Raw genomic sequence first — 54683 nt, forward strand, 5'->3', positions numbered from 1 at the left:
CTTTGGCTCAATTTCATTTATATCTGTTTTTGATAGTTCTTCTAATGCTGCATAAATTTCTTTCGTAAGTATGTCTTGCACCGTTATTAAATTATCTATTCCTACTATGCTTGGCGAAACTTTATTAGGTAGCGCTAACATCTTTGATCTAAAATTAATGATTAATCCAGCATATAGCTGTTTAAATTCCTCGACGTTAACCAAGTCACCCGTAAGCTGCATCAATTCAAGTTCTGCTTTTTTTCTTTTTATTTTTTCAAGCTTTAGTTTCTCATTTTCAGATTCCTTCTTGACCAGGTTAACATTTTTGTCTTCATTAATTTCTTCTATGTATTCATGATATTTTTGTAATGTTTCAATAAGCTTGTAACTTCCGTTTTTGTAGCGAGGTATTTTACCCTCTTGAACCATTTGCCTTATCCTGCGAGGGTCAACTCGGAATATTTCAGCCAATACTTGTGTACCAACGATTGTATCACTATTTATTTCAGTCTTTTTTTGTTTTGGCTCAGCCATTATTTGTATCACCCTTTCAGTAGACATTTTAGGAAGGAAACACCTTCTAAAAAAAAATTAGTAACTAGAGGAATATCGGGCCTCGCGAGACCCGCACTTCACCTAACTCCCTCACAGTACCTTTTACATTAAAAGAGGGCTCTATCAAGCCCCATTAATTACCTTTTAAACGACTAATTTATTAACAAACTATTACCACTCTATTAATGTACACATAAACCCTTGTTCCTATTGCAATAACACTAGTTAATGTCAACATTAATCCCTAAAGTAAAGTAGTAAGTTAAAATACACTGTTACTGCTTAAAAGTCAAGAACTATTTCAACACTCTTTAAAACAGAAAAAATTATTTTTAAAACAGTATTTTAATACATAGCTATCTTATCAATAGACTTATATAAAGTATTCAATAGTTCTTCTGTTATATTTCTAACTTCTTGGTATTGAGATATAACCTCACTCTCTATTTCATCATATCCAAATTCTCTATTTATCTGAAGATTACCACATACACGTTCTAACTCTTTGTGACAATCTATTGAAAACCATTGATCAGCGCTCACTGCCTCTTCACATATAAATCCATTCTTTACTTGATCCTCTAATTCATATATTTCTACATCTATTGTCGTCCAGTCAAACTCTTCTCCTCTATAAAAATGAATATATTTAATATCCCACAGTGAAATATTTGTCATACTTTCCATTTGCAATAAAACTTTCCTAATCTTCTCTTTAAAATCATCTGACATGGTTACTTTAAGCTCATCATAGCCATTTTTACATAGATTAGTCTCTATATGTTGTTTGATAGAATAATATATACTTCTAGTTCCAGTTGCTAGTATTTTGTCATATTTATTTAAAAGAACTATATATCTCTCTAATTTTGTACGCATTTTTTTATTCAAGTATATCCTTCTATCTACGCTTATATATTTTTCTATTTCCCTTATGCTATCTGTAATCTCCATAGTTTCAGATTTATATACCTTTTCTAACTCTTTTCCTAGAGGTATTAGAATATCTTGTACTATCATTTGTTTATTTGCTAACTTAAGCTCATGCCTCTTCACCCTAATGCTACTCATATAAGTTACTCCACCACCAATAACAACTCCTACCAACGGTAATGTAGCCTTAATAAGTTCCATAGTATCTTTTGTATCACTCATTCCTATACCCCCTCGTTATTTTAACTAGAGTATAAAATATGTTTTATTTAAAGTAAACTATTTTCATTTACTCCCCTACATAATAAAAAGAGATAAGGCGTACACTCTTATCTCTCTTCCTCTTCTCCAAATAGCTCAGTATAATTTGGAAATACAATAGCTTCTTGTTATTTGTTGATAATACTATCTTAGCAGCCTCACCCCTTTCTTGATTATTTAAATGCGTACTATAAAGAATCTATGAAAAATTAGTTTTTGCAACATTAACTCTAGTTATTGCAACATAATGTATGCAATAATCCCTATAGTAAAGTATATAGATAGTAAAGTAGTTAGCTAAAATACTACAACAACATTATTTAGTCAAGCTCTTATTAAAATAACTTTCAGACACAAAAAAGCTACTAGGTTCACCAGTTCCTAATAGCTTTTTATACTTCAACTTAATGACGATTCGAAGGAAAATACAATGGACTTTGTAATGTTAGTACCTTTTGCTTTTACATATATTATGAAGAACATGTGAAGAATCAGTTTTTGCAACAAAAGCCCTAGTTAGTGTAACAAAAACCCCAATTAATGTTGCAATAACCCCTATTAATGTTGTATTAATGCAACATTATGTTGCAAAAACCCTAGTTAGTGTTACATTGAAGTATAGTTTTTACATCTTATCGTTACAAAAACCCTAGTTAATGTTACATTATGTATGCATTAATCCCTAAAGTAAAGAAAAGAAGAGTAAAGAAAAGTAAAGTAGAAGAAAGCAGTAGCAAAAATAGTTTCTGCACCATTTTGCTACAATAACTAAATACAGCTTGCCGCTACTTGCTATTTAAGCAATAAAAAAGAGCTATAGTAGCTCTTTAGAAATCACTCTCCGGTTATTACTTTAGTTCTTCCTGATATTCTTCGCTTTATTGCTTTTCTTTTATTAATTCATCTACTGCAAATTCTATAGACATTAAATGTTTTATTCTACGTTTATCAAAGTAAAAGTCATGATATATGTAGACTATTGTAATAAGACTCACTATAATAATAAATACTCTATACATCCATTGGGAATTACTGATACTTTCCAACTCAGCTGTTAACTTATTTTGTATTTCATCTTTTTCTCTATATATTTTATCACGATTTTGAATATATGTATTAGTGTCTTTTTCTGTAACATACTTTATATCATTAATAACTTTCTTGCTACTTTCATATTCCTCATTAATTTTATCTAATCGTTGTTCAAATGTTTTGGACTCGCTTAACTTTGCATTAAACTCATTATAATCTTGATATACTTGGGCCATAACTATACCCAGTACAGCAACTAGTATAGAAAATGCACCTATAACTAGTGATGTAAGATCATTAGATTTACAGCTATCTATTTTATATGTGACAATGGAGTTTATCTTCTCTAAGTCTTTTTCGCGCCACTCATCTCGCTCATTTGATATTAACTCCTTGACATGTTGAATCGTGTCATCATTCAACTTAGGTTTCTCAACTCTAATATTAATTTTTTTCTTTTTTTTAAACATCAACTTATCTAGTACGTTATCTGTAATACTATAATAATCGTTATTCATAATACCTCTCCTCTACATCTTTAATAATTTTAATATTTTTTAATAAGTAATTAATTTATAAATGCTAGATTTTATATTAATTTACTTATAATTACTTCCGCACATCTATTTACTTGAATATGCCCTTATTTATTTTAATATAATTATTTCTCTTATTAAGATTTTTGGTTAACCACATTTTTATAATTATTTATAAAACGAGTTGTTTGTAATAACAAATTTTCATTTGCCTTCTCAAATTCAACAGGCCAAACATCTGAACAAGAATTACTATGAATATATTGCAGTGCTTCTATTAACTCTTTAGATTCACTCTTATCTTCTAATAATATTTTCAAAGTAAAATATATAGCTACCGATTTGCTTCTATTAACAATTTCCTCACCCTTTTTCAAATTACTGTTTAGTACTTTTAATTCTTCTATCTCTTCTGCGCTAAATTTATATGTACGGCCTTTTTTCTTCATTCCATGAATCTCTTGCCTTATACGTTCATTCTTCCTACATCCATAATAATATAAGTTTATATCTGAACAATACTCACCTATTAAGCTGGCAATTCTCTCAGTAAACTTTATTCGTGTTTCTATTTCTTGACTATTTTTATTTTCTTCTTGAATTTTTAGAGTTAAATGTTTATTTTCTTCTTGAATATTTCTAGTTTGATTTGTAGTAATTTTCAATACACTTAACGTCACTAATACGCTAAACATTGATGGCATAAAACCTCCCCAAAAACCTATCCAGTCGTTACTTGTACTAATATTACTCATGCTTATATGTGTTGTTAGTAAATATACCAAAGCAGGAGTACTTAGCATTGTAATTATTATAATTACTATTAATATCTTTATATATTTCTCATATTCTTTCACTGTACCACTCTCCCTATTTATAATTAATAATGTGTATTATACATTTAATATTCTATTTATGCTATTATCATTTTTATTTAGATAGTTATACTCACCTTCATAAGTACTCAAATCATACCACCTCATATTTTCTAATATTTTAAGCTATAATCAATTATAGACTTCTAGGCATATAATTAATCACCTTAAATACACAAATTAATTTAAGGTATATTTTTTTAGATTTAAGGATTTATTTAGATAGTCATTTATACTTACACTATTAGTTATATTAAAAAAAGCTACTAGGAGCATATACTTCCTAATAGCTTTTTTAATTTTATTTCCTTCAACTTAATGACGATACGAAGATAAATACAATGGACTTTGTAATGTTAGTGCCTTTTGTTTTAACTTCGATAATAGTATTCTAGCACTTGTAAGTAATACACTTCAACATACATATTGCATACTTTTCATATATGTTTTGTATGATTATTGTATGTTTATAGTATATTTATTAGTTCTAATATAACTGGCTTTCTTCGTTTTGCCATACCATCTTTAGTTATATCAAACACTTCTCCTGCTTTTTCAAGAGTGTATCTCTTGAAGTATATTAACTCAACTAACTTTCTTTCGTCCTCTTTAAGTAAGCTTAGTGCATTATCAACCTTTCTTATGTATCTCTCTTTATTTCTAAGTAGTCTATTCATATCATTAATCCTATCAGGAAGATTCTCTTCACGATCTATTACTTCATTCTCTACATTTGAATTAAAGGCATTGGTTGCACTTGAAGGTTTAATCTTATTATTACCTGCCCCCTTTATGCCTACTACATCATTTAGTTCCTCTATATCTATTTTAATGTTTTCTATTTCAACTTTGACTTTTGGATAGTTATAGAGTATACCCTCAACTCTTGCATAATTATTGTCTTTTGCACCTTTCATTTAAAACCTCCTAAAATCGTTTCTAAGATGTTTTTCATATGCACCCATATAATTTATCATTCAACAATTTAAAATTAAATTCTAGTATAAAATCTTAGCCATACGCCCTATGTCTAGATATATGAGTTACTGTAATCACTTTTTAAATGCTCCCCCTATTAATCCAATTAATGCAAAACCTATGTAATAAAAACTTGTTGTTAGTTGTACTTCTGTAAAAGTCTGACATACTTCAAGTACCATATGATCTACACCAAATAAGCTTAAAAGCCAAGCTACTATTAAACCGCCTATAAATCCTTCTAACATAACTCTCACCTCTATTAATCATACTTGTTCACAATATATGCTGACTCACGCTATTTACATACAAAATAAGATATCAATTTCTATTGTTTTAGCATGACAACAACAGTTAATACAACAAGTGATGCATTGAACCATCTCCACTTCTTATCTCCATTAAATAAGTAATACATCCCAATAAATAATGTTCCCACTTGAATTAATGATCTTATAATTATTTCAATCATGGTTACTAACATACTCACCTCTTCAAAACTAATTTTATTAAATAGCTTCTTACATTCCATAACATTGCTCTTGCATATTAGCAGCTACTATAGCTTTTGCTAGTGTCAAAACTCTCTCTCCTTCTTTTCTTTAAAATTTAGTACTAGTAGTAATTTTATTAAACTCAAGTTCATATATTTTATTAAAGACGTGTACGGGTTCCTTTTGAGGGGGATTTAGCATTGTATCTCACAGCGCTTAGAAAGGATGTGGTATAATGCTAGAAACAATATTAGCCATTCTAGTTGTTACTCTTGTAATAAAGCTATTAGGTTAAAATATTGCCTGGGGGATACACGTCTTTCTCTATGTTAAAAACATTTTTTATTGAATACTTCTATTGAATACTAAAAAGTTATACTTTATAATAATTATCAGATAGGTTTTACACTCCTAAATGTCTACCTATCTTAATTAAGTACCCCTGGCGATTATAAAATTAAGATCCACCTCCCGTGGCATGTTATTATATCTATCTGCCAAGGGGTATTTTTTTGCTCAAAAACTAATTTTATTGTCATACATACTATATTCTTTTATAATAGAACCTAAATATATAAAAAATAAAAAGGGTGGTTGCTCTGCTAAAAATGAATCTATTTAAACATTTTTTAACATGCTTATTTACTAAACCAAAAGATAAAAGACTTAGCAAAATTTTCTTCTATTACTTTTATATCCTAAACCTTATATGGGGAGTAATTGGATACATTTATAATTTATTTGTAGGAGTTGGATTTTTAGTAGCTACTAGTAACCTATTGCTATATGCCATCCTCCTACATCTTTTTAGACTTGATGTAATAATCAAGTTCTTTAAAGATATAAAGAAAAGTAATAAACCATGAAAAAACTATTTTATCTGCTTAAAATTCTTTTATGCTCAAAACTTATATGCAATTGTTGCCTTACACAAGATTTGTTATAATAATTTATACAAATATCGGAAGGGGATTTTATGAGTCTTACATTAACGGGTTATTCTAAAAGTCATAGATTATGTGAAAGTTATTTTTTTGTTAATGGACATAAATTAGAACATTTTAGAATAGTAAACAAAGGTTATATCAGTTATTCAGATTTGAATGATTGTGTATTTAACTATAGATTGCGACAATATTCTTTTGAGGAACTAATAGCCAATGATGCTTTTGAACTAGAAATAGCTGATTGTTATACTAGTATTATGTCCAGTGAAATGTTTTGTATGGAATTAAAAGATAGATTTATTTTTAGGTTATTAGAAACCTTAGAAAATAGTATTAACAAAGCAAGGCTTGAAACAATTAATGCTTCAAGTAAATTTAGCATGGATTTTCTAAATAGTGATATATCGTGTCATATGTATGGGTGGTACTATCGTCAACGCTGTTATCAAGCCATTAATGCTATAAATACATATAACTCTATATTTGACATCCTAATGCAATTAATTTGGATATATGAGTATTCGTCCCCTCATTCAAGTTCCTTTACATCTATTTTAAAAGAATATAATCGAAATAAATTTATTGCGAAGTATGAACATAAAACTGACGTTTATAACTTATTCTTCACTAAAAGATATAAGAGAAGTAAAAAATTCCATGATACGAACTCTGAATATGCAACTATAAGAAACTGGTGTAATACTATTAAACATAGTGGCAATTTAGAATTTGAGGGAAATAGATTTATGGATAAACCAACATCTAAAGTTATTCTAAATAATGGTGATATACATTCTAGTACAGATGCAGAGTATACTTATTTAGATTTAGATCTAGAAGTTATCCCAGAACTTCTAAGCTATCATAAAGCAATTTATGATTTATCTGAAAAAGTTATAGCATATATTTCTAAATAGCTTCATTCACATAGTGAGTACTTTATATCTCCAGTATTGAATGCTCACTATGATTCCCTCATTTCCAAAGAACTCACTAGTACCTTCCTTATAAATCTTAAATTTTAGACTTTCAGCAACTCTTTGTGTTCATGAATATTTCCAACCACCTTACCCTTAACACTCCAATAATCTAAATCAGTTCTAAAATATGTGCTTTCTATCCATTTAATAGTGAATGTTGCATTTTCAAATAAAACATAACATATTGATTCTTCTCCATGCCTACTTGTAAACAATAGTATGTCACCTTCATAGATTTCTTTACCATTCTTATCTTTTAAGCCTGTATACTGCATAAGTTCAACATCATCACTAATAATCAACGTAAGTAACTCAAATGTTTCATTCTCAGCATCACTAAACGCAGTCTTTTTAACCTATTCGCCAAATTTCACTATCCCTTCATGTGGCAATATTTTTTTCTGATTCTTTTCCCACGCTCTAAACTTAATCTCTCTCATCTTCATCCTCCTACCTTTTTGTTGGCCTTAACAATATGGTAAGGACACGAACGTCCCTACCAATCCCTTGTAGATCTCATTTCAAACTCTTCATACATTTCACATTCACACTTTTCACAATAGCAATCATAGTAATATTCTTCTTCTACTGTTAGCCTTTTACCGCATCTGTCACACCTGCAAACCTCTCTGCCTATAACCTTGTCAATCAATTTCAATATCTTGTATTTCATCTTCATACAAATCATCCCACCCTTGCATTTGTGCATATGCTCTAATAAGTGATTCAAGGTAGAATGTAACCTCTTTTCCACTCATATTGCACATGGACATACTTACATGTATCTCCTCTTCATCTTGTTCTGTAGAAACTACCATACCTTTATCAAGTACCTTTTCTGTGCCATCTTTGTACTTAATAATTACTTGCTCTATATCACTTGATCCCATTTAGTTCTCATCCTTTCAAAAATTATTTTTATCATACTATTTGAATTATTTATTATATTACCATATACTTTATCTATCAGCTTTTTAGAGTTGAATTTTAAAAGAAAGGTGGGATAACTATGTCTTCTGATTTAGAAACTTTAGCAAATCAAAATCCTAATGATCCTAAATTATTTAATTTGCTAAGTGAAAATGAAAAAGAAATATTACTTAAATGGATTGATGATAATTTCTCTCCTATCCAGTCATTTTTAACTTCAAAAACTTCATACGGTTTAAAGCAAACTTTTGATAGAACTCATTTTTATGTTTGTAATGGAGTATTTAAAGGCGCAATGCTTGAAGCTGGATATAAAGTAAAAAATACCGATGATATCAATTGGATATTTAACATTTCTAAAAAATCTCCATACTTTTCGCTTAAATAATTAAATCCCATTTAATTTAGGCATCATGCTTTATACCCTTTTATCAAGTTAAATGAAACGTATTTTGTAATCATTTAGAACATGATGCCATTTCTTTATTAAGCTGTAGACTAGTAATAAGTTAAATAAAAATTTACTTCTAACTATTGTAATATACAACTCTTTTTCTAGAATCTTCTTTTACCTTTTTGCGATATCTTCTTGCACTACCCTTAACACCTTTTAATTGCCACTCTGTCAACTCTTTGCCATTGAGTGCCTTATCTACTAGCACTAAAAAGTTTTCTGTTACTGGATACTTTTTCATAATCTGTTACCTCACCTCAAGTTATTCATTTTTTCCTCTCTCCACTCCGTATACTCTGTTTTCTCTTTCAAATTAAGATTGGCCTTCTCTTCCATTCTCTTTGTGGTTTCTTCCAGTTCTTGAAGTGTTATAACTCTACTGTTTATACATTCTAAATGTTCTTCCATTCTGTCCTGGTACCTCTGCAATCTTTTGGATCCAAAACCAAACTCATCATGCAAAGTAATCATTGAAGCTGCTACTATGGTACGTATTGCTATATTTCCAAAAGCTTCTCTATCACGTTGTACCTTTTCTTGTGCTATTTTATCAGCAACTTCTACTGTCATTTTAGCCATGCTTCTGGCATTACCTTTTTGTTGATATGGTTTAAACCTTTTCATGTGTATTCCCCTTTCTGTATTCCTTTCTTAATAACTCATTCATTCTTCAGTTACTTTCTAAAAACAATCTCTTATAGCACTGAAATTCCAGCGTTATTTGGTTAGATCTCTCCTTTAACATCAAAAATTACATTTTTTCTTATATTTTTTTTGAACAATATATTATAGGGTACTCACCCTACTAGGCCTATTTAGGTCTATTTTTTTTGCCTTTTTCTAAAAAGGAAAATATTTTCCTACTCTTTTTCTATCTTCTTTGTGCCACCGCACAGAGGAGATTTTTTTTTGGAATCGCACGTGTAAATGCACCTTTTCCTCAAGTAATGACATTCACAAAGGAGGTCGTACAATGAATAAACAACGACAAGAAAAAATCAAATATCCAAACAAAGAAATAAAGCAAATAGCGGAAAAACTAGGATTTGTGTTAACCAAATATCGTACGTTCAACAATCAACTAATCTTTACCGATGGTAAGAACTTCATCTCACACGATGTTGACCAACATAATGGTGGGTTTTGGAAAATGGCTAAATCTATTAAAAAGCTAAATTTAAAGAATAGTAGATGTGGAACATTCTCTTGTGATTTGAAAACACGTATAGGTGGTTAGATTATTTATAGGGGAGCAAATCCCCTTTATAGCAACTAATCTACTACTCTAAAACGTACTTGAATCTTAGCCCTTTACTTTTTATGTATCCATCACGGTTTCTTATTGCATTTCTTATTGTTTTACTGCTTATAAAGTTATCTTCTGCTGCAGTTTCTGCATCATCGTACTTATCAATAACCTCTCCTGTTTCGTAATCAATTTGAGCAACCCTATAATTACATAATGGTCTATTAGGACCATCTGCATATGCAAATCTAAGATGTTTATTATTTAGCTTACCGCTATTCTTTACAATGGCGTTTGTAACATCTACTCTAAATAATCCAAACTTCTCAAGAGCCTCTTTCATACTTCCATATGTTTCAACAACTTCTCCAGTTTCAAAATCTAGTTGATTAAGCCTTCTTACCATTGGCATTTATAAAACCTCCTTAGTAGCTTTAAAGAAGGTTTTTCAACCTCCTCTTTTGCCTACGCTTCTAGTTCATCTTTATTATTTTGAATTACTTCATCCATGTTCACTTGTGCTCTACTTTCTGGTTTCTCTTTATCTTCACTTTGATTAACCACTTCTAATTCTTCTATGCTAATTTGAGCTTGTTGAAGAGGTTTAGCAATAAGCTTACCACCTTCTTCCACCAATTCATGTGTTGTATATGTAACATCACCATCTGTTGTATCTTTTTGTACAAGCTTAGCTGTAACTCTATGCTTAATACGTGGTGCTTTATAAACAGCTATCTTTGCATTACTTCCATTTCCACTTTCAATAGTCTTGGTAGCTTCTTTTTCCTCACATGATATTTTGATTGTAATTGCAATAGTTGCTTCCTCAAATTCTTCATCATAAACATTTGCTGTAGAGTTTTTAACTGCTCTATCAATATCTTTTGCAATCCCTGCAAACATAGGTGAGTAAAAGCTTAATTCAAGTTCCTGCTTAGCAAGTTTAGCTGCTTCAATTTCTTTTTGTTCATACTCTGTAAGTTGTCTTTCGTTTTTCATTTTTAACCCTCCAGGTATATTAGTATTAAATTGCTAATTTAAATAATTCGCTTAGATCATAGGTACTACGTACTTTTTTAATTCTTGATGGTATGATAACTGCCTTCCCACTTTTTACAATATCTAATTCACTTATGCTTTTCTTACCAAACATTCCGTAATTAGTAATCTCATCAAAGGCTTGAATTGACAAGAAATATGTATTATTAGATTTTCTAAAGTTAATGATAAATCCTGCTACACAATGAAGTGCTGCCTTCCTTAAGTTCTTAAGTTGATGAGGTTTTATTGTTGGTGTTTTACCTTCAAAGCTTAGTGCTGTTGTACCTATGCTTTTAAGTTCTAAAGCATACATCATAGGTTTTTTATACAATACATAATCATAAGGTGATTTAGGAGCAAACCTCTGTGTACTTGCTGCTACATCAAAACCTATCGCACTATCTGTTAGCCTTAAGCAATATACGTCTTTTGGTATTGAATCCTTAAAGTCTGCTTCAAACTGTTTACCTACATTAGCCAATATTAAGCACCCTCTTCCACCATGACTTGTTGATGCATTGATGATATAAATTTTTGTAGTGGTCCATTTGCTTTTTCCAGTATATTGCTACGTCCTCTGCCTGATTTTTATCCATAAGTAAATCATTAGCACGATCTCTTTCAACTTCATACATATGATAAATTCTTTCAGTTTCTTTTATCTGTGCTCCATATGACGCATTAGCTGTTGTTGCATCTTTTTTATGGAATTCAACTAACTCTTCTAGATCTCTAATCTTATCAGCTGAATTCATACACATAGCCTTTATACTTTGGTCCTTTTGTGTAATTAATTCTTCTTTTGCCATTATAATATCTGATAGATTAGCCACTGTTTTATTGAGCTCTATATTTTCTTTTTCGAGATTATCAATTTGTATAAACAATTGGTGTAATGTTACTTGTTGATTTTTAACACGTTCTTTGGTGGTTAAAGCTTTACAATTTGAAGTTTTCTTCTTCATTCTCTTGTTCATCTATTTTCATCCTTTCGTATCCATATATTTCTCTGTACGCTTTTTCTTCAAGGATTAACTTAATGGTCAGTTGACTCATGGTTATATCCTGTTCCCTCGCAAGTTTCCTTAATATCTCGTATGCCTCTTCATTAACACGTATACTCCAGCACTCTACTTGCATAGAATCACCCCATTAATTCTTTGAGCATTTCCTCATTTTTGCTTTTAGCCTTAGTTCTTCTTACACTTTCCTCTGGCATCACTACTTGCATCACCATATCTTCTAATCTATTTATAAGTCTATAATCGAATCCTAGCTTATTCATTGGTATGTTAGATGTTATAAGAGTCACTCTCTTATTCGTAAGCCTTCTATTGATAATTCTGTAGAAAATATTGTTTATCCAATCCTTATTTCCCTCAACACCAATATCATCAAGTATCAATACAGGTATGGTTACAAACTCTTCAACAAGTGCTTCTTCACTGCTACCGCTTTTGTCATTCCATGAATCTCTTATCTTACCCAGTAGATCAACAGTAGTAATAAATCTAACATGCTGCTTTTTGTACTTAACAAGTGAATTTCCAATACTTACTGCAAGTCTTGTCTTTCCACTTCCAGCTTCTTTTGAGTAAAAGTAAAGTCCTCTACCAAGTTCCTGCATTTTTTCAAATTTATCTACATACTTCTTGGCTACACTTACGGCTCTACTCGCCTTTACTTTAGACTCTTCTAGCTTATAAATATCAATATCGAAGTCCTCTATTGCTAAGTTTTGAAACTCTTTTGGTATCTGTGCAAAATCAAGCTTGTTATAGATAACTTGCTCTTCATAGCACTTACACTTTTTAGCAAATAACCCCTCCGGTTTATTAACTAAGTAATGTCCTGAACCATCACATATACCATAAGGGCATCCACATGTTCTTTCTGGCTCAGTCTGTGCTTCTTCATTGAATTCCGTGCTGCTCAGCATATTTTGCGAATTCATCTTCAACTGGTTCGCTATCCTCTGTATTTGGTCCTGTGTTATTTGCCCCATTTCCTTTCACCTTCTTTTGTTCTTTCTTAAGCTCTTGGTCAGCTATGTATTGATTGAGAGTAAGTATTTTCTCTTTAGTACATCTTTCAAGTATGCTTTTTGTGTACTTGAGGTTTCTTACTCCATTCTCAATGGTTTCTGTTAAAGATTTTTCTATTAGCTCAATCTCCATACCATCTTCTATATAGCTTGTTAACATTTCAATTTCATATTGACTAGGCATACGTCCAAAAGTACTCTCTAGCATAGTCGCAATTCTTTTAATGTTAGTAGCAGCTGTATTCTCCTCACTACTACTTTCCTTTTCTTTCTTTTTACTTTCTATTTTCTTTACTTTACTTTGGGGATTACTGCTAGCATTAACTTCGGTTTTTGTAACAATAACTAGAGTTTTTGTTGCAGAAACTTCATTTTTGGTTAAAAGTAGGTATTCTTCATAAATTTCCATTGCGCTTCTACGTCCTATTGCGAATATAAATCTCTGTTGAATTCCATGAGAAGTTAAGATTTTGTACTTGTCATACATTTGCTGATTAAATAACCCCCACTCTAAACATGAGGTTATTACTGCATTAACTATAGTTTCTGCTGCATTAACTCGTTTACTAAAGATTAATTGCTCCTTTTTAGTCCACTCTAAGTAGTAACCACTTTTGTAGATTGACTGAAGTAACTTTATAAAAATTGCAAATCCTACAAGTCCGTGTTCACTTTCTACAAGTTCTAGTTCATCATCTTTTCCAGCAGCAACATCCAGTGGAAAGTATTCTAACCCATCCTTTTTAGGCCTTGCCAATTCATTCACCCCTTTCTAAAAGGGGCATAGGCTTAAATCAATTTCTAGCCCCTTTTCAGCTATGTAAGTTGATTTATTAGTCAACTCATGTATTTCTCTTTTAAATTCCTCTGCATGACTATTTGAATCACTCAGATGCAATAAAACAATATTCCTAGTCTTACTTAAGTCATTTGCCTGGAGAAAGTCTTTACAAGTCTCCAGGCTCATATGATCTCGAACTATACGGTCTGCCAGTACTGGATTGAGTCCATTATCTACATGTTCATCAAGTATCTCTTTTGAATAGTTACACTCTATAAGCCAATGATTAGTTTCCTTAAACGTGTATTCTATATAACCTGTATCTGTTCCAAAAATTAACTGACCTAAGCCTTTATGATTAATTTTAAATCCATAACAGGGTACATCATGGTGATTCTTGAATGGTATGTAATTAAATCCACCAAACCTTAGAACCTCTTCATTCCTGTTAACTGTATAAGGCGAATAAACCTTAATTCCTCTCATAATGTACTGCCCTACATATCCTGCATGGTCCTTATGTTCGTGACTTACTAAGCATCCGACTATCTTCCTATAGTCCACATACCTTATGAGTTCTTTAAACGGTACCCCAGCTTCAATCACTAGGGCCTCCGTTTCAGATTCTAAGATATAACTATTACCAGCCGAACCACTTGCTAATACTTTAAGCCTCATCCTCATTCCTCCTAAATTCATCATCTTCTATGAACTTAATATCTTCTCTATATACATGAATGAATGTAGGATCATCTTCTGTAAACCCAGCTTCTTTGATAAAACCTATTACTTTAACTATTTTCGAATTGGCATATCCTTCGCAAAAATGTAACTCTGCAAGATGTATATTAGGGAACTGCCTTACTTCATCAATACTATATAGTTCTGTCACTTCTCCTGCTCTAGCAAGTGAAAATGTTTCATTAATAACCTTTACTCTTCTAGGCATTTAGAACACCACCTTAAATAGGACATACTATTTCTTCTTGAGTTGGTGCAGTTACTTGCGCTGGTACTTCTTGCTTATCTTCAACAAATGGTACATCTACAAATTCCTTACTTGCAGTCATTTCCTTTTGTTCTGCTTGTGGTGTAGGTGTAGATTCTTCATCTGCACCTTGATATGTATCAATTAGATCTCCATCATCACTGGAGTTAATAAGTGTTTTACAAACCCTTGTGATAATAGTTTTTTTACACATTTCATCCGTAAAGTTTGTGTGTGCTCCTGACTTTCCTTTTGCATAGCCTTGATTCCATGATTTCTGGATTTGGTCGTAACTCATATATACAAGGTCACCTCTTGTACCATCTTTAAAGATTGGAATAGCAAATGCACCTGTAATTTTTGACAAATTAACATTAAGTGGATTTGGTTTGTAGGTCTTAAGCTGCATGGTGAGATCATCAATATTGAATTCCATTTCAAATTCATCACCTTCATAGATAACAAAAGCCTTTACCTCTTCAAGACCTGAAACTCTTTTAGCAATAGCCAGCTTGCCGAAGTATGAAGTCATAAGCTGAAGCTTTCCTCCGAATGCTACAAAGTAGCATTGTTTTTTGCTTGGCTCTAGTCCCATCTTAACCATGTCTAAAAGAGAGTTGGCAATACTTTCTTTGGTACAACTTTCAAGCACTGGTTTCTTCGCATTATCTACTGTTTCAGCTAAAATTAATGCAGCACTTTGAAGTGCATTTCCTGCTACATAGTTTTGTGGTAATACTAATGACTTGTTCTCTTGAAGCTTGTTTACCTTTGCTAATACACTATCTGTAATTTCCTTTTGTGGTTTTACTGCTACTTGGTTATCTGACATCATTTGTTCCTCCTTGGTTTTAATTAATTTAATGGCATTTGAAATACTTCATCATCTTTTGTTTTGTTTTGAATAAAGTTTGCTATAATAGCCATAACTTCTTTTGCTCTTTCCTTTGTTCCGTAATCCCCTAGATGCACATAATCTTTTCCATAATTATTTACTATTCTTCCGCTCTCCCAAGCCTTTACTGTCTTGCATAATGTTAATGTTGTTCCATCTTGACTTCTAATCCAAATACCCTTCATCATTTAGTTCCCTCGCTTTTCTTTTTGAATTTACATGTCCAACAATCATTACAAGTTGCACACTTTTTCTCTTTTCCATAATGGCTACACATAGCGCATGCTTTTGAACCATTGCATAAATGATTTTCTTTATCCCAGTTACCACATGTATCACGCTTCATTATTCAATCCTCAACTCCTTATCAACTGCACTCACAATAAGGTCGATTACTTGACTTTGAGTTGCTGGAATGTCTGTTACAGATTCTCTATTATCAATGAATATAGGCGCATTCATTCCATAGTGTTCACTTAGAACATTTATAATCTCTATACCAGCTTGAACTTGGGCTGCATTATTTGCATTGCTGAAAGGAACTCCATTAATAAGTGATTCACAGCACTCTGCAAGTCCACCGTTTATTTGTTGATCAAATAGCTTAAAGCTTACGTTTTTAAACTTGCTATTGATATTAGCTTCTAGCATTTCTACTTTAGCCTTTGTAAAGTCCTCTATCATGATTTCTACTTGTTCTACATCTGCAAGCTTGCATTGTAAATCCTTAAGTTGCTCCTGAAGCTCTTTTATTCTTGCAAGCGCTTTAGCATTGGAATCATGCTTAGATACTCTTAATTTGATATTTTGAATATTAATCTCTTCCATTTTGATAGCTTGCTTAATGGCTTCATTGTCTACGCTTTCAAATGCTTGTACCTCTTTTTTGAGAACATCTATTTGATTATCTATTTCAGACGTATCACATGGTGTAGTATCTATTGGCTTCTCAAGTATCTTTTCAACCTCATTAATATTTGATTGAATACTTACTAATTGGCATGCAATCTCTTCAAATCTAGTAGTTAAATTCTGCATGTTCTGCTGTGTATTTAGTAAATCTGCTTTAATTATGTTTGCTTCATTAAGCAAACGTTCTTGTCTTATAGCTTTCTCTTCTATGTATTTGCTTTTAAGCTTTTCAACTTCTTCACTAGGTAGATCCTGTCCACAAGTAGGACAAATAGCTTTATGCTCATCAAAAGTTTCTTCTTCTATTTTCATCCATTCATTACGTCTGTCTGCTACTTTTGAAGTAAGGATAACTTCATCTTGTTTTAATGCTTCAATTTTCTTGACAATACTATCTTGCTCATATGTATGATTAGATAACTCACGTTTTAAAGTTTCTAACCTGTCCTTATTTTGGTTGTATTCTGCATATGTAGATTTATTATGCGCTCTTATAATCTCTTCTTTTGTGCGCTCTAAACTTAGTATTTGATGTTGTTTTGTACGTATCTCATTAAACTGTGCATCTGTAGCTTCTAATTGTTTTTCTAACTCTGCTTTATATGCTTCTTTTTCATCTATTTTTGCCTGGAGAACTTCTAACGGTTCAAGCCCTTCTTCTAGGCTTCTAGTTTGCTCATCAATTCTTGGTGGAATGTTCTCAATATCTGACTTAAGCTTCTTCTTAGTAGCTGCTAAAGACTTCTTGTATTCATCTGCACTTTTACCTGCTAATGTTTCTTGAAGTTTTTCATAACCCTCTATTTGGTTATCAGCAATATTGCCACATACTTCAAATAGGAACTTTCTTTTGTCTTGCCACTTCATTGCTTCAAAAGCTAATGGATTGGTTAAAAGCTTAAATGTCTTTTCATTAATAATTTCATTAACGTACTCTTGATACTCACTCTTTTTGCAAGGAACCCCATCTATATAGTAGATAGTCTCATGACCACTAAACTCCTGTTCTGCTTGTCCACGCTTCTTAACCCACTTTTCTCTAAACAACTTTCCTAGTGTGAATGTCTTGCCATTCAATACAAAGTCAGCTGTAACTTCTGTATTAAGAAAATGAATAGGCTCATTGTGTTCTGTGAGTGGTTTAATCTCGAAGTCCTTACGCTCCTGGCTATCTTTGTCATATAATAACCAACTAAACGCATCTGCTATTGTTGTTTTCCCTGTTCCATTTGCTCCATATATCCTAGTTTCTGTTGTGTCGAAAAAAATTCTTCTTTCTTTAATTCCCTTGAAATTCTTCAACTCTAGTACTTTTAATAAAAGTTTCATCTTACAAATACCTCCTAATTGGTATATAATCTAACTGATAAATTTTTATTTATCTGCACCAGTATGCTTGCCGGCGGCTGGTGCATTTTTAATTGTATCTAATGCTCTTTGGTAAACTGCTGCTTCATGAATAAGTTCTTGTACTGCGAATAATACATATTCAACTATTATTTCAAGTTGATGATTGATATCTGCTATAGGCTTATTCATCTTAATCATTTCCCAAAGTTCTACTTTATGAATGTGCAACCAATCAAGTTGTTCAAATGCTTCTTCATGTTCTTCTAATGCAAGTCCCCACATTTCATGATGATTGTGCATGTCACCCCATTTCTCTGTGTTAAACTCAGTTTGTTCTTGCTTAAGCTGCTTGATCATATCAAGTATGTATTGGTCTTTTTCTTCTTTTGACATTATCTTAATCATTGCTATGCTCCTTTTTCCTTTCCTCATTTCTAGCTATGTATGATGCTCCTACCATTGATGTAATTCCTATCAAGTAACCAAATGAAAATATCAAAATATCTTTCATAAGTCCTCCTTTTTAGTTAGAAGCTATGTACATTGAAATGCCAAAGATACCAAGTGTTATAAATGATGAGATTATATATTGTGTAAAATTAAGTAAGTCACATTCTAATCCGCCTGCAAGGCCCAAAAGCATTACAAATGATAATACCGAAATGGTACCCATTAGCTTTTTCAATTAACTCTCACCTCATTTTTAATTGCTTGTCCAATTTCATCGCTGTAGATGAAGTTAATCATCTACTTCTTGTTTAACATCAATATCTTTAATTGGATTTACAAACTCGTATCCTATCTTATGTACTGCATTAATAAGCATTTTTGTAAGCATTATCTTCTGTTCTTCTTTCGAATATGAATCTAAATCCTTTCCGTTAACTGTATAAATTACTTTCATACAATCACCTCTATTTATATCTATGTTTGTATAAAATTGTCCTATTAGCACTTTTACAATTTATTTGTATTATGCTATGCTCCTTTCTTCTCAAATAAACTTGTCTGTTCATAAGGTCTTTCCATCTTCAATATCCTTATACTCTCATCAATAATATCCATAGAATTTCTAAGCGTTTCTATGTCTATATCCTCCCACTTTCTAGCACCTAACCTAATAAGTACACGTTCTTTAACCAGTTCGTATTCTTCATCAGCTTTGGCAATTCCTAAACGTTTCTTTATGTAATGGCTGATACTTGATTTATCTGCACATGATGGCTTGTAGTATTCAGAGCATTTCCTTTCTACTTGCTTGATAGCAATTCCTAATTGCTCGTCTACTAAGCCCATGATTTGCCCTTTGAACTCGGCTAGGGCTTTGTTTATATCTAGTGAATGAACAACTTGTTCCATCTCATTAAAGCGTTTTACGTACTTAGCTGTAAAAATTATTCCTTTTTCTCCTGTAAATTTATTTGCTAGAAAGTCACAACCTAATCTAGTGCAGTCATAGCATTTTCTTGGTTTACCTTGTGCGTCTATATATGTACTTTCTATGAAATAATCAGCCAACGGAAAATTCCGCTCGCTAAGAACCGGTATAATCCCCTTCGTTTTCACTGTTCCATCTGTTTTATTTGTCCCTTCTAACTTTTGTAAAATATCTGAATGTCTAACTTCCATCATCTCAGCAACTTCTACTGTAGTAATTGCTGCTGGCTTTTCTTGTTTCTTACATAATGCATTCTTTGGCATATGTCATGCTCCTTTCAGTATTTGTTCTTCTTTCTGAACTTTTTCATTAAAAAAATATGATGGTATCTCTTCTTTTCTTAACCCTAAGACTTCTACTGAACGATTTATCTCATTTTGTGAAAATTCTAGTTTATTATTTAGTCTGTGGCTAAGTGAGACCCTTCCTATGCCTATCTTTTTAGCAAAATTATCTTGTGTTCCGCAAACTTCCTTAATTCTGCCTAGAAGCTTATTATAATCAAAACTCATTTTTCTCACTTCCTCTCTTTTTCATTTGTTCGTGTTTCTGAACTAACTAAATCATAAATCATGAATTTTTAACTGTCAATATATTTTTTCGTGTTTCTGAACTTTTTTTATTATTATTGGTGCATAATGTTGTCTTTTCTGAACACATATGATATTATCAGAATAGATTAACAAAAAAGGAGCCTTTATATCATGAAGAAAACTATATCAGAAAGAATAAGAGAAGGTTTAGCAATAAGAGGCATGAAACAAGCTGATTTAGTTAATAAAACCGGAATTGGTAAATCCTCTATCAGTACTTATATTTCAGGTTCTTATGAACCTAAACAAACTAATATCTATAAAATTGCTAAGGCATTAGATGTTAATGAGGCATGGCTTATGGGGCATGATGTTAAAATGGATAGAGATACCTCAGCCCAAGAACTTAATTTAACTGCAGCCGAACAGGAACATCTTAAGAGATATAGAACACTGGATGAAAAAGGACAACATACGGTAGATACCGTACTATATATGGAGTATAACCGTTGTACCAATGACTATTTAATGCCAATAGCGGCACATAATGATAATATTAACGATGAACAATTAGAGAAAATAAATAGAGATATAGAAAACATTTTACTTAAGAAAAAAAGATAATTTTATAATTTTTAAAGGTGATTTGCTTGAATGAATATGAAATTTTATTGCACAAAAGTTCTAAAGAAGGACTTGAAGTATTTGAAATGGCTTTGGAATCAGATTCTGATGCATTATGTGTTGGTGATACATTAGCCTTAAATACAAGACTATTAAGTACAGTACCCGAAAAAAGATGTACTTTAAGTGAGGAAGTCTGGCATAGCAAAACAACTGTTGGAAATATAATTGATACTCGTGACATTAATAATCTAAAACAAGAATGTTTTGCACGAAAGTGTTCTTTTGAAGATTTAATTCCGCTTGATAACATTGTGCAAGCATTACTTAATCACTGCTTAAATTTACAAGATGTATGTGAGTACCTGTGTGTAACAGAAAAGTACTTCTGTGAAGCAATTGCTTACTATAAGCAAAAATATGGTCCATATTATAGATGTAAAGAATACACATTACATTTTGAACCTTTGTCAGTTATAGGTTCATCAAAAGGAGATGGTTTAAATGACAGCAGCTCTTTATATTCGAGTAAGTACAGATGATCAGCTAGAGTTCTCTCCTGATGCTCAAAAAAGAGCATTACTTGAATACGCTAAAAAGAATAATATATTAGTAGATGAACAATATATTTTTGTTGATGAAGGTATTAGTGGCACAAGTGCTAAGAAAAGACCTGCCTTCCAAACTATGATTGCTACAGCGAAGAAAAAGCCTAAACCATTTGATACTATTTTAGTTCATAAATTCGATCGTTTTGCACGTTCTAGGGAAGACTCTGTAGTATATAAAAGTCTTCTTCGTAAAGAATGCGACATAAAAGTTATATCTATAACAGAACAAATGGAAGATGATAAATTCAGTGTTATTCTAGAGGCTATGCTTGAAGCTATGGCAGAATACTACTCTCTTAACTTAAGTGATGAGGTTATGAAAGGAATGACTGAAAAAGCACGTAGAGGGTTACCACAGTCAGAAGCACCATATGGATATAGGCGCGATGGAGATAAATATGTTTTAGTAGATGATGAAGCTGAAATTGTAAAAATGATATTCTCAAAATTTAATAGTGGTGAACTTGGATACGGGGAAATTTGCAGGTTTTTACTTCTAAATGGAATTACAAATAGAAAGGGTCAATCATTTACTGTTAGTGGAATAAAATATATGCTAGAAAATCCAATTTATTGTGGTAAAGTTCGCTGGAACTACTCTACTCATAAAGGTGGGCGTAGGAAAAATCCCAAAGAAGAATGGATCATAACCGATGGTGAGCATCAACGTATTATTAGCGATGAACTATACCAAAGTGTTCAACAAAAGATTGCTTCATTAAAAAAGGCTCCTGGACACTATACTCCTAATAAAGAAATTAAGCACTGGTTAAGTGGGCTCTTAAGATGTTCAAATTGCAACAAGGTATTAGTGTATAATAAAGGTTATCATAAGTACCCCTTTTATAGATGTAACGGATATAATAAAGGCGTATGCACTACCAGCAATATGGGGCCATTACATTTTTATGAAAAAGAAGTTTTGAAAGCATTATCTCTTAAATTTAATGAGCTTAGCCAAGGACTAGGCAACATAGATTCAGTAGTTGTAAAAACAAATAAAGAAACATCCAATAAAATTCTTCTTCAAAAACAGTTAGAAAAGGTTAGAAGAAAATATGAAATTGCTAAAAAGGCTTATTTGGCTGAAATTGATACTTTAGAAGAATATGCAAACAATAAATCAGATATTGAAAAAGAAGAAAGAGATCTATTAGATAAACTTTCTAAAGAAATTAGTTCTGAGGATGTATCAAAAATTATAACTTCTAAGTTAGAACATGCCATCCAAATATTAAATGATGATTCAAAAAGTAATACTGAAAAAAATACATTTTTAAAGAGCTTTATAAATAGTATAGATGTAGATAGAAACAATGATATACTAAAGATAAATATGTACGTAGAGTGCTAATCATAAGCACTCTTTTTATTTGTGTACCTTTAATACTCCAAGGTTACCTGGAAAAGTTGCCCCTATGACAGCAGCAGCAATCCTCTATCAAGGTCTTACTCTCATCATGCGCGAACAGGGGGAACAAATATGACAGATTTGAAAAATTTAAAATTAGGTGTTGCACTTTGCGGCTCCTTTTGTACGTTTAAGAAAGCAATGGTTATGCTTCAAAATTTAGTTGACTTAGGTGTTGATGTCTATCCAATTATGTCTTTCAATGCGTACTCTATTTCTACACGTTTTGGAAGTGCCACTGACTTTATAGATCAAGTTGAAACGATTACTGGAAAACCAATCATTCATTCTATTCATGATGCAGAACCTTTAGGACCAAAAAGTATGATTGATGCACTTCTCATTGCACCTTGCACAGGTAATACACTTTCTAAAATTGACCATGCAATTGTTGATACACCTGTTGTTTTAGCTGCAAATGCAACCATGATATGAATATGGGTTTCTATAAGTACACTTTATCAAATACTTGGCATGAGTTAAAAGCAATTAAAACTCTTGGTGATTGTATTAGATTTAATAGACTAAAAGCAAAATTAACTCAGGCTGAGCTTGCGAATAAGATTGGGTTAGATAAAAATACAATCTACTTACTAGAAAAAAATAAAGCTCTACTACACGTAAAATTTATTTTAAAAATTGAAGAAATCCTATCCTGCTCTTTAGTTGGATTTGATGAGTATTATGATTTTGCACGAGATACTTCTACATATATCATAAATATTAGAAATAAATTAGGATTAAAACGTAAAGGCTTTAGTAAATTGATAGGAGTACATAGTAGTACTTTATTAAAATGGGAAACAGGTAAGTCATATATAACAAGAATGCATATGAACAAATTAAGCTTTTTTTTCCTTGATAATAATATTTCTTAATTAACATAGCTAATCTATAAACTATTTATATGTTCAAGGCAATTGCAAGGATGATAGTGATTACTAATAACGTCCCAAAATAGCTAGTAATTAGTACTCTTCTTAAATTAAATTTTTCCATAAAAATAGACCACACTCCTTATTTTTCTAGAGTGTGGCCTTTTATTTATATTTTTATACTATAAAAATATATTCTAATCTAATAGCATACTTTGCAAGCCTCGTATCCTTGTTTTTTAGCATCATCAACTGTTAGTTCTCTGCTTGTTGTATTAATATATCTACAAGCTTTATAATGATATTTTTTACCTGTTCCAGTTACCCAAACCTTTTGGCCTGTTGATTGTATAGTAGTTGACTCTATAATTGTATTAGTAGGATTTGTTGATATCTGTACATTATTTATAGTATTCGATATAGTATCAACTTTAGTTACTATAGGTGTCTGCATCACTTTACCGTCTACTTTTTGTGTAGATATAGTAAGTATTTTCTCATCACTAGTAATAATAATATTGCCATTTAAATCAGTTCTATATGTTTTAATGTCTTTAAGTCTGTCGCTTACTTCTTTATGCGGGTGGCCATACTTATTGTCCTTTCCACAAGTAATAACAGCTATTTCAGGTTTTACTTTATCCAAAAACTCTTTACTTGTTGAAGTATTACTTCCGTGATGCCCTACTTTAAGTACATCTATATCTATCATTTTATCTAAGATAGATTTTTCTACATCTTTGCCAGCCAGCATCTCCTGTAAATAAAAATTCATGCTCATCGTTTTTATAAAGCATTATTAAACTTCTATCATTTACATCTTTAGATTGACTTTTTGTATTATAAAATTGGAATGTACCATTACCTAAAGTAACTATTTTATCTTCTAATGGTACACTTGGTTTTAAATTTTTATTAGTAGCAGCTTGAACACAATCTTTATAAGTTTTTGTATCAGCACTACCATTTCCAATTAACACTATGCCAATTTCGAAGTTCTTGATTACTGCATCTAATGCCCCACAATGGTCTGCATCTGGATGAGTTAATACTATGTAATCTAATTTTTTTACCTCTTGCATCTTAAGGTATTCTACAAGAGACTTTTCATCATCATTTTCTGCTCCATCTATAAGCATATTTTTACCGTTGTCTTTAATAAGAATTGAATCACTGTTTCCAGTATCAATAAAAATGTACTTCAACCGATTGTATAATTTGAATTTGCTGGACATTTTTTGCAAATAATGTATTGGTAATTAGTAATAATGACATAATAAATATCAAAAATTTACTAGATCTCTTCACTTTTATCCCTCCATTTTCTGCTATACTATTTCACAAAGTAATATATTTAATACTTTTAATCTTAAAATAACATTGTCCATAAATATATATTTTTAGTCATATCGTTTTATACACTTAATTCTTTTTCTTTCTGATATATTAAATCTAATAATCTATTCTTTATCTCATCTTTATTATGTGCATAATGAGATCTAGCATGACAATTTGCACATATTGCCGCTACTGATACTGGGTGATCAGGTCCATTATCGGATAATCTAGTAATATGATGAACTTCTAAATACATATCACCATTTTTTTTTACAAATCCTCTTTCTCCGCACAATTCACATACTCCCTGTGAGCGCCTCATAGCATACTCCCTAATCGCCTTACTCCTTTTCCTTACATTTATTTTTATTTCCTCACTAGACGCTCCCTCAACAGCTTGCTCCATAGCCTTTTTTCTCAATTCTTCTAATGATTGATTTAGATTACTTTCTGCTAAATCATTAAAATCACAGCCTACATCTATATTATCAATGGGATTTAATTCAAACACTATTGAATTTCTCTCTCTATTGTTTTTATCTATGGCTTGTATTATCTCGTAACCCAGGCACATAAATTCGCCAATATATTTAACATATGCTGATTTTACATATTGAAACAGAAATATAGATTTATTATTTTTCAAGTGATCTCTTACTGCTTTATTTCCTCTTATAAATTGCATATGCCCTATCTGGCCTTCTCCTGTATACTTAAAGGTTCCATATTTAGTCCAACTATCTGCATATCCAAATTCATCTCCTGACTCACCTGTAAATATAAATATACAAGGAAAGTTTGTAGGTGTACTTATTCCACCTTGTCCTTGACCTCCATATTCCATATGAATATTTTTACGCTTATAAACTTCATTTCTAATAAACATAACCTCTCCCTCCTTTATCTGACTATACTATATCATAAAATTTATTAGTATATTTAACTATTTCCTATAGTATTCCTCTTTACATGAAAAAGCTAGAACCATAGTCCTAGCTAAAATAATAACTCTATTTATACAATATACTTGATTTAGTAACCTTTATGTCTGAATCACAATAATTTAAATATGTTGCTATTTCTTCTACATTACTTACTTTAGGCCCAAGTATTACTTCTTCTAAATCTATGTCTTTATTAATTTCTATAAATAAATGAGGCACCCTCCATGTAGAAATTTTATCTGTTTGCACATTATTACTCCCAAATCTTATAAGTCTTATTTCTTTCTCATATTTATATTGAGCATATTTATACAGAAATCTTACTTGATCTAATATATTGCATATTATTTTTCTCATTGTTATATCTCTTACTTTATCTATACCTAAATCATTTAATATAATACAAATTTCTTCAAAGATTTTTTCATCTATATTCATAAAATCTTCTTCTATATAACTTACTTTGTATAAACAATTTGTTATTTTATTATTTTCTTTTAGCAAAATATCCTCATCTTCTTTTAAATTCTCTTCTACCCTATGATATGTAAGACTGTGTTTTTCCTCATTATCAAAAAAAGTATTCTTAAATAGTAAACAACACCCTTCTCCATTCTCACTATACGTTGTCCACATAGGTAAATTATCTTCAGACTCTGAAAAACTTGTTATATACGTTTGACTATAGTTATTTAATATTTTTCTTCCATTTTTTGTACTATCTTCATTATACAAAATATCTATAATATCTTTTATAGACTTATACTGATTATTATTTTTACATAGTAATTCTTTATCTATATGACTTAATATATTTTTAAAGACTTCGCCCTCCATTGGATCATTCATATAGACCGAATTGTTTAACCTTAATCGTGGCTTACTTTGTTTATCTAAGTCATTTACTCCTTTATTAGGTTTAATTAAAAAGTTAATCGTATTCATCTTAGTATAATGACAAATTTTTGAGTCTTGATTTACTATTTTAATTCTTGATTTTTTCAGTTCACTAACCTTAATAAATAATTTTATAATTTGTATGTATGTATTCTCATCCTTTAATGTGTTCTTTAGATATTCTAAGAAAGATCTATTGTCTTTCTCTAACATTAACAAATTTAATTGATCCTTAATATATTCTTTTGAGTCTATTGGAAACAATTTCATTCTCTCAGTGTAGTAGCCCTTATTATAAGGATTTAATTTAATTGCATTTTCATAATCTGCCAAAGCTTTTTCTAGATTTTCTAGCCTCCTATATACCTCTGCTCTCTCTTTAAATGCAAGGCTATTTTGGGGATCTAGCTCTATTGCTCTTGTATAATTTTTTAATGCTTCTTCATTTTCATCCCATAGACCATATATATATCCTCTGCTATAATATGCATTACTGCTATTAGGCTCTAATTCTACTATTTTATCCGCATCTTCTAATGATTTTAACTTATCATTTAGTTTATTATATAATATTGCTCTATTACTATAGTATATAGACGTATCAGGTTTTAATTCAATTGCTTTTGTATAATCTGCTAACGCTTGTTCTAGTCTCTTGGTTATGCTATATAATATTCCTCTACGATTGTAGTACAATGCATTAGTAGGTTTCAATTCAATTGCTTTTGTATAATCTGCTATAGCCTTTTCTTCTTCCTTAAGATCTCTATATAGTACTCCTCTACGGTTGTAGTACAGTGGATTATCAGGTTTCAATTCAATTGCTTTTGTATAATCCTCTACTGCCTTCTCTTGTTCATTAAGTTCTCTATATAGCAGCCCTCTACTACTGTAGTACTGTGAATTATTAGGTTTCAATTCAATTGCTTTTGTATAATCCTCTACTGCCTTCTCTTGTTCATTAAGTTCTCTATATAGCAGCCCTCTACTACTGTAGTACTGTGGATTATCAGGTTTCAATTCAATTGCTTTTGTATAATCCTCTACTGCCTTCTCTTGTTCATTGAGTTCTCTATATAGCGCCCCTCTAAACTTATAGTACTGTGCATTACCAGGTCTCAATTCAATTATTTTTGTATAATCTGCTAATGCCTTCTCTTGTTCATTGAGTTCTTTATATAGGGATCCTCTAAACTTATAGTACAATACATTTTTAGGCTCTAATTCAATTGATTTTGTATAATCTGCTAATGCCTTCTCTTGTTCATTGAGTTTTCTATATAGCGCCCCTCTAAGTTTATAGTACAATGCTTTATTAGGATCTAATTCAATTGCTTTTGTATAATCTGCTAATGCCTTTTCTTCTTCTTGTGACTCTCTATATATCATTCCTCTAACCTTATAATACAATGCATTAGTCGGATCTAATTCAATTGCCTTTGTATAATCCGCTACTGCCTTCTCTACTTGTGACTCTTTATATATTAATCCTCTATAAGCGTAGTACTGTGCATTAGTCGGATCTAATTCAATTGCTTTTGTATAATCTGCTAATGCCTTTTCTTCTTGTGACTCTTTATATATTAATCCTCTATAAGCGTAGTACTGTGCATTAGTCGGATCTAATTCAATTGCTTTTGTATAATCTGCTAATGCCTTTTCTTCTTCTTGTGACTCTTTATATATTAATCCTCTATAAGCGTAGTAGTGTGTATTAGTCGGATCTAATTCAATTGCTTTTGTATAATCTGCTAATGCCTTTTCTAATTTTTCTTCTTCTTGTGACTCTTTATATAGCATTCCTCTATAAGCGTAGTACTGTGTATTAGTCGGATCTAATTCAATTGCTTTTGTATAATCTGCTAATGCCTTTTCTAATTTTTCTTCTTGTGACTCTTTATATAGCATTCCTCTATAAGCGTAGTACTGTGCATTAGTCGGATCTAATTCAATTGCTTTTGTATAATCTACTAACGCCTTTTCTTCTTCTTCCAACTCTCTATATAGTCTAGCTCTACTATTATATGCGCTGGCATCCTTTCTATCTAACTCTATTTTTCTTGTATAAATTTCTATCTCTCTCTTAATACTATCAGTAGTTTCTTCCTGCATTTGTGCTTTCATCCTAAATCCTCTTTATTATTTTATTATCAATAATATTATATATATAATTACACGATAGTTCAAGATTTAACAATATCTCTTCCAAGTATCTATGATTATTTAGATAATATATTTACAACAATCATTGTATACACCTTTATATGTATAAGAATATCTATTGGCTAGTATATTTTCTATCTTATGCCATTTTTTAATTGTTGTATTTTTCTTGCACAGTTAATTATCAATTTAGGTACATTATTAGGTTTTATTTTATCTTTATCTTTCCATACGCTTAATGTATTTACTACACCTTCTTGATTTAGTACTTTAAGTGCTTCTTGATATTCATCTTTAGCTTGAACTTTAGTCTCTTCAACTTCTTTCATCATTCTAAGCAAATCATGTCCATATGTAGCACTTGGACACCAGTTGCCACCTAATGCTTCTACTGTTGGCGCTTCACCTTTAAGATAACTAAAGTGCCTTGGATCAAGTGTGTTTGACTTAGGATATCCATTAACACCCGCATAAAGTGCTAGATGATCTATATGTGCCTTAATACCATCTTCCCATGTATCAAAACGTTTGTGTGCTTCTGCAATGGTGCAATCATCTTTACCTGATGCAGTTTCTTTTAATCCACATGGATTTCTGTAGGTTTCATCTAACACGCCTCCAAACTTACCATAGCCTGTTTCCTTGGTATACTGAACAATAGCTACTACTGGATTAATGCCTACTTTAAGACATTCTTTAAAGTAAATAGATAGATTATCAATAAAAATCTGTTTTGGCTTCTTAACAATTGCCCACTCTTGACACTGTTCTAATGTTGCTGTAGCTGGACCAATAATAGGTGTGCCTCCTACGTTGCTAGTGCCTAACACTTTTAAGATTCCTTCTCCTATACCTCTACCCATTAACTTACGTTCTTCAGATGTATCAATAATTTCAACATCCTTTGAATCAATAAAAGCACACTCCACAATAACAGCTGGCATACTTGTTTGCCTAATCACTCCAAAATAATCATGTCCCGCATCATTTACTTTTGTATATATTTCTTTAGGACGCTTATTTTGGCCAGTAACTTGATTAATTGAGTCAACTATCTCTTGTGCCATCTTTAAACTTGTACCACCAGTTACACTATAAATAACTTCTACGCCATCACCCCCTCCTGCATTGGTATGTATAGAGATAAAAAGAGCTGCTTTATGCTTGTTAGCAAATGCAACTCTTTCATTAATACTTACAGTTTTATCTGTGTCTCTAGTTTGCAATACTTGAATTCCTTTAGACTCTAGATACTCTTTGCAAAACTTGCTAATACTAGATACTAAATCTTTTTCTTTTAGTCCGTTAGCACATGCTCCTGGATCAGAACCTCCATGCCCTGGGTCTAATACAACTAATCTACTCATCCATCTTACCTCCTATAATAGTTTCTCCCATTGAATCCACTTTGTCTTTTGCCACATTTAGTGCTTTCGTTATAAAAGGTGGCAAATCCATACCAGCATGTTGTAAATTCTCTAAGTTACTTATAAACTCTCTTACAAATATCCATGCTAGAGTTAATGCTGTAAATATAATTTTTGTGGCTACAACTATTCCTAATGTATTGGCTATCTGAATTAGTCCATAATCAAGCAGTAATGATAGTACGATAAGCATTCCCATACCTATCTTTCTATAGATACCCTTGATTACAAGCTTACTCTCTACCTTTTCATCCTCTCTAGCACCTGCTGCATAAGCACGTGTGAACAGATCAGCAACCATTAATAAAATTACTCCATATAATAGAGGTGTAAAAATCCCAAAATAATTTGCGATGCATAAATTAATTGTTGTAAATATAGCAATTACTACTGATTTGATATCTTCCATATTTCCTCCTTAGTACAATACTCTATTTTTAAAAAAGGCATAAAAAATAATGCTATCTCTAGTGCCTTTTCTATGCCTTATTTACTTTCTAAAATCATTCTTTTATTTACTTATTGCTGATACTTCTTCCAAAGTTAGTGAAAATTGCTGCTGTGTATATCCAAGCGTTTCTGCTGCTTCATCTGCATCAATCCATCCCATAGCTAAAAATAAAGCTGTTAGTTCTTGCATACCTTGTAAATTTTGTGTGCCTTGATCTGTTGCTGCTACTGCAATTCTTACAAAAATATTTTTTTCCACCATTCCGTTTAATTTCTCACTCATTATTTCATTCCTCCGTTTAATAAAGTATTTTTTGCTGTTTGTGTTGCTAACATTCCTATTGCTTCTTCAATTTGTGTTAATCTTACTTCTGTCTTATCAGGTGCTATATTTGTTTTATTAGCTTCTTTCCATGTTTGAATTTCTTCAGGCGTTGCACCTTCTTCCCATGATCCATCAACTAGTTTAGGCTTAACATATCCAACTGTTAATGGCACTGTTGTATATGGCACGTTTACTGGCAATGGCAATTCATTTCCGTGATTATCAAATTGTCTTTCAACTAATCTTGATTCATCTTCATAAAATCCATTTGCATCTATTATCCATATTTGTTGCATCATAGAATCACCCTCATATAAATATTTTTCACATTATTATTTGTTGTACATATTTCTATTTGTCCATTGCTTCTTATAAAACCATGCACATTTGATGTTGCATCACCTCCAACATCTACACCAGTACATGTCATTGCTAATATGGGATGTTTTGGTACTATTGTAGATATAGCAACAATAGTATTTTTGCCTGTTGCAAATGTTGAACCATCTGTTTTTGATACTCTAAAACTAATATAGGCCGCTGTATTTGTTGTATAACAATCCTGAAAATCAACTGTTATACCCGTATTAGGTGTTACATTGAATTGTGTCTTTGAAGTTGCTGCAAGCTCTTTCCACCCACTAAAACTATTATTCCAACAATCACCAACATAAATTTTATTACTTGGATTATAGCTACTTAGAGTTGCTTTCCAGTCTGCACCTACAGGGGATCTTTCAAAAGTAGCAATATAAAACTTATTTGCTTCAGGTTGTCCAGTACAATTTTGATGTATATAATAAATACCTGGTAAAGTTGCATGATTTTTAAAGAAATCTATAACATTTTGATTCTCTATATTAAATCTTTTTGTCATTGTAAAATCTGTTGTTGCAATTTCTTTCCATGCTGTCCATTGCCCGTCTTTTAAAACTCTCTCTTTTACTTGGCCTATATTGCCGCCATAAACACATTTTGCTCTATGAAAAACAATGCCACTTTGTATAGGATTAACCTCTAAATACCAAACCCCTCCACCAGGTGAATTTGTACCCCCTCCAATACGATAACGTTGAAAATCAATCAATGTATTATAGTCTGGATTATCTAACCATTTAGCAAATTGAATTCCTATTTTATCAAATAAACCATTGATTTGTTCTTCTACTGTTTTACCATCCGGGCCGAATACAACGTCACTCGATGTATGAGGATATAATTCATCCCCATTATCTGCTTGAAATGCTCCCTTTAATCTTGCCATCCTTTCGCCTCCTATCCCATTACCTTAAAGAATATTTTTCTAGATACTGCATTTGTTGTACTCGTTCCTACTTTTATTGAATCTCCTGGATCTCCTTTTTCGCCTTTAGCACCTGTTGCCCCTGGGTCTCCTTTTGGTCCTTGTGCGCCTGTTGCCCCCGGATCTCCTTTTGGTCCTTGTGCGCCCTGTGCTCCAGTTGTTCCTCTAAAGTTTCCTCTTTTAGTCCAAGTTGTAGATGCTGTTTTTTCAAATACATCTCCATTAGATGTATTCAGTGCCCAATCTCCTACTACACCTAATGATGTAGCTGGTGTACCAGTAACATTATGCATTTTAGATCCTGTAACTCCAGCTGGACCTTGTGCTCCTGTTTCTCCTCTTGGACCTTGTGGGCCTGCTGCACCTGTAGGGCCTTGTGGACCTATTGCTCCCGTTGTCCCCTTAGGACCCGTTAATTTACCTGCATTTAACTTTTGCTGAAAAGTTTCTCCATCTGAAAAAGTTACACAATCTGCTGACGTTAATACATCTACTCCTTCAATAACTTCGCCAGTACTTTCATCTATCAATTGTACCCTTACTTTTTTTAATACTTCTGCCATTTAAAGTTCACTCCTTATTCTTTTATTTCAATCCCCATATTAGGGCTTACTTTTATAATGCCATTACTACTTCCACCACTCTGCCTACTTGTAACTTTAAAATACATCTTCCCCTTTACTCTATCCTGAACAGGAATATCCGAACCTTCTGGTATAACATATGGACTAGATAAATTCTTGATTTGGTTAGCTTGATTATGAAGTGTATCATCTGCTTTTTTCATATTTCTATTATGCACTTCTATATCATAGAAATCATCTTCTAGTGGTGTCTCAAAATCATAATACTGTGTACGTTCTATACTCATTTAAGCACCTCCTCTCTCATTTCCCTATGTCTCATTTCTTTAAGCTGCCTATGTGTATATCGTTTTAACTTCTTATGCTGATTGTATCTAAGTTCTACAGTAATGAGTAAATTGGCCGGAGCCATTTTCCTTAATAGATTCCTAGCTTCATCTTCCATCCTTTTTACTGTGAGCTCTACTCTAACAAACATCGTATACTCATTAGAGTTAAGTTGTACACTAAACCCATCCTCACCACAAAGTTGTGTTAGACGTTCTATCATACTTCTATATGTATAAGGTAATCCGTCTCCCCACTTACTAAGCACTCTAAATCGTCTACTTTCTAGCGTATCATCTGCAAATGGTATAAGGTTAAGTATCTTTTCCCTACGTGCAATCCCTTCTTCTGTAGCTGTTTGTATAAACTGGTCATTAATAATATTACTCAGTTCATCATTTACCTTTTTTATTTCTCCATCTTCAACGACACCTATTGATTCAAATTCTTTTATATTTTGTATAGCTTCAATCCAATAGTCTTTTATCATACTTTTGTCACCGTCCCCAACTTTGGTATACTGTTAGGTTGTAAGATTAGGTTATTTAATGAACTGTTTATCTTAGTAAACTGAACATCTAATACACCAGTAACCTGAAGGATACGTGTTTCTATATGCGCGATTCTTACTACTATGTTTTCTGCATTCTCCCATGTACTAGATAACTGAGTTAGATATTCATCTATAGCCTTATCTATATACGGCTTTACATCTTCCCAAGTATGGATATCTAGAAGAGTAATATTACTTTCAACATTTACAACCATTTCATCTACTGCCTGAACAGTTACAACATGCCCTATAGGTGCTATCCCTACCCCTTTGCCTTGATTTTGTGTAGGATCTATCAGTGTTTGCACCTGGTTAATTAATTCATTGTTAGGCTTCTTGTATTCTGAGTTAATAACTACTAACTTAACAGTTCCACCACCATTCCAAGTAGGGTAAACCTTTGTGCCACCTATGCCTTTAACCTGATTTGTTCTTTGCTTGTAATCAGCAATATTTCCACCAAACGCTTCATTCTCTATGCTGCTAAAATATCTCTTACGTAATGCTTCATCATCTTCTATATCTTCTCCTGGTATGATTATGTCTAATAGCATCGCACTTGTTAATCCATCTATATTGTCTAGTGGAATCAACGATCCTGAATAGATGTTTCCAACTTTTCCAAGCTGCTCACATTTTAATTCATATTCAAAGCCTACTATTTGTTTAATTACTTGATACGTAGTATCTTCAAAAGCAAATCTGCTACCTATAGGAATTTCTATATTGAATTTCCCTTTTCTAATAGCATTTGTTGCCTGTTCCCTGTACACACCACGTTCACTACACCTTTTTGTAAGGAAATCACCTGTACTAGTATCTGCATAGGTTAACTCAAGAACATTTTTAAGTTCCATATACACTTGAACTAGCTCAAAACAGGCAGGTGCTATTGCATCATAAATCAATGTGCCTTCACCTTTGTAAATTTCATCAGGTACTTTACTCAAACATCTATTAAGCAATTCTTCATACGTTGGTACGTTTATCATGTATATGCACCTCCCCAAACTCTGTAACAACTGTAAAATCACATGTTAGTAATGTCTTTTCAAATGTTACATGAAAATTATTAATTTCTTTGATGTACTCATTAACTAACAAGGCTTCTTTGATATATCGTTCTACTTCACTTTCGATAAACTCTCTATCAAAATTCTTGCTAATTAATTCCTCTAGCTCTACGCCATGATCCCAAGTATAAATAAGATATTTATATCTTTCTGTCATGAGCGCTTTATAAATCCACACTTTAATTGCTTCTTTACCTTTTACTGTTCTGCCTGTTAACTTGCCTGTTTCAAAGTCAATGCCGTATTCAATAGGTATTCTCTTTTCATCTAAAATTGCCTCTTGCGGTTCCTGTTGATTTATGAAAGGGAATAAACTCATACCAAGCTCACCACCTTGCATAACACGATATAAAGCTGCTCACCATCCATAGGCATTAGTGCTAGTGAGTCACCTTTTTTCAAATAACCTTTATACTCTACTTCTGATTCTCCATCTAATGTATATTGTCCACTTGATTCACATGCACCAGATAAAGTTGCTTCATTATTGATAGCATGATCATGACTAGCAAAAGAATCATCGCCAGATCCACCGGATGTATTTTGCGTACTGGATGACAAAGTACCACTCATACTGGACTCACCACTATTTACAAGAGTACCTTTTGAAGATACTTTAAGGCTTCTTTTGTAACCTTCAACTAGGAAGTCATCTATAAGAAAATCATCAGGATCTAATATCAATTCATCAACTTTTATTTTTAAAGGGGACTCTGAGATAACTTCGCCCAAACAAATAGAAGGTGGATTTGATTTCGCACCTTCTGTCTGCATCATTGAGATTATCCCTGAGTATGGATCATCATTCATATACCCACCTCCTATTTTTCATCCATAATATTTTTAAAGTTTAAATTCAGCTTCATAATATGTTGTCCATTGGACCATGTGTGTGTATCGCTATCAATATAGAATACGCCTGTTAGCCCACTTGCACTATCTTTAAGTTGAATACCATTCCCTGTAACACAATCAACATAGCCTAGTGCTGTGACATTAACAGTTTTTTGAACATCTACGAGCATTGATTGTGCAACAGTTTTGGCTTGCTTATCTTTTTCTTTCGTATAAATATTTTGCAGTAATCCATACTTTTTAATCCACTCAGCATTTTCAACCATTCCAATATCGTTACCTTTGCCATCATAAATGCGTACCCTATTCACCATGTTCTCAATACTTTCAGTATAGCCACTGTCAATGATATTACTTTCGTCCGATAGCATGAATGTACTCATAACAGCACCAATTTCTATAACGTCTAGTTTGCCATCTCTCATTTTGGCCATATACTTTTTATTATTCTGCTTACTTGCTCCTGTATAGGCACTCATAAAAATATCATAAAGATATTTGTTATTTGCTTTTATATCTTGCTTAATTCCAGTCTTAACAATATTTCCTATAGGTATTAAGAAGTCATTACATATGGTTCTCGTAATTTCTTCTGCAGTTTTCTTTTTGAAGTTATATACGCCTCTGTTTTTAATTGCATAGATTAAATGATCATACGCAGTCACATTAACTGTACTTGCTTGACCAGCTCTAGTATTTAAAAAAACAAACCCTTTAAATAATAGTTTCCCATCATCATTAAAGAGTTTTAATATACTGCCATTCTTAATATAAAGATCTGGTATGTTCTTATCTAATACACTATTAATTAAATCTATATCTAATCTTCTAGCGACTTGATTCTTGCTTCCTGTCCAAGTTATTTTACCTATGTAATGTGTAATATCACTGTATAAATCCTCTTGATGTAAATATACTTTAGGCATTAGATCAACACCACCGTTCCTTTAACTAGGTCCATGCCCTTATGCTGGTCTACTTTATTCGTTTTTGCTATAGCATTGGCATTACTCATGCTACCAGTAGCTTTTTTCGCTACCGTATACATGTTATCCCCTTTTTGAGCTTTTTGTGTAGAAGGTATAGGTTTAGTTTCTCTTTTAGTTGCTGGAACAGTAATTTTAGCACCATTAGAGGTTGTAATTTCTGTAGGTTTAACTTGCTTTGTAAAGACATATTCCCTAAGTTCTAGCACAAAGTAAACATCTCTAGTCCCATCTTGTTCTGAAAATGTAAAGTTCTCAATAGTCATGGCATAATTAACCGATGTTCCTGTAATAATTAACCGGATAGGTTTACCTGAATCCCTCCACTTTTGAATCATCTTTACACATTCATAAGGTTTAGGAAATCCTGTATACTTACAAAAATAATATTCCTGTGCGGGGAAAAAGCTTGATAGTGAAATGGATGCAAGGCCTTTTTTACCTATCAAGTTTATTTCTCCTAGTGAATTTATATTGATAACGGTATTATTATGTCTTTGTGATAATTCAAATTCACCAGGTATAACAGGCAATCTTAATTGTTCTTCATTGTTGTTATATGATAAATAAAAGTCCATACGCTCCTCCTATCCCATTGATGTATTCATTGAATGCTTTGCTAGATTCATATATAAAAGGTTAGCCACCTTCTCGATATCTGCTTCTTCTCTTACAGTCATTGAAGCTATATTTATATTAACGCCACCTGAAACTTTTGCATTATCTTCTTGATCTGCTTGCACTTTTGTTTTTATTCGTTCACCTTCATGCACACGCACAAGCATATCATTTCTTGGCACTCTATCTAATCCTGTGGCATATCCAGCAACCGACTTAGTGTCTATACCTCCAAAAGTATTTGTCCCATTGCCTGTAAATTTATCTTTAAATTTTTGTACAAATGTTCCATGCTCTTTCGTAAGTTCAGAAACCTGCGGGGAATAAAGTCCAGAGGCTGTTAATTTTTCAATAACACTTGCATAACCCTCTGAAAATTTCTCAGCCATCTTTTCTCCAAATATAAGATATTCATTATTAAGTGCTACATCCTCTTGGATATTTTGAATAACATTCATTTGTGACTCTCTTAACTTCTGCATACCCTCGCCCTTTTGATAATTCACTTCGGCTTCTGTCTTTGCACTAAAGATAATTTCACCCATTTTGGCACCATCACCAGCTGCTTCTGCTTCTGAGAATTCACTTGTTTTCATAGCATTATTAATAGCATCTACAATACTTTTTTGATGTTGATTCTCTAAATCTGCTTGGAATTCACCTATTAAACTATAAGCTTTTTCCATTTCTTCCCGCATGGGACCATTTAATATGCCTAGTTCTTGTTCAATACCCTCTTTACGCTTTTCTGTATAGCCTTTGCCCATTGCACTATCTAGCTGTGCCCATGAATCACTTAATGTAGATACTAGACCTGAGTAAGTTTCTGACTGTTTAGCCATATTGCCTTCAAACTCTTTACCCATTGCATCTACAATGATTTGAGAAGCTTTAGCACCATCTATAGTGCCTTTGCTAATCATTTCATAAATCTCTTTATTAGATTTGCCAAGTGCTTCTGCTAAATAATCTATAGCAGGGATTGCTCTTTCCGAAAGCTGATTAATATATTCCAAACTTGTTTTTCCGCTAGATTTCATTCGGCCCAATGCTGTTGCTACAACATTTTGCCCCTCTTTATCTATATCTAAGGCACTCGATGCATCTCCTATCTTTGTCATGAAAGGTATGATTTCTTCTTGCTTATACTTATAACTTAGCAATACTTTCGATGTATCTAATAAATCATTCATTTCAAAAGGCGTCTTTGCGCTAAACTGTTGAATGTCCTTTAAAAACTTATCTGCATGCTCAGCTCCGCCAAGTAATGTCCCATATGAAATCATATCGGTTTCACGTTTTGCTGCTAGACCTCGTCCATTTACTAGACTTTCTTCTTGCTCTTCATTAAATTTTTGATAAATGCGTTGTACTTCTCCAGTAAAGTTTTCATCTTGTCTTTGTCGCTTCTCTGTTCCAGATGTTATACCTCCAGCAAGTCCACCTACTGCTGCTCCTATTGCAATACCAGCTGGTCCTGCTACTGATCCTAGTGCAGCCCCTGTTGCAGCACCCCCAACAACGCCATTAATCATGCTACCTGTGTTCACACCGAACATAGAGGTTATTTCTTGACTAATTCTTCCAGTAAAAGCATTCCCTATCATACCTGCTAGACCAGCACTCGCTATACTCTTCAACCAAGAAGATTGTTGCCCCTCCATTGTTTTATTAAAATTCTTGGACTTGTTCATATCATCCATTAGTTGCTTTTCTGCTTTGCTTGCTTCTTTGGCTGCTTGTGATAATCTTCTATATTCTTCTTGCAAATCTTCAAGAGCACGTTGCTTCTCTTTAAAAGCTTGTTCAGAACCTGAAACATTCTCTTTTACTGCTTTTTCAAGTTCCTTAAGCTCTTGCTTTGCTTTAGTCATATCAAATTTAACTTCAGTTCTTTTATCAAATGCTTGTGATTGTATTTTCCTATACTCTGATACATCCCTAGATAATCCACCTACAGACTTTCGCATAGATTGAACTGAATGTGTCAAATTATCACTAGCTTTAAATGCTATGGATACGTCTTTGCTCACCTTCCCCCTCCTTTTTATAGATTTACCAAGGCCTTTGTCTACTTTCAACTTCTATTATGTACATTGCTCTTAAAATCTTAAGTTCACCAGCTGGCATATTGTATACTTTGGAAGGCTCCCACCCATGCTTCACCCATGCATAGTACATAAGGTTAGCTATTGTATTGCCTTCCTCTAGAAGTTTTTTACTTCTTTTACTACATCTCTTCCATAACCACTCAATGTATTGATTTCCAAGAAAAGTGAATATACTTCGCCCGGTTTTAAGATTTTTTTAAGTAAGTCTTTAGGTGTAGATGCTCCAAACTTATCCATCAATTCTTTGTTGTTAAACCTTTTACCTTCAATCCTGCATGATTCAATCACAGTATTGTATTTTGTTTCTGTATGGTTGTTACTAATTTCACTCACATGATCAACCTGTTCATCTGTAAGTGCATGGCAAGTAATTACAAACTTTTCACCAAGTATCTTAGACAATCTTTTAATTTCATAATCTTTCTTGTTATTCTCTTCAAACTTTTTTGCATCTGTTTCCAATAATAAATCAATAATACTCATATCTGCCTCCTTATATTTAGAAGGCTAGGAATTCCTAGCCTTATTCTGGTTGAATGATATCTAAATAATCCCAATCTGTAAAAGTAAAGTTTTGTGTAATCGTTCCAATTTGATTAGCTGTCCAGTCTGCAAGTGTAAGTGTACTAAACTGACAATCTTTTAATACTACCCTTTCAGCGCCTTCTGCATCTGGATCGTCTAATTTACTAATAATAGTAAACACTGGTGTTTTGCCCTTTTTAATCATATCTGAAAGCTTAATGGCCATACGTGAATTGGTTTTTGTCATTGTGATTGATCCATTTCCATTGGAACCACTTACTTTTTTATGCTTACTTAATGTTCCACACATCGGAACATCTAAAAAATCTAATGAGATTTCTGCTTTTAATCCAGTAGCTTCACGTACTAACTCACCTTCTAACCAAACTTCTCCAAATGTACCATTAATAGCTTTTCTTGCATCATACCCTTTGCGCATATATACTCACCACCTTAAATATTGAAATTAATTTTAATGTCTTCTATTGCATTAAGAATTTTAAAGTTAGATGCCAAGAACACAAACGTCTGTGTATTAGCCTCTTTGATTTCTTTTTCTGACATATCATCTACTAGTTGCCCTTTACCTTTTAGATAATTGATTTGTGCCTCCATATCAATACCTGTAGTAATATTTTCATCCAACAACTCATCATTTCTAAGCGCCTCTAAGTAGGCTTGAATAGATACAATCAAGTTACATTTGTTGTCATAGTTATTGGCAAACTTCCCAATATAGCTATCTTCGCATGTTCTGCGAATATCTGAATAGATTAGATCCATAATATCTACAATCTTAATAGATTTATAATCCTCACTCTTAGTTGCTCCTACAGTTGTTAAACTGTTTACAGCTCTACCTACTTTTACCTTTTCGCCATCATGGAAAATAATAAATTCTCCTGCATCAATTTTCTTGTCTAGATCTGACTTTATAAACTTTGGCACATCGTCAACCTCTGATAGATGATAATAGGTAGCACTTTGCTGCAATGGTGTACCAGCTAATAGTCCTGCAATACGTGAACAATACTGTGCCGCTGTAAATGTTGCTTTGCCTACTTCAATATTATCTGTTGTAAAGTTGATGATACCTTCGTGATCTGCCTTAGTATTTGGCAAAATAGCTTTTACTTTAATGCCTTTGTTATCTCGTAAACCTTTAATAAAATTAGCAATCTTTGTAGCATTCTCAGCTGTAATATCATGTGGGCCTACTACATAATCAAACTTAAGAGGCTCTAATGTATTTAACCCATTCTCAATAGTATCTGTTACAATCAAAACTACTCCTTTTACAGGCTTAATGCCTCCTAAGAATGTTCTTTCAATATAAGCCTTGTTCTCTTCTGTAAGTCCTTTTGGAACCTGTGTAGCATCTTCTAGCTTCGTTACGCCTACTTCAGTATCTATAATAATAATTGCTACAATTCCGCGATCACCACGTTTAATAGCTGTACTTGCCTTTGATTTAAATTCAATCAGTATATTTGGTAAACCCATTATACGATTTCCTCCTTGTTTATATAAATTTTCTGCATCATTTCTCTAGCCTGTTCTTCATCATATTTAGTGTCTACTAAGCCATCTTTAAACTTGAATGCCATATTGATAGTCAACTGGCCATCTGCTTCACCAAATGAATATTCAAAGTTTAGATACCTATCTCCAACTTGAACAAAAAAGCAACTTAGACATCTTCTAAGCTGCTCCATTACTTTCAACTTTTCTTCATAGTCACTTATTCCATATAGGTCTTTATCCCCAAAATAAATGATCTGCAAATCTAGTTTTACATCTTTTGTATACTTTGTTTGCCTGGTGTCACTATTGAATACCATTCTATACAAAAAGCATGGCGGACTATAATCTTCAGGTAGATTAAAATAATGTTCAGACTGTGGTACTTGTTCCCTAATCTTCTTGATGATTGCATAAATAACATTTAGTACATTAACCAAATATCTCACCCACCAAATTATTTATCATTTCTTCACCACTTCTTTCTAGTTCATCGGCCAGTTCATTGATTGCATTTCTATACATATGCTTTCCACTTACCCAGCCTACTACTTTCCCATTTCGTACAACCTTATGTCCATTTTCTATAAGATGCATATGGGGCGCTCTTAAGTGGTTACATCTAACAGCTACATAACCACCACCAGAACCCTGTACCTTTACAACGCCTTTTTTAAGATCGCCACTTTTTTCATCTACTGCTGCTTCAATATTTGCGATTACTTTTCTATAGAGTTTATCTCCATTTCTAACAATAAGCTTTTTTCTGGCTTCTGGAAATTCCTTTAGTAGCCTTTCAAATTGTTTGTCTAAACCATCTAATTCCATTAAATCACCTCAGTAGCTTTAATCTTTAGTATTTCATTTTTATAAAGCACATTGTCAACGTGTACGATATTAAAAGCCTTACCTTTGTATATGATTCTATCTTTGACTGTTAGGTCTTTACATGATCCATACCGTATAATAAATACTACTGTATTTTCAGCATTGTAGTTTTTAGCTGTCCAATACTCTTTGCCGGATAATCCATTCATAGAACACCATATTGTTTTTAAGTCATACCATTCGGTCTTAGTAATACCATTGGCATCTTCTTGCTTTCCGGACCTTTGGATTGTAATTCGTTTGTTTAGTTTCCCAAATTGCATTAGACTACCTCTGCGCTGACATTCTTAAGTTGAATAATAATACTTGTTAGGCTATGTTCTAGTTCTTTTGAAATAGTGCCAGTTATTACTGTACTTCTATTCTCGTACCAGCTACCAACTATCATAAATACCGCCAATTTATATAATTCGTAGTTGTCAGCATCCCTTTTAACCGATTCTACTTTTACACCAGCATTTTTCAGATAAGCGAATCCCGCTTTCATTTGTAGAGTGATGATGTGATCATCTTCATCATCCTCTACTTTTAGGTGCTCTTTCAAATATGCTTTTATTTCTGCTTCATGATCTTCTACAGTTTTAACTTCTTTCATGAGCGATACCTCTATTCTTCAATACTTATTGTCGCATCAGATTTACTTCCATCGTCCATGATAAACTCAATCACATTTTGTCCACTTTCTAAAGACTCTAAGTAATTACTTTCAAACTTAACACCTTCTGAAGATGTTGTGTAGTTTCCTGTCTTATTAATCTTTTTTCCATTTACATTAATAGATTTAAGCTTTGCCCCTTCTTTTTGTTCCACTGTAAAAGCTACATCCTCTGGGGCATTCCTAGTGAATGTAGCTTGAATTGTTGGTATTACAGTGTTATCTATTTTTTTTTGATAATAACTAGGCCATTATCATCTGCCATTTTACCATCAACGATCATCAGTGATTTATGTACATACTTGTTTGCTTTTTCATCAAAATACTTCTTGTAAGACATTGCTAAGTTTGAGTTTAAGCAATATTCTTCTAGGTCCACTAATACGGCAAATACATCACCCGCAACTGCTGCATCAAATGATTTCATATATTCAACTGTTTCAACTAAGCGACCATTCAAACGTTTTTCACCACGTTCATTGATTCTACCAAGACCAATTTTTTGTCCTGTAGTATCTGTCATTGCATTTAAGTATTTTTCCCATGTTTTCTTATTCATAAGATAAATACCTTTATCTTCGTACGCTTCAGGAATAGCACTTTCAGGTTCAGCCCACTTTTTAACTGTTCCAATTTCATCTAATGTCATTTCTACCGTACGTTCTGCTGGTGCTGTAATTTTAGTAATCCCTTTTGGTTTGCCTGTACCATCACCTGAAATAATTGCTGCTTCAATGGCTCTAATCATAGCAGCTTTAAGGCATTTGATGATTGTTGATTCGAATACTGGCAAGCTTACAACTGAACTTACAAGTGATAATGCAATTTTTGCTTCTAATAAGTGGTATCCAAACGAAATAGTTGCATTTGCATCTGCTTTTTGTTCATCTGAAGATACAGTTTCACTTACCCATGTAGCAACTGGCTTTAAGTCTGATTTAGGGATTGAAACGCCGCCTTGGAATGATGTTTGTGTTACTCTTTGTAGGATTTTACCTTCTTTAGTAGCTTCAGTAATAACACGATTCATAATGGTTGTTGGAATAACTGCCCCGATGTTATCTGTTACTGTGAGTTGATCCGAACGCATTTCTGCTGTTGGTGCAAATTTATCTGGAATAGGTGTCCCTTTTGTTACATAATCCTTAAATGCATTACGATATTCTAATGTATCGAATAGATCATCTGTTGCATCTGCTGAACGTTGTGTGAAGTCTGCTGTTGCTAACGGTGTGAATCCTGCTCCTGGTGTAAAACTTCTTTGTTCTGGTCCATTAATTGGCTCAGCAACTAATCCATTAACAATATGTGTTCTTTCTGACTGGCCATCATCTAATGATCTTTGCTCTGCTGCTACTTCCATTTCTAATTCTTTGATTTCAATATCTGCTTTTCTAAGGTCTAATTCAATTTTATCAAGTTCTTCTTTTGTTTCTGCATTTGTAATCTTTGCTACTAAACTTTTTCTTACTTCTGTTGCTTTTGCTAATCTTTCTGCTAATGTCATATGGTTTTACCATCCTTTTTTAATATTTTTTATTTATTGTATTGGTACTGCATTTGTAACTTACACTTTTGCAATTCAAAACTATCCTGTTTTGCTTGTAAATTGTTATCCAACAACTCAAAGCTTCTTGCAAAAACATTTGTAGAATCATAAAACGGTGTATCCACAACGCTTACGTCATACAATTTTTTAATATTTGTTACTTCACGATAAGTTTCATCATCTCCATAAATCCACGTATCGCCTTTATCTGCTACTGAAAAGCAAAAAGACATACCATCAATCAATCCTTCCTGAATTGACTTGTATATGTCTCTGTTGCTTTGAGTATCTATTAGTTCGGCTCTTATCAAAAGACCTTTATCGTCTTTAATAAGCTGTAGGCTATTATTTCTAGTTCTAGCCATAATACACCAGGTGTCATTGTGATTGTATCTAAGTGGTACATCTTTCATATCTGTATAATCAAGCGCACCTCTCTTAATAACCTCCGTAAATTTTCTGGTACCGTATTGATGTGTTGCTGGTTGGTCATAAACAATGGCATAACCTTCAATAATCATTTTACCATCGTCATTGTCAACTGCTCTGAACTCTATAAGGCGTTGTTCGCCCTGTAGCTTTTTATTCATCCTTTTCTACTCCTACCTTTCCTAGTTGATATTTATCTACTAACTCTACATTTGAATAATTTAGAGATTGTATTCTTCGATTGCCTGATTCAGAAGGCGTCATTCCAAACATTTCTGCTACATCATTTAATGACATCAATCCTGTGTTAGTAGCGAGTTCAGCTATTTTAATTTTGTTTTCTGTGCTTAGATAAGAAACTTTGTTGTAATAGCCTTTTACTCTGTGTCCTATGTCCTGTTCTCTTTGCGAAAATAATGTACTACTCATTGCTTGTTCAAACTCTATGATGAAATCTTCTATACAAGATTGATAGAAAGCACTATGCTGCTCTCCGTTATAGTCACCGCTAATAATGCTTTCACTAATTCCATAACGTTCACGTAAGATGGCTTTTAAGAATTTAAGGATATTATCGTTTACTGTCGCTGGCTTTATATTTACTGGTGTAAACTCTCCCGATAAATCAGTCGCTACGATACCAGCTTTACTACTGAAAATATGCTTTTCAAAGTTATCTCTTTCAGTTGCTAGTTTAGTAGAATCAACCATCGACTTAGCACTGTACACCCCATTTACTTTCAAGCTGGCTTCTATGGATTTAGGTAGTCCTTGGATAACTTGATCTAACACCTTAACTGACTTTAGTAAATCTCTGGTATCCGGTGAACCAAAATCATCACCACCACCAATTACAGTATTCTTACCTCTTCTCCATTTTAGATGGATAACATCTGCATAGGGTATAATATCCCACGTGCCATCCTTCCAATGGAATTTGATTTCCCATGTTTCACCTTCTGTATTAACACCTATTTCTATGCTTGTAGGATTTAAAGGGTAAAACGCTGTATACTTTTTAACTTCCTTACCATTTGCACCTTTTACAAGCGTATATTGAGGATAGATGAAACAGTTATAATCTTTTCTTCTTAGCCATTCACAACATGCCAGGAAGTCCTTAGTTGTCTGCAATGGGTTAGGCTGAAATCTAAACAGCTTTGTAATGTCATCGTTTTGTTGTACAACACTTTCTGTTTGTTGTATGACTGAAACTACGTTAATCTTGCTTACCTCCGTAGCTATTCTGTCAATACAGTTATTAACAAAGTCAGATAGATATACATCTTTCCCAAACTCACTAAATACTGCTTGACCATCATTCATTATTGAAATTAATTCTTTATATACTTTATCTTGCTTGTACTGCTTGAATAACTTGTTGAAATAGTTAGCGCCTAGCACCTTACTATCACCTCCTTATCATTTCTAAATAGTCACTTTTAAACTTGCTCAATGTTGCGTATGCTATGATAAATCCAAGGCTACCATCAATCCTGTTCTTACTTTGTCCTTGTACCTTAACAGGCATAATTAATCCTAAGTTATTTGTCTTATAGGAAGTATTTTTTAAACACCATCTATCAATCTCATGATTGTTATAGACAAGGCGTTTCGCTTTAAGGTCTGCCTCTACAATACGCATAGGCCCTGATAATTGTAAGAAATCCATATTAATACGCTCTAATATACCTTCTCCAAAATGGCTAGCCATAAGCTTTTTAAAGTCAGTAGCATGCCAGTTGTCATACCCCACTTTAAATGGAAGCATACCATAATCTTTATAGAGACTATAAAACCATTGGACAATGTATGTAGCATCTACCTCGCTACCAGGACAAATGGTTACCAATCCTTTTGATTCCCACTTTCTATAATTCTTCTTCTCTGGATTGAGGTCGTTATCTTCTAGTATTGCATCTGCTTTTTCTTCACAAATGAAATACATCGTAAGGGTTTCCACCTTCATGGTTAATGGATCTATAAATAAAGCTTTGGCATTACATAAATCTGTTGTCTCTGCATAATCTAAGGACCCTATATACATCTGTCCCCTATACTTCTCAGGATCAAACATTTCTGTATTGGTGTATTCAGCTTCAGATAGCCATGCACTTGAAGCATTTTGCTTGATATTAAAGTCTTTGGCTAATACAAAGGCCCTTGTACTATTGTCCGTTTTGGCCTCTTCTATCATTTGTCGCATAAAGGACCATTTCTTAATAGTGCCTATCCCTGGATTGCTCTTAGCCCATGACTTTTCATCTTGCCATACTTCTTCTTCACTATCTTGTGTGTAAAGCCAAATAAGCCAACGTGGTCTATCCAGTTCACCTTTTAATACTTTTCTAGCATCTATAAGCCTTTTATCAAGGTAGCCATCATAAGTAAATCCTTCTGTTGTTAATTCAAAGTATAGAGGTTCATCCTGTGTAGAAAGTGCCTGGCGAATAGGCATAACTGTCTTATCATCTAACATTTCAAATACTTCATCTACTGCACCAATCCCTATATTCCTACCTTCTTTAGCACCTGTTTTAGCTGATAGCTTTCGGATATTGCCTTTATTTTGATAGCTGAACTTTCCTTTTTTGGTCTTTTGCTTTGGATTACCAAAGTAAATCCCTTTTATATTTTTTCTTGTACACTTTGCAAGACTCCTACTTTCCTCACGCATAGCATTAATTGCCTGGAACATGAGATCTGCTTGCTCATAGTCATTACTTGCACAAAGCACCTTTTTACCTTCTTCACCACAAAACCATTCAGACAAGCATATTGCTCCTATAAGCGGTGTCTTACCATTCTTTCTTCCAACTAAAAAAAGTATGTCTTGATATTTCCTAACATACTTCTCCAACTCTTCATCATATATTTTGATTGCAAAAATAGCTTCTATAAAAGCCTTTTGCCATAGCATCAGCTTGAATGGTTTGCCAGCATGTGGCGCTTCATAATGCTTGCATTCTTTTTCTATGAATTGTATCCGCTTATCTGAAGCCTTGTAATCTTTTTGGACAAATGGATTGTTCAAGTCCTCCATAAGCATTTCTAACTGGCTCATTAACTCCTTGCCTATAATACAATTTCCTGATTTACATTCCTTGTAATATGCTTCTATCCACATCTTTAATCCTCATAGTCTGATAAGTCATTATCATCATCTTCAATGTTCTTACCTAATATGTTAGATAGCTTTGCAATGTAGTTTAGATAGTTGGCTCTTACTTTTATAATCATTTTTGATACCGGAAGTTCTTTTTGCATAGACGGGTTCTTCGTGCTAACAGCTACCAGGCCACTCTTTTTAACAATCTCGTATAGATCATCCAACTCAACTCTTAATCTAGCAGCTTCCCAAATGGTCCCATCTATTAATTCAAGTTGCTTTTCATCTATTCCAGTAAATAATGCTTTGATTCTTTCGTATTCTTGTTTGACTTCCATGTGAATCACTCCTTTTTCAAACGTCTTTCAAACTTTCTAAGAAAAAGTCAAATTTTTAGTGTGTGTATAAATCATGTAGCCACCCGGTTCCCGGGCATATGATCCTCCGAAACACCATAGGGGGGTATCACTCTGTGTATTCATCAAACCATTTGTCAATGTACTTTGCCCATTGACCTCCTCTGCCACTAACAACTAATCTTTCATAACATTCTTGTCTGCTTGCTTCACAATAAATAAGCTCTGCATTTAATTCTTTCTGCAGCCGTTCTCTTTCTGCTTTACTCGGATAGCCTCCTATAATATAAGCATCGTACCAATTGCCGTATCTTGTCTTAATCATATCTAGTATCTTGTCTCTTACACCAAATACATTGAATCTTAGATTATTAGGATTGTGATACATCTCCTGGCCACTAATGCATTGATAGATACTATCTAAATCAAGTATTAAGTCACCATATGTAGAAAGCTGATTAACTAAAGTACGTTTCCCACTTAAAGGTGGACCATAGATAATATAAATCTTTCTTGCTGCCTTACCTTCAAATCTTCTATGCTCTTTATTGTGGCAATCACTACAGATAATCTCTATGTTCATAGAATTGAATACTACGTCTAGATCATTAACATTTTGCTCCGTCAATTCTATCTTGTGATGTCCTACTAGCCTTGATGTATCTAGGCATATCTTGCCACATCGTTCACACTTTGGCGTACGTTCTACTATCAAGTTATGACGTAACTCTCTCCATTCTTTTGACGTATAAATACGTTCTGCAAACTCTTGTGCCATGTTAAAACTCCTTTGCTGCTGCTTCTTTTTTCCTTATCTTAAGCATTGCCTTGTCATTCTCAACCTTATGAGGATTGTCTTGCCATATCTTCTTAGCCTTGTTAAGTAAGTAGAACTTCGCTGCTCCTATGTCTGCTGGACTATGCTTTTCTACTCTAACTACTTCTACCTTCTCAACATTTAACTTGACTCCTTCTTTACTCAGTATCTCTTCTTTTACCTTCACCGGAACTGATTCAGTATAGTTGTATCCAATCGCACGTTTGTATAATGACTCCTCAACTGTCTTAACTTGCTCATCAAGTACTTCTTTTCTCTTAATAGCACATTTTTCTAGAAGTGCTAAAAGTGCTAAATTCTTGCCTTTTATAGCCCTAAAACTGGCATAACTCATTTCAAGCATCTCTGCCATTTCTTTATAACTCATGCCTTGCAACGCCCATTCCTCAATGGTTTGAAGGCTATTCATAACCTTTTCTTCGTTACTCATTTTTACCTCCTTTTTTTAGCACTTTGAAGAAAACAGTGCTATTGGTTTTAAAAAATGTTGCACAAAAAAATATTTAGGTATGATTTTCCTATGATTTAACCTAAATACTTTTATATCCTTTATGTATCAAGGCTTTAAGCCCTATTTTTTTATATTTTAAAATGCACGTTATAACTAAGGTCTATTGCATTTTATAAAACCTTGTCTAGCCTTTGATTTCTTTAACTTTTTATACTTTCTAATTTACTACTTGCATCTCATAACTGAAAATGATGCATTTGAAAAATTCTTTCCTATTAAATGCGATTTTTCTTTCTCCTTTCAGTTAAGTTATCCATCTTCTTAATAGAACGTTTTCTAAGTACTTTATTAAGTCCTAAATACTTAGCTGTTTCAGTAGGTGATACATGCCCAGCGTAGTTCTGTGCTTCGGCTAAGTCATTATCTTTTTCATAGACCATTGTAATACTAGTCTTTCTAAGAACATGTGTTGCCATATCATAAATTCCTACTGCAGCACCTGCTGTTTTTAACCTTCTATTGGCTTGTGAATAAGATAAAGGTACATTTCTATCTCTAGGACTTGGAAATAAGTATTCACTATTTGATTTACCATATGTATACTCTTTAAAGATTCTTTTTAAATCCGGATGTATATCTATCTCTCTTGGAGGCTTGGGTTGCCTTGGCCTTTTCTTACCTTCTTTTAAATCCTTTTTATGCAACCTACTCAGATACTTTGTTTTGCCCTCTTCAATTACAAGCGTATCGCCTCTTACGTCTCTCACTGTTAGCTGTAAAACATCACCTATTCTAAAGGCTGTATAAAGCATAATAGATGAAAGAACGTAAATCATTATGTCGTTTTCTTCTAAGTAGTCTAATAGCCTAAATAATTGCCTTTCATTATCTATGGGTTCAGTTCTTCTTCCTATGCTCTCACAACCTTTCTAATAATTTGTAATGATTAGCTCTCTATATTCTTTTCTAGCCTTTTGCTCTTTGGATATTGAATAGGATACTTGTACTTCTTCTATGTTAAAATCTTTGTACCATTCCCTTACTTTAGGATGGTCGTTGATTGTAACCATAAATTTACCTTTTATCTGAGATAATGTATCCCTTAACAAAAGATGCTCTTGCTCTCCAAACTCATTCCCATAACCTGCAGTTTCAAAATAAGGTGGATCACAAAAGAAAAAGCTGTGAGGTCTATCATATCTTTTGATAATATCCTCAAAGCTTTTATTCTCAACATATGTATTTCTAAGTCTTTCTTTTATATTACCTAGTACGCCTTGATAATATATCTGTGGCGCTGGCTTACTGGTTGTTCCATAACCAAAGGTTTCACCCTTACTCGCAAAACTTTGTGAGATGAGATAGAGAAAGCGTACTGCTCTTTGAATCTCTGTAAGATATTCAACTGTACAGTGCTTATACTCTTCAAACATATCTCTACCAGAAAACTCATACTCTAATACTCTTTCTATTTCTGGTGCGTGATACTTGATCATACGGAACATATTGATAAGTTCTTTGTCAATGTCATTAATCACTTCAACTTTACTAGGTTCTTTGCCAAAGTATACCCATCCAGCTCCAAAGAACGGCTCTACATAACAAATATGTTCAGGTATTCTTTTTATAATTGTTTTTCTTAATTTTGATTTCCCTCCCATTCTAGGGATTGGTGGTTTCATCATTTGTAATGTGCTCCTTTATGGTTTTATTTGGGTCAAATCTTTTGTACACACCATTAAAGTCGCTTTCAAAACAGTTTTTTACTAGATTGAAATAAAAATGCACCTAGCATTAACACTAGGTGCATTTTTAAATATTTGATAAGTTGACTTATCATTTTAATATTTAGGGGGAATTAGGATGAACTTTAGGTAAAGGGTTTATCTATCATTCACCTAATACTATATTACCATGTTGATACTATCAAAAAGTCCTATAAAAGTATGTGAAAAGTATGGTACTTTAGTACCAAATATTTTTTATTCCCTCTTTTATATTATAAAAATTTTCATTTGCTACTTTTATCTTTTTATTCCTAAACTCTTTTCTTTTAAATGATATTATATTTTCCATAGTTGCCTTTATAGGTGTTAGTCTAGTTCTTTCAACTGAATTATTATAATCTTCATCTAAAACCATATCTGCCATTCCGCACCATACTATACATATTAATATAATCGTGCCTATAAATAATAACACTTTATAATACATTAAAATGCTATATGTTTGATAAATTGTACTCACTGTAAGTATTATTCCTGTCAGACTTATATCACGATAATATCTTTTCATTTCTTTAATATCTTGTATTTCATTCCATATACTATCGTTTATAGATATATGCTTAATTTCACTAAATAAATAAAAACCCCATGGGATAAATACGATAATGTTCATTATTGCCAAAATTGTATTTAGATAGATGTATATTGTACTCATTATAAATATTAGTTCTTCCATCTGAGTTATTTTTATAATAAGAAATGGCATTAGTGCTAATATATTTATAAATAACAAAAATTTTAATGCCTTTATTGACACATTACTTTGATCCTGCAAAGAACCATATTGATGACCATACAATATTTGTTTTCTTTCGAGCTTTAATTTTCTAACTTCTTTAAATCTAATAACCACAAATCCTAACAACATCAAGTACACACCTATAAATATTAATATTTCTACCATACCCTACTCCTTTTTAATTTTATTATAAGTTATATACTCTTATTATATCAACTTGTAAAATTTATACTTCTACTTAACAAAAGAGTAGATTTATATCTACTCTTAAACTTGTTCATATCGTCTCTTTTTCCATTCTTGTCTTGCCCAATTTGTATTTCTTATTTTACCTAACGCCTTGTTTTTGCTATGTATAGTTTTCTTTAACTCCATACAATACATATCTGCAATCTCACTTATTCCTATGCATTCACCATCCCATCCAAAATTAAGTTTTATAATAGTATTTTCTATTAATGTTAAGTTTCTACTCATGATATTTTCCAATGCTTCTCTAACTTCTTCGTAATATATAGATTTCTCTACATATTCAAACTTGTTATACCTATCCTCTAAAGTATCTTCTATTTTAAGCCCTTCATCATTAATAGTCATTTGCAAACTTACTTCTTCATTAGTATTTTTTTGCTCAATAAATCTAGCCATCTTTTTATAAATCCAATATATAGCATATGTCATAAATTTAGCTTTCTTAGGATTATCAAAATCATATCTATTACAAGCATCCATTAGGCCAATGTATCCCTCTTGGATCAAATCATCTATATCTATTGAGTTAGTTTTACCTATGTAAAATTTACTGGCTAGCTTACACACTATATTCTCATTCTGCCTTATAATATCTTCTAGGATATTCAATTCTCCTTGTTGATACCTAAGAACTAATTCTTCATTATTTGTCATTGATATATCCCCCTTTTTTACTTTAATAACATCCTAGGCCCATAACTAATGGTAGATCCTGATGTATAACGATACCGTAAATAGCTTCTCCTACTTGTATAACACCATATTTGCCTAATTCCTTACATCTACTCACCGAATATCCGACCTCCATAGATACATTTATCCAACTATTTTTTTTGATATATTTTAGGTCTACAATTTGATGCTCTACTCTATTTAAATTATTAAGCCCCTTCTTTATCTTCTCTATATCAAGTTTTAAGCGCTTAATTTCAGCTTCTAAATATGTTCTAGTTTTTATATTATTAAGGTCTACTATCTCATTTGAAGCATCAAATTTCATGTTTTCGTTCAATATATCTAAATCTTTTACGCGTAGCTCCAGTTGAGTACAGTATTTATTGTACTCCCCAATCTTTTTCTTTGTATTTTTTATGTATTCATTTTTCATCTTCAATTCCCCCTTTAAAATTTACGACTTATTAAACTTTCATTTGTTTGCTTGAATAAGCACCAAAACACATGAAGTAAACTATAAAAATTTACTTCATGTGTACTGATCCTTATTCAATTAGTCCTCATCAAAGAAGCTTGCAGCTTCAACTAAATCATTATCCTCTTCTTTATCCTTCTGTTTCACTTGAAGTATTGGTTGAAAATCTTCAAGATACTTCTTAACAATTTTTTCTATCCTGGTATCCAAGTCTTTTTCACTTGTTAGTACTCTTCTTTCTTCCATCATTTCTTTTCTAATACAGTAACGGATAAATTCTGATTTATTCCCATTGCATTTAGATTTCACATACTCATGGAGCTCTGGATCATTATCAAATCCAACTGGAACGATATCTCTTGATTTGCTCACTTAAACTTCACCTTCCCTATTTCAAGGAACCCTGCAACATTTGTCCATTGTGTTTCCTCGACCGTCTGTACGTGTGGGATTACTTCTTTAAGTGCCTCTTTAACCAATAGGCTTGTCCCACCAGTAACAACAATATCCATTAAATCTAAAGGGAACTCCTTCTTTAAGTCTGCAACAACTTCCTGTACATACCCCTTATAGATTTCACTTAATGCCTTTTGACTTTCTGGTTCAATCTTCCCTTGATACTTAATACCACCATTTGAAATGATATCTTCTATATCTCTTGAAGTAAGTCCTCGCTTATACATTGCTTCAAATTTCCTCTTAATCATTGCTTCTATCTGCATAGACCCTTGATTAGTTGTCATCATAGAACTTGGTTGAGGTATTAGATTGTCG

The 54683-nt window shown here is 32.6% G+C and carries 77 protein-coding genes and 1 pseudogene (2 of these 78 only partly in view); 8 read left to right on the forward strand and 70 right to left on the reverse strand.

The features are described from left to right. The 7 genes from BN2390_RS07630 to BN2390_RS07655 form a co-directional block, all read right to left on the reverse strand. Window positions 1-516: the 5' portion of a MerR family transcriptional regulator gene (locus BN2390_RS07630; RefSeq protein ID WP_053983754.1), read on the reverse strand. The gene continues 18 nt to the left of window position 1, outside the view; only the first 516 of its 534 coding nucleotides appear in the window; the start codon lies at window positions 514-516; the stop codon falls past the left edge of the window. A 366-nt stretch (window positions 517-882) separates the two neighbouring features. After that, window positions 883-1692 carry a hypothetical protein gene (locus BN2390_RS07635; RefSeq protein WP_053983755.1) on the reverse strand — a complete coding sequence of 270 codons (810 nt, stop codon included), beginning with the start codon at window positions 1690-1692 and terminating at the stop codon, window positions 883-885. A 917-nt stretch (window positions 1693-2609) separates the two neighbouring features. Next, window positions 2610-3281: a hypothetical protein gene (locus BN2390_RS07640; protein WP_053983756.1), complete on the reverse strand. Its 672-nt coding sequence runs from the start codon at window positions 3279-3281 to the stop codon at window positions 2610-2612. Window positions 3282-3436: 155 nt separating this feature from the next. After that, window positions 3437-4156 (reverse strand): hypothetical protein, encoded by a 720-nt coding sequence (locus BN2390_RS07645; RefSeq protein WP_053983757.1) that lies wholly within the window; start codon window positions 4154-4156, stop codon window positions 3437-3439. Window positions 4157-4641: 485 nt separating this feature from the next. Beyond that, window positions 4642-5091, reverse strand: a complete 450-nt coding sequence (locus BN2390_RS07650) for a sigma-70 RNA polymerase sigma factor region 4 domain-containing protein (protein ID WP_053983758.1) — start codon at window positions 5089-5091, stop codon at window positions 4642-4644. A 135-nt stretch (window positions 5092-5226) separates the two neighbouring features. Next, a complete protein-coding gene (locus tag BN2390_RS21645) occupies window positions 5227-5400 on the reverse strand; it encodes a hypothetical protein (protein WP_154668796.1) in 174 nt (57 codons plus the stop codon). Window positions 5401-5480: 80 nt separating this feature from the next. Then, on the reverse strand, window positions 5481-5684 hold the full coding sequence (locus tag BN2390_RS07655; RefSeq protein ID WP_053983759.1) for a hypothetical protein: 204 nt from the start codon (window positions 5682-5684) through the stop codon (window positions 5481-5483). Between the two features lie 938 nt (window positions 5685-6622). On the opposite strand from BN2390_RS07655, the gene BN2390_RS07665 reads away from it, so the two are divergent. Further along, entirely contained in the window at window positions 6623-7510 is an 888-nt protein-coding gene (locus BN2390_RS07665) for a hypothetical protein (RefSeq protein WP_053983761.1), read from the forward strand. A gap of 104 nt (window positions 7511-7614) precedes the next feature. On the opposite strand, the pseudogene BN2390_RS07670 reads toward BN2390_RS07665, so the two are convergent. From BN2390_RS07670 to BN2390_RS07675, 3 genes and pseudogenes are all read right to left on the reverse strand, one after another. Beyond that, a pseudogene (locus tag BN2390_RS07670) lies at window positions 7615-7896 on the reverse strand (YopX family protein); the annotation flags it as partial. A 173-nt stretch (window positions 7897-8069) separates the two neighbouring features. Then, window positions 8070-8252: a hypothetical protein gene (locus BN2390_RS21650; RefSeq protein WP_154668797.1), complete on the reverse strand. Its 183-nt coding sequence runs from the start codon at window positions 8250-8252 to the stop codon at window positions 8070-8072. After that, window positions 8218-8463 carry a hypothetical protein gene (locus BN2390_RS07675; protein WP_053983763.1) on the reverse strand — a complete coding sequence of 82 codons (246 nt, stop codon included), beginning with the start codon at window positions 8461-8463 and terminating at the stop codon, window positions 8218-8220. The genes BN2390_RS21650 and BN2390_RS07675 overlap by 35 nt, the downstream gene beginning before the upstream one ends. Window positions 8464-8582: 119 nt before the next feature. On the opposite strand from BN2390_RS07675, the gene BN2390_RS07680 reads away from it, so the two are divergent. Further along, a complete protein-coding gene (locus BN2390_RS07680) occupies window positions 8583-8891 on the forward strand; it encodes a hypothetical protein (protein ID WP_053983764.1) in 309 nt (102 codons plus the stop codon). Between the two features lie 139 nt (window positions 8892-9030). On the opposite strand, the gene BN2390_RS21655 is transcribed toward BN2390_RS07680, so the two are convergent. After that, window positions 9031-9198 (reverse strand): hypothetical protein, encoded by a 168-nt coding sequence (locus BN2390_RS21655; protein ID WP_154668798.1) that lies wholly within the window; start codon window positions 9196-9198, stop codon window positions 9031-9033. Between the two features lie 11 nt (window positions 9199-9209). Further along, window positions 9210-9581: a hypothetical protein gene (locus BN2390_RS07685; protein WP_053983765.1), complete on the reverse strand. Its 372-nt coding sequence runs from the start codon at window positions 9579-9581 to the stop codon at window positions 9210-9212. A 349-nt stretch (window positions 9582-9930) separates the two neighbouring features. Between BN2390_RS07685 and BN2390_RS07690 the strand changes: the two genes are divergently transcribed. After that, complete coding sequence (locus BN2390_RS07690) at window positions 9931-10194, forward strand: toxin C-terminal domain-containing protein (protein WP_053983766.1); 264 nt, start codon at window positions 9931-9933, stop codon at window positions 10192-10194. Window positions 10195-10237: 43 nt separating this feature from the next. On the opposite strand, the gene BN2390_RS07695 is transcribed toward BN2390_RS07690, so the two are convergent. The 17 genes from BN2390_RS07695 to BN2390_RS07765 all read right to left on the reverse strand — a co-directional run bounded on the left by BN2390_RS07695 (window position 10238) and on the right by BN2390_RS07765 (window position 20164). Beyond that, window positions 10238-10615, reverse strand: a complete 378-nt coding sequence (locus BN2390_RS07695; protein ID WP_053983767.1) for a hypothetical protein — start codon at window positions 10613-10615, stop codon at window positions 10238-10240. A 53-nt stretch (window positions 10616-10668) separates the two neighbouring features. Next, window positions 10669-11202, reverse strand: a complete 534-nt coding sequence (locus BN2390_RS07700) for a hypothetical protein (protein ID WP_053983768.1) — start codon at window positions 11200-11202, stop codon at window positions 10669-10671. Between the two features lie 25 nt (window positions 11203-11227). Continuing rightward, window positions 11228-11725 (reverse strand): Holliday junction resolvase RecU, encoded by a 498-nt coding sequence (locus tag BN2390_RS07705; protein WP_053983769.1) that lies wholly within the window; start codon window positions 11723-11725, stop codon window positions 11228-11230. Further along, on the reverse strand, window positions 11718-12221 hold the full coding sequence (locus tag BN2390_RS07710; protein ID WP_053983770.1) for a hypothetical protein: 504 nt from the start codon (window positions 12219-12221) through the stop codon (window positions 11718-11720). Before BN2390_RS07710 ends, BN2390_RS07705 begins: the two co-directional genes overlap by 8 nt. Then, window positions 12184-12384, reverse strand: a complete 201-nt coding sequence (locus BN2390_RS07715; RefSeq protein ID WP_053983771.1) for a hypothetical protein — start codon at window positions 12382-12384, stop codon at window positions 12184-12186. Before BN2390_RS07715 ends, BN2390_RS07710 begins: the two co-directional genes overlap by 38 nt. A 4-nt stretch (window positions 12385-12388) precedes the next feature. Further along, entirely contained in the window at window positions 12389-13198 is an 810-nt protein-coding gene (locus tag BN2390_RS07720; RefSeq protein WP_198524879.1) for an ATP-binding protein, read from the reverse strand. Next, window positions 13158-14045, reverse strand: coding sequence for a Lin1244/Lin1753 domain-containing protein (locus tag BN2390_RS07725; protein WP_053983773.1), 888 nt, complete (start codon window positions 14043-14045; stop codon window positions 13158-13160). The genes BN2390_RS07720 and BN2390_RS07725 overlap by 41 nt, the downstream gene beginning before the upstream one ends. Window positions 14046-14060: 15 nt before the next feature. Further along, a complete protein-coding gene (locus tag BN2390_RS07730) occupies window positions 14061-14747 on the reverse strand; it encodes an MBL fold metallo-hydrolase (RefSeq protein WP_053983774.1) in 687 nt (228 codons plus the stop codon). Beyond that, entirely contained in the window at window positions 14737-15018 is a 282-nt protein-coding gene (locus BN2390_RS07735) for a hypothetical protein (RefSeq protein WP_053983775.1), read from the reverse strand. Before BN2390_RS07735 ends, BN2390_RS07730 begins: the two co-directional genes overlap by 11 nt. 13 nt (window positions 15019-15031) lie before the next feature. Continuing rightward, a complete protein-coding gene (locus BN2390_RS07740) occupies window positions 15032-15889 on the reverse strand; it encodes a recombinase RecT (RefSeq protein WP_053983776.1) in 858 nt (285 codons plus the stop codon). 23 nt (window positions 15890-15912) lie between these two features. Further along, on the reverse strand, window positions 15913-16140 hold the full coding sequence (locus BN2390_RS07745; RefSeq protein WP_053983777.1) for a hypothetical protein: 228 nt from the start codon (window positions 16138-16140) through the stop codon (window positions 15913-15915). Then, the gene (locus BN2390_RS21660; RefSeq protein WP_154668799.1) at window positions 16137-16298 is read right to left on the reverse strand and encodes a hypothetical protein; all 162 of its coding nucleotides are present in this window, start codon (window positions 16296-16298) and stop codon (window positions 16137-16139) included. The genes BN2390_RS07745 and BN2390_RS21660 overlap by 4 nt, the downstream gene beginning before the upstream one ends. Next, a complete protein-coding gene (locus BN2390_RS07750; protein WP_053983778.1) occupies window positions 16298-18193 on the reverse strand; it encodes an AAA family ATPase in 1896 nt (631 codons plus the stop codon). Before BN2390_RS07750 ends, BN2390_RS21660 begins: the two co-directional genes overlap by 1 nt. A gap of 45 nt (window positions 18194-18238) precedes the next feature. Continuing rightward, on the reverse strand, window positions 18239-18619 hold the full coding sequence (locus BN2390_RS07755) for a hypothetical protein (RefSeq protein ID WP_053983779.1): 381 nt from the start codon (window positions 18617-18619) through the stop codon (window positions 18239-18241). Between the two features lie 334 nt (window positions 18620-18953). Then, a complete protein-coding gene (locus tag BN2390_RS21665; protein WP_154668800.1) occupies window positions 18954-19118 on the reverse strand; it encodes a hypothetical protein in 165 nt (54 codons plus the stop codon). 74 nt (window positions 19119-19192) lie between these two features. Then, window positions 19193-19915: a Rha family transcriptional regulator gene (locus tag BN2390_RS07760; RefSeq protein ID WP_053983780.1), complete on the reverse strand. Its 723-nt coding sequence runs from the start codon at window positions 19913-19915 to the stop codon at window positions 19193-19195. A gap of 3 nt (window positions 19916-19918) precedes the next feature. Beyond that, window positions 19919-20164 (reverse strand): DUF739 family protein, encoded by a 246-nt coding sequence (locus tag BN2390_RS07765; protein ID WP_053983781.1) that lies wholly within the window; start codon window positions 20162-20164, stop codon window positions 19919-19921. A 192-nt stretch (window positions 20165-20356) separates the two neighbouring features. Here BN2390_RS07765 and BN2390_RS07770 point away from each other — a divergent pair, with 192 nt between their 5' ends. From BN2390_RS07770 to BN2390_RS07790, 5 genes are all read left to right on the forward strand, one after another. Further along, on the forward strand, window positions 20357-20809 hold the full coding sequence (locus tag BN2390_RS07770; RefSeq protein WP_053983782.1) for a helix-turn-helix domain-containing protein: 453 nt from the start codon (window positions 20357-20359) through the stop codon (window positions 20807-20809). 17 nt (window positions 20810-20826) lie between these two features. Next, window positions 20827-21351, forward strand: a complete 525-nt coding sequence (locus tag BN2390_RS07775) for a hypothetical protein (RefSeq protein WP_198524880.1) — start codon at window positions 20827-20829, stop codon at window positions 21349-21351. Continuing rightward, a complete protein-coding gene (locus BN2390_RS07780; protein ID WP_053983784.1) occupies window positions 21314-22774 on the forward strand; it encodes a recombinase family protein in 1461 nt (486 codons plus the stop codon). The genes BN2390_RS07775 and BN2390_RS07780 overlap by 38 nt, the downstream gene beginning before the upstream one ends. 129 nt (window positions 22775-22903) lie before the next feature. Next, the gene (locus BN2390_RS07785; protein WP_053983785.1) at window positions 22904-23266 is read left to right on the forward strand and encodes a flavoprotein; all 363 of its coding nucleotides are present in this window, start codon (window positions 22904-22906) and stop codon (window positions 23264-23266) included. Then, window positions 23263-23709 carry a transcriptional regulator gene (locus BN2390_RS07790; protein WP_082238675.1) on the forward strand — a complete coding sequence of 149 codons (447 nt, stop codon included), beginning with the start codon at window positions 23263-23265 and terminating at the stop codon, window positions 23707-23709. The genes BN2390_RS07785 and BN2390_RS07790 overlap by 4 nt, the downstream gene beginning before the upstream one ends. 199 nt (window positions 23710-23908) lie before the next feature. Here BN2390_RS07790 and BN2390_RS07795 read toward each other — a convergent pair whose 3' ends face one another. The 41 genes from BN2390_RS07795 to BN2390_RS07990 all read right to left on the reverse strand — a co-directional run. Next, complete coding sequence (locus tag BN2390_RS07795) at window positions 23909-24481, reverse strand: ComEC/Rec2 family competence protein (protein ID WP_154668801.1); 573 nt, start codon at window positions 24479-24481, stop codon at window positions 23909-23911. Continuing rightward, window positions 24420-24911 carry an MBL fold metallo-hydrolase gene (locus BN2390_RS07800; protein WP_198524881.1) on the reverse strand — a complete coding sequence of 164 codons (492 nt, stop codon included), beginning with the start codon at window positions 24909-24911 and terminating at the stop codon, window positions 24420-24422. The genes BN2390_RS07795 and BN2390_RS07800 overlap by 62 nt, the downstream gene beginning before the upstream one ends. Before the next feature lie 209 nt (window positions 24912-25120). Continuing rightward, on the reverse strand, window positions 25121-25930 hold the full coding sequence (locus BN2390_RS07805) for an HNH endonuclease (RefSeq protein ID WP_053983789.1): 810 nt from the start codon (window positions 25928-25930) through the stop codon (window positions 25121-25123). Window positions 25931-26054: 124 nt separating this feature from the next. Further along, entirely contained in the window at window positions 26055-29009 is a 2955-nt protein-coding gene (locus BN2390_RS07810) for a tetratricopeptide repeat protein (RefSeq protein ID WP_053983790.1), read from the reverse strand. Between the two features lie 173 nt (window positions 29010-29182). Then, window positions 29183-30415, reverse strand: coding sequence for an N-acetylmuramoyl-L-alanine amidase (locus BN2390_RS07815; protein ID WP_053983791.1), 1233 nt, complete (start codon window positions 30413-30415; stop codon window positions 29183-29185). Next, on the reverse strand, window positions 30408-30884 hold the full coding sequence (locus BN2390_RS07820; protein WP_053983792.1) for a phage holin family protein: 477 nt from the start codon (window positions 30882-30884) through the stop codon (window positions 30408-30410). Before BN2390_RS07820 ends, BN2390_RS07815 begins: the two co-directional genes overlap by 8 nt. 102 nt (window positions 30885-30986) lie before the next feature. Continuing rightward, a complete protein-coding gene (locus BN2390_RS07825) occupies window positions 30987-31208 on the reverse strand; it encodes a hypothetical protein (protein WP_053983793.1) in 222 nt (73 codons plus the stop codon). Further along, window positions 31208-31549, reverse strand: coding sequence for a hypothetical protein (locus tag BN2390_RS07830; protein ID WP_053983794.1), 342 nt, complete (start codon window positions 31547-31549; stop codon window positions 31208-31210). Before BN2390_RS07830 ends, BN2390_RS07825 begins: the two co-directional genes overlap by 1 nt. After that, entirely contained in the window at window positions 31546-32514 is a 969-nt protein-coding gene (locus tag BN2390_RS07835; protein WP_053983795.1) for a hypothetical protein, read from the reverse strand. The genes BN2390_RS07830 and BN2390_RS07835 overlap by 4 nt, the downstream gene beginning before the upstream one ends. Window positions 32515-32525: 11 nt before the next feature. Then, on the reverse strand, window positions 32526-33116 hold the full coding sequence (locus BN2390_RS07840; protein ID WP_053983796.1) for a collagen-like domain-containing protein: 591 nt from the start codon (window positions 33114-33116) through the stop codon (window positions 32526-32528). A 14-nt stretch (window positions 33117-33130) separates the two neighbouring features. Beyond that, window positions 33131-33424 carry a hypothetical protein gene (locus BN2390_RS07845; RefSeq protein WP_053983797.1) on the reverse strand — a complete coding sequence of 98 codons (294 nt, stop codon included), beginning with the start codon at window positions 33422-33424 and terminating at the stop codon, window positions 33131-33133. Next, window positions 33421-33954, reverse strand: a complete 534-nt coding sequence (locus BN2390_RS07850; RefSeq protein WP_053983798.1) for a putative phage tail protein — start codon at window positions 33952-33954, stop codon at window positions 33421-33423. The genes BN2390_RS07845 and BN2390_RS07850 overlap by 4 nt, the downstream gene beginning before the upstream one ends. After that, the gene (locus BN2390_RS07855) at window positions 33951-35009 is read right to left on the reverse strand and encodes a baseplate J/gp47 family protein (protein WP_053983799.1); all 1059 of its coding nucleotides are present in this window, start codon (window positions 35007-35009) and stop codon (window positions 33951-33953) included. Before BN2390_RS07855 ends, BN2390_RS07850 begins: the two co-directional genes overlap by 4 nt. Next, complete coding sequence (locus BN2390_RS07860; protein WP_053983800.1) at window positions 34987-35409, reverse strand: DUF2634 domain-containing protein; 423 nt, start codon at window positions 35407-35409, stop codon at window positions 34987-34989. The genes BN2390_RS07855 and BN2390_RS07860 overlap by 23 nt, the downstream gene beginning before the upstream one ends. Beyond that, the gene (locus BN2390_RS07865) at window positions 35406-35900 is read right to left on the reverse strand and encodes a DUF2577 domain-containing protein (protein WP_053983801.1); all 495 of its coding nucleotides are present in this window, start codon (window positions 35898-35900) and stop codon (window positions 35406-35408) included. The genes BN2390_RS07860 and BN2390_RS07865 overlap by 4 nt, the downstream gene beginning before the upstream one ends. Window positions 35901-35911: 11 nt before the next feature. Continuing rightward, entirely contained in the window at window positions 35912-36871 is a 960-nt protein-coding gene (locus BN2390_RS07870; RefSeq protein ID WP_053983802.1) for an XkdQ/YqbQ family protein, read from the reverse strand. After that, window positions 36871-37509, reverse strand: a complete 639-nt coding sequence (locus BN2390_RS07875) for a phage baseplate protein (protein ID WP_053983803.1) — start codon at window positions 37507-37509, stop codon at window positions 36871-36873. The genes BN2390_RS07870 and BN2390_RS07875 overlap by 1 nt, the downstream gene beginning before the upstream one ends. 9 nt (window positions 37510-37518) lie before the next feature. Next, window positions 37519-39582, reverse strand: a complete 2064-nt coding sequence (locus tag BN2390_RS07880) for a tape measure protein (RefSeq protein WP_053983804.1) — start codon at window positions 39580-39582, stop codon at window positions 37519-37521. 22 nt (window positions 39583-39604) lie between these two features. After that, a complete protein-coding gene (locus tag BN2390_RS22235; protein WP_278308262.1) occupies window positions 39605-39730 on the reverse strand; it encodes a hypothetical protein in 126 nt (41 codons plus the stop codon). Window positions 39731-39756: 26 nt separating this feature from the next. After that, window positions 39757-40143, reverse strand: a complete 387-nt coding sequence (locus BN2390_RS07885; protein ID WP_053983805.1) for a phage tail assembly chaperone — start codon at window positions 40141-40143, stop codon at window positions 39757-39759. 40 nt (window positions 40144-40183) lie between these two features. After that, window positions 40184-40624 (reverse strand): phage tail tube protein, encoded by a 441-nt coding sequence (locus BN2390_RS07890; protein ID WP_053983806.1) that lies wholly within the window; start codon window positions 40622-40624, stop codon window positions 40184-40186. Between the two features lie 14 nt (window positions 40625-40638). Further along, window positions 40639-41688 (reverse strand): phage tail sheath subtilisin-like domain-containing protein, encoded by a 1050-nt coding sequence (locus tag BN2390_RS07895; RefSeq protein ID WP_053983807.1) that lies wholly within the window; start codon window positions 41686-41688, stop codon window positions 40639-40641. After that, complete coding sequence (locus BN2390_RS07900) at window positions 41688-42155, reverse strand: phage tail terminator family protein (protein WP_198524882.1); 468 nt, start codon at window positions 42153-42155, stop codon at window positions 41688-41690. The genes BN2390_RS07895 and BN2390_RS07900 overlap by 1 nt, the downstream gene beginning before the upstream one ends. After that, a complete protein-coding gene (locus BN2390_RS07905) occupies window positions 42139-42534 on the reverse strand; it encodes a hypothetical protein (RefSeq protein ID WP_053983809.1) in 396 nt (131 codons plus the stop codon). The genes BN2390_RS07900 and BN2390_RS07905 overlap by 17 nt, the downstream gene beginning before the upstream one ends. Continuing rightward, on the reverse strand, window positions 42534-42857 hold the full coding sequence (locus BN2390_RS07910) for a phage head closure protein (protein ID WP_053983810.1): 324 nt from the start codon (window positions 42855-42857) through the stop codon (window positions 42534-42536). The genes BN2390_RS07905 and BN2390_RS07910 overlap by 1 nt, the downstream gene beginning before the upstream one ends. Further along, entirely contained in the window at window positions 42857-43189 is a 333-nt protein-coding gene (locus BN2390_RS07915; RefSeq protein WP_053983811.1) for a head-tail connector protein, read from the reverse strand. The genes BN2390_RS07910 and BN2390_RS07915 overlap by 1 nt, the downstream gene beginning before the upstream one ends. Before the next feature lie 11 nt (window positions 43190-43200). Then, entirely contained in the window at window positions 43201-43476 is a 276-nt protein-coding gene (locus BN2390_RS07920; RefSeq protein WP_082238681.1) for a X2-like carbohydrate binding domain-containing protein, read from the reverse strand. Next, complete coding sequence (locus BN2390_RS07925; protein WP_053983813.1) at window positions 43473-44756, reverse strand: phage major capsid protein; 1284 nt, start codon at window positions 44754-44756, stop codon at window positions 43473-43475. Before BN2390_RS07925 ends, BN2390_RS07920 begins: the two co-directional genes overlap by 4 nt. 29 nt (window positions 44757-44785) lie before the next feature. After that, window positions 44786-45388, reverse strand: a complete 603-nt coding sequence (locus BN2390_RS07930; protein ID WP_053983814.1) for an HK97 family phage prohead protease — start codon at window positions 45386-45388, stop codon at window positions 44786-44788. Beyond that, window positions 45381-46631 (reverse strand): phage portal protein, encoded by a 1251-nt coding sequence (locus BN2390_RS07935; RefSeq protein WP_053983815.1) that lies wholly within the window; start codon window positions 46629-46631, stop codon window positions 45381-45383. The genes BN2390_RS07930 and BN2390_RS07935 overlap by 8 nt, the downstream gene beginning before the upstream one ends. Before the next feature lie 7 nt (window positions 46632-46638). Next, entirely contained in the window at window positions 46639-48354 is a 1716-nt protein-coding gene (locus tag BN2390_RS07940) for a terminase large subunit (protein WP_053983816.1), read from the reverse strand. A 2-nt stretch (window positions 48355-48356) separates the two neighbouring features. Beyond that, complete coding sequence (locus BN2390_RS07945) at window positions 48357-48674, reverse strand: hypothetical protein (protein WP_053983817.1); 318 nt, start codon at window positions 48672-48674, stop codon at window positions 48357-48359. 127 nt (window positions 48675-48801) lie between these two features. Then, complete coding sequence (locus tag BN2390_RS07950; RefSeq protein ID WP_053983818.1) at window positions 48802-49470, reverse strand: HNH endonuclease signature motif containing protein; 669 nt, start codon at window positions 49468-49470, stop codon at window positions 48802-48804. Window position 49471: 1 nt separating this feature from the next. Next, on the reverse strand, window positions 49472-49960 hold the full coding sequence (locus BN2390_RS07955) for a hypothetical protein (RefSeq protein WP_053983819.1): 489 nt from the start codon (window positions 49958-49960) through the stop codon (window positions 49472-49474). Between the two features lie 296 nt (window positions 49961-50256). Next, a complete protein-coding gene (locus tag BN2390_RS07960) occupies window positions 50257-50895 on the reverse strand; it encodes a tyrosine-type recombinase/integrase (protein WP_082238683.1) in 639 nt (212 codons plus the stop codon). A gap of 15 nt (window positions 50896-50910) precedes the next feature. Then, window positions 50911-51666, reverse strand: coding sequence for a DNA adenine methylase (locus BN2390_RS07965; RefSeq protein WP_053983821.1), 756 nt, complete (start codon window positions 51664-51666; stop codon window positions 50911-50913). 280 nt (window positions 51667-51946) lie between these two features. Continuing rightward, on the reverse strand, window positions 51947-52672 hold the full coding sequence (locus BN2390_RS07970; protein ID WP_053983822.1) for a hypothetical protein: 726 nt from the start codon (window positions 52670-52672) through the stop codon (window positions 51947-51949). Window positions 52673-52774: 102 nt separating this feature from the next. Beyond that, window positions 52775-53413, reverse strand: a complete 639-nt coding sequence (locus BN2390_RS07975) for a sigma-70 family RNA polymerase sigma factor (RefSeq protein WP_053983823.1) — start codon at window positions 53411-53413, stop codon at window positions 52775-52777. A gap of 22 nt (window positions 53414-53435) precedes the next feature. Further along, entirely contained in the window at window positions 53436-53867 is a 432-nt protein-coding gene (locus BN2390_RS07980; protein WP_053983824.1) for a hypothetical protein, read from the reverse strand. 120 nt (window positions 53868-53987) lie between these two features. After that, window positions 53988-54281, reverse strand: a complete 294-nt coding sequence (locus BN2390_RS07985; RefSeq protein WP_053983825.1) for a hypothetical protein — start codon at window positions 54279-54281, stop codon at window positions 53988-53990. Continuing rightward, window positions 54278-54683: the 3' end of a ParM/StbA family protein gene (locus BN2390_RS07990; protein ID WP_053983826.1), read on the reverse strand. 518 nt of this gene lie beyond the right edge of the window; 406 of the gene's 924 nt are visible here — the last part of the coding sequence; its start codon lies off the right edge, out of view — the gene reads right to left on this strand; the stop codon is at window positions 54278-54280. The genes BN2390_RS07985 and BN2390_RS07990 overlap by 4 nt, the downstream gene beginning before the upstream one ends.

The organism is Niameybacter massiliensis (genome assembly GCF_001282685.1).
Taxonomy (GTDB): Bacteria; Bacillota; Clostridia; order Lachnospirales; family Cellulosilyticaceae; genus Holtiella; species Holtiella tumoricola.

What these genes read in the sequence shown, in the direction of transcription:
- BN2390_RS07635 (WP_053983755.1), bottom strand. Translation starts at nt 1,692, where the DNA reads ATGAGTGATACAAAAGATACTATGGAACTTATTAAGGCTACATTACCG.
- BN2390_RS07640 (WP_053983756.1), bottom strand. Translation starts at nt 3,281, where the DNA reads ATGAATAACGATTATTATAGTATTACAGATAACGTACTAGATAAGTTG.
- BN2390_RS07650 (WP_053983758.1), bottom strand. Translation starts at nt 5,091, where the DNA reads ATGAAAGGTGCAAAAGACAATAATTATGCAAGAGTTGAGGGTATACTC.
- BN2390_RS21645 (WP_154668796.1), bottom strand. Translation starts at nt 5,400, where the DNA reads ATGTTAGAAGGATTTATAGGCGGTTTAATAGTAGCTTGGCTTTTAAGC.
- BN2390_RS07655 (WP_053983759.1), bottom strand. Translation starts at nt 5,684, where the DNA reads ATGGAATGTAAGAAGCTATTTAATAAAATTAGTTTTGAAGAGGTGAGT.
- BN2390_RS07665 (WP_053983761.1), top strand. Translation starts at nt 6,623, where the DNA reads ATGAGTCTTACATTAACGGGTTATTCTAAAAGTCATAGATTATGTGAA.
- BN2390_RS21650 (WP_154668797.1), bottom strand. Translation starts at nt 8,252, where the DNA reads ATGAAGATGAAATACAAGATATTGAAATTGATTGACAAGGTTATAGGC.
- BN2390_RS07675 (WP_053983763.1), bottom strand. Translation starts at nt 8,463, where the DNA reads ATGGGATCAAGTGATATAGAGCAAGTAATTATTAAGTACAAAGATGGC.
- BN2390_RS07680 (WP_053983764.1), top strand. Translation starts at nt 8,583, where the DNA reads ATGTCTTCTGATTTAGAAACTTTAGCAAATCAAAATCCTAATGATCCT.
- BN2390_RS21655 (WP_154668798.1), bottom strand. Translation starts at nt 9,198, where the DNA reads ATGAAAAAGTATCCAGTAACAGAAAACTTTTTAGTGCTAGTAGATAAG.
- BN2390_RS07685 (WP_053983765.1), bottom strand. Translation starts at nt 9,581, where the DNA reads ATGAAAAGGTTTAAACCATATCAACAAAAAGGTAATGCCAGAAGCATG.
- BN2390_RS07690 (WP_053983766.1), top strand. Translation starts at nt 9,931, where the DNA reads ATGAATAAACAACGACAAGAAAAAATCAAATATCCAAACAAAGAAATA.
- BN2390_RS07695 (WP_053983767.1), bottom strand. Translation starts at nt 10,615, where the DNA reads ATGCCAATGGTAAGAAGGCTTAATCAACTAGATTTTGAAACTGGAGAA.
- BN2390_RS07700 (WP_053983768.1), bottom strand. Translation starts at nt 11,202, where the DNA reads ATGAAAAACGAAAGACAACTTACAGAGTATGAACAAAAAGAAATTGAA.
- BN2390_RS07710 (WP_053983770.1), bottom strand. Translation starts at nt 12,221, where the DNA reads ATGAACAAGAGAATGAAGAAGAAAACTTCAAATTGTAAAGCTTTAACC.
- BN2390_RS07715 (WP_053983771.1), bottom strand. Translation starts at nt 12,384, where the DNA reads ATGCAAGTAGAGTGCTGGAGTATACGTGTTAATGAAGAGGCATACGAG.
- BN2390_RS07720 (WP_198524879.1), bottom strand. Translation starts at nt 13,198, where the DNA reads ATGAATTCGCAAAATATGCTGAGCAGCACGGAATTCAATGAAGAAGCA.
- BN2390_RS07730 (WP_053983774.1), bottom strand. Translation starts at nt 14,747, where the DNA reads ATGAGGCTTAAAGTATTAGCAAGTGGTTCGGCTGGTAATAGTTATATC.
- BN2390_RS07735 (WP_053983775.1), bottom strand. Translation starts at nt 15,018, where the DNA reads ATGCCTAGAAGAGTAAAGGTTATTAATGAAACATTTTCACTTGCTAGA.
- BN2390_RS07740 (WP_053983776.1), bottom strand. Translation starts at nt 15,889, where the DNA reads ATGTCAGATAACCAAGTAGCAGTAAAACCACAAAAGGAAATTACAGAT.
- BN2390_RS07745 (WP_053983777.1), bottom strand. Translation starts at nt 16,140, where the DNA reads ATGATGAAGGGTATTTGGATTAGAAGTCAAGATGGAACAACATTAACA.
- BN2390_RS21660 (WP_154668799.1), bottom strand. Translation starts at nt 16,298, where the DNA reads ATGAAGCGTGATACATGTGGTAACTGGGATAAAGAAAATCATTTATGC.
- BN2390_RS07750 (WP_053983778.1), bottom strand. Translation starts at nt 18,193, where the DNA reads ATGAAACTTTTATTAAAAGTACTAGAGTTGAAGAATTTCAAGGGAATT.
- BN2390_RS07755 (WP_053983779.1), bottom strand. Translation starts at nt 18,619, where the DNA reads ATGATTAAGATAATGTCAAAAGAAGAAAAAGACCAATACATACTTGAT.
- BN2390_RS21665 (WP_154668800.1), bottom strand. Translation starts at nt 19,118, where the DNA reads ATGAAAGTAATTTATACAGTTAACGGAAAGGATTTAGATTCATATTCG.
- BN2390_RS07760 (WP_053983780.1), bottom strand. Translation starts at nt 19,915, where the DNA reads ATGCCAAAGAATGCATTATGTAAGAAACAAGAAAAGCCAGCAGCAATT.
- BN2390_RS07765 (WP_053983781.1), bottom strand. Translation starts at nt 20,164, where the DNA reads ATGAGTTTTGATTATAATAAGCTTCTAGGCAGAATTAAGGAAGTTTGC.
- BN2390_RS07770 (WP_053983782.1), top strand. Translation starts at nt 20,357, where the DNA reads ATGAAGAAAACTATATCAGAAAGAATAAGAGAAGGTTTAGCAATAAGA.
- BN2390_RS07780 (WP_053983784.1), top strand. Translation starts at nt 21,314, where the DNA reads ATGACAGCAGCTCTTTATATTCGAGTAAGTACAGATGATCAGCTAGAG.
- BN2390_RS07785 (WP_053983785.1), top strand. Translation starts at nt 22,904, where the DNA reads ATGACAGATTTGAAAAATTTAAAATTAGGTGTTGCACTTTGCGGCTCC.
- BN2390_RS07790 (WP_082238675.1), top strand. Translation starts at nt 23,263, where the DNA reads ATGAATATGGGTTTCTATAAGTACACTTTATCAAATACTTGGCATGAG.
- BN2390_RS07795 (WP_154668801.1), bottom strand. Translation starts at nt 24,481, where the DNA reads ATGAATTTTTATTTACAGGAGATGCTGGCTGGCAAAGATGTAGAAAAA.
- BN2390_RS07805 (WP_053983789.1), bottom strand. Translation starts at nt 25,930, where the DNA reads ATGTTTATTAGAAATGAAGTTTATAAGCGTAAAAATATTCATATGGAA.
- BN2390_RS07810 (WP_053983790.1), bottom strand. Translation starts at nt 29,009, where the DNA reads ATGAAAGCACAAATGCAGGAAGAAACTACTGATAGTATTAAGAGAGAG.
- BN2390_RS07815 (WP_053983791.1), bottom strand. Translation starts at nt 30,415, where the DNA reads ATGAGTAGATTAGTTGTATTAGACCCAGGGCATGGAGGTTCTGATCCA.
- BN2390_RS07820 (WP_053983792.1), bottom strand. Translation starts at nt 30,884, where the DNA reads ATGGAAGATATCAAATCAGTAGTAATTGCTATATTTACAACAATTAAT.
- BN2390_RS07825 (WP_053983793.1), bottom strand. Translation starts at nt 31,208, where the DNA reads ATGAGTGAGAAATTAAACGGAATGGTGGAAAAAAATATTTTTGTAAGA.
- BN2390_RS07830 (WP_053983794.1), bottom strand. Translation starts at nt 31,549, where the DNA reads ATGATGCAACAAATATGGATAATAGATGCAAATGGATTTTATGAAGAT.
- BN2390_RS07835 (WP_053983795.1), bottom strand. Translation starts at nt 32,514, where the DNA reads ATGGCAAGATTAAAGGGAGCATTTCAAGCAGATAATGGGGATGAATTA.
- BN2390_RS07840 (WP_053983796.1), bottom strand. Translation starts at nt 33,116, where the DNA reads ATGGCAGAAGTATTAAAAAAAGTAAGGGTACAATTGATAGATGAAAGT.
- BN2390_RS07845 (WP_053983797.1), bottom strand. Translation starts at nt 33,424, where the DNA reads ATGAGTATAGAACGTACACAGTATTATGATTTTGAGACACCACTAGAA.
- BN2390_RS07850 (WP_053983798.1), bottom strand. Translation starts at nt 33,954, where the DNA reads ATGATAAAAGACTATTGGATTGAAGCTATACAAAATATAAAAGAATTT.
- BN2390_RS07855 (WP_053983799.1), bottom strand. Translation starts at nt 35,009, where the DNA reads ATGATAAACGTACCAACGTATGAAGAATTGCTTAATAGATGTTTGAGT.
- BN2390_RS07860 (WP_053983800.1), bottom strand. Translation starts at nt 35,409, where the DNA reads ATGAGTTTATTCCCTTTCATAAATCAACAGGAACCGCAAGAGGCAATT.
- BN2390_RS07865 (WP_053983801.1), bottom strand. Translation starts at nt 35,900, where the DNA reads ATGAATGATGATCCATACTCAGGGATAATCTCAATGATGCAGACAGAA.
- BN2390_RS07870 (WP_053983802.1), bottom strand. Translation starts at nt 36,871, where the DNA reads ATGCCTAAAGTATATTTACATCAAGAGGATTTATACAGTGATATTACA.
- BN2390_RS07875 (WP_053983803.1), bottom strand. Translation starts at nt 37,509, where the DNA reads ATGGACTTTTATTTATCATATAACAACAATGAAGAACAATTAAGATTG.
- BN2390_RS22235 (WP_278308262.1), bottom strand. Translation starts at nt 39,730, where the DNA reads ATGTACTATGCATGGGTGAAGCATGGGTGGGAGCCTTCCAAAGTATAC.
- BN2390_RS07885 (WP_053983805.1), bottom strand. Translation starts at nt 40,143, where the DNA reads ATGAGTATTATTGATTTATTATTGGAAACAGATGCAAAAAAGTTTGAA.
- BN2390_RS07890 (WP_053983806.1), bottom strand. Translation starts at nt 40,624, where the DNA reads ATGCGCAAAGGGTATGATGCAAGAAAAGCTATTAATGGTACATTTGGA.
- BN2390_RS07895 (WP_053983807.1), bottom strand. Translation starts at nt 41,688, where the DNA reads ATGGGTTTACCAAATATACTGATTGAATTTAAATCAAAGGCAAGTACA.
- BN2390_RS07905 (WP_053983809.1), bottom strand. Translation starts at nt 42,534, where the DNA reads ATGGAATTAGATGGTTTAGACAAACAATTTGAAAGGCTACTAAAGGAA.
- BN2390_RS07910 (WP_053983810.1), bottom strand. Translation starts at nt 42,857, where the DNA reads ATGCAATTTGGGAAACTAAACAAACGAATTACAATCCAAAGGTCCGGA.
- BN2390_RS07915 (WP_053983811.1), bottom strand. Translation starts at nt 43,189, where the DNA reads ATGAAAGAAGTTAAAACTGTAGAAGATCATGAAGCAGAAATAAAAGCA.
- BN2390_RS07925 (WP_053983813.1), bottom strand. Translation starts at nt 44,756, where the DNA reads ATGACATTAGCAGAAAGATTAGCAAAAGCAACAGAAGTAAGAAAAAGT.
- BN2390_RS07930 (WP_053983814.1), bottom strand. Translation starts at nt 45,388, where the DNA reads ATGAATAAAAAGCTACAGGGCGAACAACGCCTTATAGAGTTCAGAGCA.
- BN2390_RS07940 (WP_053983816.1), bottom strand. Translation starts at nt 48,354, where the DNA reads ATGTGGATAGAAGCATATTACAAGGAATGTAAATCAGGAAATTGTATT.
- BN2390_RS07945 (WP_053983817.1), bottom strand. Translation starts at nt 48,674, where the DNA reads ATGGAAGTCAAACAAGAATACGAAAGAATCAAAGCATTATTTACTGGA.
- BN2390_RS07950 (WP_053983818.1), bottom strand. Translation starts at nt 49,470, where the DNA reads ATGGCACAAGAGTTTGCAGAACGTATTTATACGTCAAAAGAATGGAGA.
- BN2390_RS07955 (WP_053983819.1), bottom strand. Translation starts at nt 49,960, where the DNA reads ATGAGTAACGAAGAAAAGGTTATGAATAGCCTTCAAACCATTGAGGAA.
- BN2390_RS07965 (WP_053983821.1), bottom strand. Translation starts at nt 51,666, where the DNA reads ATGATGAAACCACCAATCCCTAGAATGGGAGGGAAATCAAAATTAAGA.
- BN2390_RS07970 (WP_053983822.1), bottom strand. Translation starts at nt 52,672, where the DNA reads ATGGTAGAAATATTAATATTTATAGGTGTGTACTTGATGTTGTTAGGA.
- BN2390_RS07975 (WP_053983823.1), bottom strand. Translation starts at nt 53,413, where the DNA reads ATGACAAATAATGAAGAATTAGTTCTTAGGTATCAACAAGGAGAATTG.
- BN2390_RS07980 (WP_053983824.1), bottom strand. Translation starts at nt 53,867, where the DNA reads ATGAAAAATGAATACATAAAAAATACAAAGAAAAAGATTGGGGAGTAC.